43 protein-coding genes, 8 pseudogenes and 1 riboswitch (1 of these 52 only partly in view) are annotated in these 57,671 nt (G+C 71.9%); of the genes and pseudogenes, 8 read left to right on the top strand and 43 right to left on the bottom strand.

Features of this window, described 5'->3' with window-relative positions:
* Positions 1-432 precede the first annotated feature (432 nt).
* The gene (locus BM536_RS19235; protein ID WP_094103256.1) at positions 433-1,005 is read left to right on the top strand and encodes a uridine kinase family protein; all 573 of its coding nucleotides are present in this window, start codon (positions 433-435) and stop codon (positions 1,003-1,005) included.
* A gap of 495 nt (positions 1,006-1,500) precedes the next feature.
* Positions 1,501-3,360, top strand: a complete 1,860-nt coding sequence (locus BM536_RS19240; RefSeq protein ID WP_073498088.1) for an AAA family ATPase — start codon at positions 1,501-1,503, stop codon at positions 3,358-3,360.
* A 253-nt stretch (positions 3,361-3,613) separates the two neighbouring features.
* Here the strand turns inward: BM536_RS19240 and BM536_RS19245 are convergent, their stop codons facing one another.
* From BM536_RS19245 to BM536_RS19285, 9 genes are all read right to left on the bottom strand, one after another.
* On the bottom strand, positions 3,614-4,660 hold the full coding sequence (locus BM536_RS19245; RefSeq protein ID WP_073498090.1) for a hemolysin family protein: 1,047 nt from the start codon (positions 4,658-4,660) through the stop codon (positions 3,614-3,616).
* The gene (locus tag BM536_RS19250) at positions 4,657-5,982 is read right to left on the bottom strand and encodes a hemolysin family protein (protein ID WP_073498091.1); all 1,326 of its coding nucleotides are present in this window, start codon (positions 5,980-5,982) and stop codon (positions 4,657-4,659) included. The genes BM536_RS19245 and BM536_RS19250 overlap by 4 nt, the downstream gene beginning before the upstream one ends.
* A 244-nt stretch (positions 5,983-6,226) precedes the next feature.
* Entirely contained in the window at positions 6,227-6,682 is a 456-nt protein-coding gene (locus BM536_RS19255; protein WP_073498092.1) for a PH domain-containing protein, read from the bottom strand.
* A gap of 13 nt (positions 6,683-6,695) precedes the next feature.
* Entirely contained in the window at positions 6,696-7,544 is an 849-nt protein-coding gene (gene hisG, locus BM536_RS19260; RefSeq protein WP_073498094.1) for an ATP phosphoribosyltransferase, read from the bottom strand.
* Positions 7,545-7,591: 47 nt separating this feature from the next.
* Entirely contained in the window at positions 7,592-7,864 is a 273-nt protein-coding gene (locus tag BM536_RS19265) for a phosphoribosyl-ATP diphosphatase (protein ID WP_020128904.1), read from the bottom strand.
* Between the two features lie 33 nt (positions 7,865-7,897).
* Positions 7,898-8,383, bottom strand: coding sequence for a 6,7-dimethyl-8-ribityllumazine synthase (gene ribH / locus BM536_RS19270; protein ID WP_073498095.1), 486 nt, complete (start codon positions 8,381-8,383; stop codon positions 7,898-7,900).
* A gap of 20 nt (positions 8,384-8,403) precedes the next feature.
* Positions 8,404-9,693, bottom strand: coding sequence for a bifunctional 3,4-dihydroxy-2-butanone-4-phosphate synthase/GTP cyclohydrolase II (locus tag BM536_RS19275; RefSeq protein ID WP_073498097.1), 1,290 nt, complete (start codon positions 9,691-9,693; stop codon positions 8,404-8,406).
* Positions 9,690-10,331: a nicotinamide mononucleotide transporter family protein gene (locus BM536_RS19280; protein WP_073498099.1), complete on the bottom strand. Its 642-nt coding sequence runs from the start codon at positions 10,329-10,331 to the stop codon at positions 9,690-9,692. Before BM536_RS19280 ends, BM536_RS19275 begins: the two co-directional genes overlap by 4 nt.
* Positions 10,328-10,933, bottom strand: coding sequence for a riboflavin synthase (locus tag BM536_RS19285; protein ID WP_073498101.1), 606 nt, complete (start codon positions 10,931-10,933; stop codon positions 10,328-10,330). Before BM536_RS19285 ends, BM536_RS19280 begins: the two co-directional genes overlap by 4 nt.
* A 148-nt stretch (positions 10,934-11,081) precedes the next feature.
* Positions 11,082-11,212, bottom strand: a riboswitch (FMN riboswitch).
* A gap of 215 nt (positions 11,213-11,427) precedes the next feature.
* On the opposite strand from BM536_RS19285, the gene BM536_RS19290 reads away from it, so the two are divergent.
* Positions 11,428-13,806, top strand: coding sequence for a chitinase C-terminal domain-containing protein (locus BM536_RS19290; protein ID WP_073498103.1), 2,379 nt, complete (start codon positions 11,428-11,430; stop codon positions 13,804-13,806).
* A gap of 83 nt (positions 13,807-13,889) precedes the next feature.
* Here the strand turns inward: BM536_RS19290 and BM536_RS19295 are convergent.
* A pseudogene (locus tag BM536_RS19295) lies at positions 13,890-15,136 on the bottom strand (ROK family transcriptional regulator).
* A 151-nt stretch (positions 15,137-15,287) separates the two neighbouring features.
* Here BM536_RS19295 and BM536_RS19300 point away from each other — a divergent pair.
* The 3 genes from BM536_RS19300 (at position 15,288) to BM536_RS19310 (ending at position 18,958) form a co-directional block, all read left to right on the top strand.
* A complete protein-coding gene (locus BM536_RS19300; RefSeq protein WP_073493518.1) occupies positions 15,288-16,499 on the top strand; it encodes an MFS transporter in 1,212 nt (403 codons plus the stop codon).
* A gap of 231 nt (positions 16,500-16,730) precedes the next feature.
* Positions 16,731-18,110, top strand: coding sequence for a uracil-xanthine permease family protein (locus BM536_RS19305; RefSeq protein WP_094103257.1), 1,380 nt, complete (start codon positions 16,731-16,733; stop codon positions 18,108-18,110).
* 119 nt (positions 18,111-18,229) lie between these two features.
* On the top strand, positions 18,230-18,958 hold the full coding sequence (locus tag BM536_RS19310; RefSeq protein ID WP_094103258.1) for a DUF5995 family protein: 729 nt from the start codon (positions 18,230-18,232) through the stop codon (positions 18,956-18,958).
* Between the two features lie 136 nt (positions 18,959-19,094).
* Here BM536_RS19310 and BM536_RS19315 read toward each other — a convergent pair whose 3' ends face one another.
* The 12 genes and pseudogenes from BM536_RS19315 to fmt form a co-directional block, all read right to left on the bottom strand.
* A complete protein-coding gene (locus BM536_RS19315) occupies positions 19,095-20,792 on the bottom strand; it encodes a flavin monoamine oxidase family protein (protein WP_094103259.1) in 1,698 nt (565 codons plus the stop codon).
* Positions 20,793-20,845: 53 nt separating this feature from the next.
* Positions 20,846-21,634, bottom strand: a complete 789-nt coding sequence (locus BM536_RS19320; RefSeq protein ID WP_094103260.1) for a carbon-nitrogen hydrolase family protein — start codon at positions 21,632-21,634, stop codon at positions 20,846-20,848.
* Between the two features lie 157 nt (positions 21,635-21,791).
* Positions 21,792-22,993, bottom strand: a pseudogene (locus BM536_RS19325) (MFS transporter).
* 251 nt (positions 22,994-23,244) lie between these two features.
* Positions 23,245-23,697, bottom strand: a complete 453-nt coding sequence (locus tag BM536_RS19335) for an Lrp/AsnC family transcriptional regulator (RefSeq protein ID WP_073493514.1) — start codon at positions 23,695-23,697, stop codon at positions 23,245-23,247.
* 10 nt (positions 23,698-23,707) lie between these two features.
* Positions 23,708-25,177, bottom strand: coding sequence for an amino acid permease (locus BM536_RS19340; protein ID WP_073493513.1), 1,470 nt, complete (start codon positions 25,175-25,177; stop codon positions 23,708-23,710).
* 389 nt (positions 25,178-25,566) lie between these two features.
* Positions 25,567-27,009, bottom strand: a complete 1,443-nt coding sequence (locus BM536_RS19345; RefSeq protein WP_170109950.1) for a GuaB1 family IMP dehydrogenase-related protein — start codon at positions 27,007-27,009, stop codon at positions 25,567-25,569.
* A gap of 214 nt (positions 27,010-27,223) precedes the next feature.
* Positions 27,224-27,544, bottom strand: coding sequence for a barstar family protein (locus BM536_RS19350; protein WP_073493511.1), 321 nt, complete (start codon positions 27,542-27,544; stop codon positions 27,224-27,226).
* Positions 27,541-27,762, bottom strand: a pseudogene (locus tag BM536_RS42985) (ribonuclease domain-containing protein); the annotation flags it as partial. The gene BM536_RS19350 and the pseudogene BM536_RS42985, both read right to left, overlap by 4 nt.
* A gap of 230 nt (positions 27,763-27,992) precedes the next feature.
* Entirely contained in the window at positions 27,993-29,036 is a 1,044-nt protein-coding gene (locus BM536_RS19360; protein ID WP_073493508.1) for a sugar-binding transcriptional regulator, read from the bottom strand.
* Positions 29,037-29,114: 78 nt separating this feature from the next.
* Positions 29,115-29,800: pseudogene (rpe, locus tag BM536_RS19365) on the bottom strand (ribulose-phosphate 3-epimerase).
* Positions 29,801-29,925: 125 nt separating this feature from the next.
* A complete protein-coding gene (locus BM536_RS19370) occupies positions 29,926-31,344 on the bottom strand; it encodes an RsmB/NOP family class I SAM-dependent RNA methyltransferase (RefSeq protein ID WP_073493506.1) in 1,419 nt (472 codons plus the stop codon).
* Between the two features lie 90 nt (positions 31,345-31,434).
* A complete protein-coding gene (fmt, locus tag BM536_RS19375; protein ID WP_094103262.1) occupies positions 31,435-32,379 on the bottom strand; it encodes a methionyl-tRNA formyltransferase in 945 nt (314 codons plus the stop codon).
* 331 nt (positions 32,380-32,710) lie between these two features.
* Here fmt and BM536_RS19380 point away from each other — a divergent pair, with 331 nt between their 5' ends.
* Complete coding sequence (locus tag BM536_RS19380) at positions 32,711-33,286, top strand: hypothetical protein (protein ID WP_073493503.1); 576 nt, start codon at positions 32,711-32,713, stop codon at positions 33,284-33,286.
* Positions 33,287-33,529: 243 nt separating this feature from the next.
* Here the strand turns inward: BM536_RS19380 and BM536_RS19385 are convergent, their stop codons facing one another.
* The 14 genes and pseudogenes from BM536_RS19385 to pyrR form a co-directional block, all read right to left on the bottom strand.
* Positions 33,530-35,707, bottom strand: a complete 2,178-nt coding sequence (locus tag BM536_RS19385; protein ID WP_094103263.1) for a primosomal protein N' — start codon at positions 35,705-35,707, stop codon at positions 33,530-33,532.
* Between the two features lie 147 nt (positions 35,708-35,854).
* Positions 35,855-37,063, bottom strand: a complete 1,209-nt coding sequence (gene metK / locus BM536_RS19390) for a methionine adenosyltransferase (protein ID WP_094103264.1) — start codon at positions 37,061-37,063, stop codon at positions 35,855-35,857.
* 236 nt (positions 37,064-37,299) lie between these two features.
* Positions 37,300-38,502 (bottom strand): annotated as a pseudogene (gene coaBC / locus BM536_RS19395) (bifunctional phosphopantothenoylcysteine decarboxylase/phosphopantothenate--cysteine ligase CoaBC).
* 124 nt (positions 38,503-38,626) lie between these two features.
* Positions 38,627-38,899 carry a DNA-directed RNA polymerase subunit omega gene (rpoZ, locus tag BM536_RS19400; RefSeq protein ID WP_003977348.1) on the bottom strand — a complete coding sequence of 91 codons (273 nt, stop codon included), beginning with the start codon at positions 38,897-38,899 and terminating at the stop codon, positions 38,627-38,629.
* A 52-nt stretch (positions 38,900-38,951) separates the two neighbouring features.
* Positions 38,952-39,545 (bottom strand): guanylate kinase, encoded by a 594-nt coding sequence (gene gmk, locus BM536_RS19405; RefSeq protein WP_073493501.1) that lies wholly within the window; start codon positions 39,543-39,545, stop codon positions 38,952-38,954.
* 60 nt (positions 39,546-39,605) lie between these two features.
* Positions 39,606-39,929, bottom strand: coding sequence for an integration host factor (locus BM536_RS19410; protein WP_073493500.1), 324 nt, complete (start codon positions 39,927-39,929; stop codon positions 39,606-39,608).
* A gap of 278 nt (positions 39,930-40,207) precedes the next feature.
* Positions 40,208-41,050, bottom strand: a complete 843-nt coding sequence (gene pyrF / locus BM536_RS19415) for an orotidine-5'-phosphate decarboxylase (RefSeq protein ID WP_170109934.1) — start codon at positions 41,048-41,050, stop codon at positions 40,208-40,210.
* A complete protein-coding gene (locus tag BM536_RS19420) occupies positions 41,047-42,153 on the bottom strand; it encodes a quinone-dependent dihydroorotate dehydrogenase (protein ID WP_073493498.1) in 1,107 nt (368 codons plus the stop codon). The genes pyrF and BM536_RS19420 overlap by 4 nt, the downstream gene beginning before the upstream one ends.
* A 54-nt stretch (positions 42,154-42,207) precedes the next feature.
* Positions 42,208-45,515, bottom strand: a pseudogene (gene carB / locus BM536_RS19425) (carbamoyl-phosphate synthase large subunit).
* Positions 45,508-46,650, bottom strand: coding sequence for a glutamine-hydrolyzing carbamoyl-phosphate synthase small subunit (gene carA / locus BM536_RS19430; RefSeq protein ID WP_073493496.1), 1,143 nt, complete (start codon positions 46,648-46,650; stop codon positions 45,508-45,510). Before carA ends, carB begins: the two are co-directional and overlap by 8 nt.
* Positions 46,647-47,266, bottom strand: a pseudogene (locus tag BM536_RS19435) (PH-like domain-containing protein). The gene carA and the pseudogene BM536_RS19435 overlap by 4 nt, the downstream one beginning before the upstream one ends.
* On the bottom strand, positions 47,263-48,549 hold the full coding sequence (locus BM536_RS19440; RefSeq protein ID WP_073493494.1) for a dihydroorotase: 1,287 nt from the start codon (positions 48,547-48,549) through the stop codon (positions 47,263-47,265). Before BM536_RS19440 ends, BM536_RS19435 begins: the two are co-directional and overlap by 4 nt.
* A gap of 5 nt (positions 48,550-48,554) precedes the next feature.
* Positions 48,555-49,535, bottom strand: coding sequence for an aspartate carbamoyltransferase catalytic subunit (locus BM536_RS19445; RefSeq protein ID WP_073493492.1), 981 nt, complete (start codon positions 49,533-49,535; stop codon positions 48,555-48,557).
* A gap of 82 nt (positions 49,536-49,617) precedes the next feature.
* Positions 49,618-50,292, bottom strand: coding sequence for a bifunctional pyr operon transcriptional regulator/uracil phosphoribosyltransferase PyrR (gene pyrR / locus BM536_RS19450; RefSeq protein ID WP_245873656.1), 675 nt, complete (start codon positions 50,290-50,292; stop codon positions 49,618-49,620).
* A gap of 254 nt (positions 50,293-50,546) precedes the next feature.
* Between pyrR and bldD the strand changes: the two genes are divergently transcribed.
* Complete coding sequence (gene bldD / locus BM536_RS19455; RefSeq protein ID WP_020128858.1) at positions 50,547-51,047, top strand: transcriptional regulator BldD; 501 nt, start codon at positions 50,547-50,549, stop codon at positions 51,045-51,047.
* Positions 51,048-51,234: 187 nt separating this feature from the next.
* Here bldD and nusB read toward each other — a convergent pair whose 3' ends face one another.
* The 7 genes and pseudogenes from nusB to BM536_RS19490 all read right to left on the bottom strand — a co-directional run.
* On the bottom strand, positions 51,235-51,666 hold the full coding sequence (gene nusB / locus BM536_RS19460) for a transcription antitermination factor NusB (RefSeq protein ID WP_073493490.1): 432 nt from the start codon (positions 51,664-51,666) through the stop codon (positions 51,235-51,237).
* 2 nt (positions 51,667-51,668) lie between these two features.
* Positions 51,669-52,235, bottom strand: coding sequence for an elongation factor P (gene efp, locus BM536_RS19465; protein WP_073493489.1), 567 nt, complete (start codon positions 52,233-52,235; stop codon positions 51,669-51,671).
* A gap of 52 nt (positions 52,236-52,287) precedes the next feature.
* Complete coding sequence (locus BM536_RS19470; RefSeq protein ID WP_073493487.1) at positions 52,288-53,394, bottom strand: aminopeptidase P family protein; 1,107 nt, start codon at positions 53,392-53,394, stop codon at positions 52,288-52,290.
* A 117-nt stretch (positions 53,395-53,511) separates the two neighbouring features.
* Positions 53,512-54,391: pseudogene (locus tag BM536_RS19475) on the bottom strand (Pro-rich N-terminal domain-containing protein).
* A 167-nt stretch (positions 54,392-54,558) separates the two neighbouring features.
* Entirely contained in the window at positions 54,559-56,202 is a 1,644-nt protein-coding gene (gene aroB, locus BM536_RS19480; RefSeq protein WP_073497270.1) for a 3-dehydroquinate synthase, read from the bottom strand.
* Positions 56,199-57,383, bottom strand: coding sequence for a chorismate synthase (aroC, locus tag BM536_RS19485; RefSeq protein ID WP_073497272.1), 1,185 nt, complete (start codon positions 57,381-57,383; stop codon positions 56,199-56,201). The genes aroB and aroC overlap by 4 nt, the downstream gene beginning before the upstream one ends.
* Before the next feature lie 181 nt (positions 57,384-57,564).
* Positions 57,565-57,671: the final stretch of a shikimate dehydrogenase gene (locus BM536_RS19490; RefSeq protein WP_073497273.1), read on the bottom strand. Its footprint extends 748 nt past the window's final position; the window shows 107 of its 855 coding nt (coding positions 749-855); the start codon falls outside the window, past its right edge — the gene reads right to left on this strand; it ends in the stop codon at positions 57,565-57,567.

A 57,671-nucleotide genomic window follows, 5' to 3' on the forward strand; every position in this document is an offset into this window, starting at 1 on the left:
GCCAGCGGGCGCCGCGGCCGGGCCCGCGGGCCGCGGACCGGCGGCCTCGGCCGTCGCGGGGCCGCGGCCACCCGCCACGGCTGCGACGACCGCGGCGGCCAGGAGTGACCTGCGCGACGGCTGATCGGTTCGGTCGGAGAGCCGGTCGGCTCTGCTGGACGGCTGTTCGGCTCTGCTCATGAGCGGAAGACCCCCAAGGTGTCCGAGTCGGAGCGGGTCCGGCGTGCGGTGTGGGCCAACTATGGCGGGAGGTGGGCGGACCTGCCAGCACCTCCGCCCGTGCCACGCCCGGAAATATTGGTCTGGTCCACTGGCGTGACCTGCGGGAGGGTGAACTCGCGCCACTAGACTTGCCAGCCCCACCGCCGCGACCACCGCCCGCACCCCCACCACCGCGATCACCGAGACCGCCGAGATCCGTCAGGAACCGCCATCCGCCAGCTCGCCTCCCGGCTCCGCCGCCTGCCGCCGTCCTGCGGCCCGGTCCGCCTGATCGGCGTCGACGGGCACGCCGGATCGGGAAAGTCCACGTTCGCGGAGCGGCTGGCCGAGGAACTGGGCGGGGCACCGATGGTGCACCTGGACGACCTCGCGACCCACGACGAGTTGTTCGCGTGGACCGGGCGGCTGCTGACCCAGGTGCTCGAGCCGCTCGCCCGGGGCGGGACGGCGCACTACGCCCCCTACGACTGGCGCACCCGTCGCTTCGGCCCGTCCCGGCCGCTCCCCCCGGCTCCCGTGATGGTGATCGAGGGCGTCGGCGCCGGCCGCCGCGCCCTGCGGCCGTTCCTGGCGCAGCTGCTGTGGATGGAGTTGCCCCACGAGGAGGCCTGGGCCCGCGGGCGGTTCCGGGACGGGGAGGAACAGCGGGAGTTCTGGGACGGATGGGTCGAGGCGGAGGCACGACATTTCGCCGAAGACCCGTCGCGGCCGTACGCGCACGGGTTGGTACGGCAGTTGCCCAAGGGGTACGAGGTGTTCCCGGGGCCCGAGGGAACGCGCTGAGCGCACCACCGCGTCACACAGCGTGAGCGACCACCCTCGGTGTGGTGAAACTGTGAAGGGCCTTGCGTTTGAACTTCGCCAAGTGCTCCAACTCGGCTTGACCGGGGGCCCGTACAGGACTTACGTTCTCAATGCGCGGCCTCAGGGGCCGCCCGCAGTCGCGAAGCCCCCGGTTGTTCCCCCGTGATCGGGGGCTTCGTTCTGCCCTCACGCCCCCGTTCGCGCCGGTTTACGGACGCGCCGTGGTGCCGACAGTTCACCCAGGGTCACCACCCGGCGGTGCGCCCCCTCTGCTCCCACCTCGTCAAACGGGCTGTGCCGCACCCTTCGGCGGGGTGCTCCCCCGCAGGTACGATGCCCTCGGTGCGACCTACGGACGACTGCTGCGCGCACCTGGCAACTCCGGTCCGCGGCACAGCCGTTGGACCATGGCAGCCGAAGGGCTCCGCCCGGCGGCATACCGACGCCGACGGGGCACGGTTTGTGGGGGACGTGATGGACTTCGGCACCCAGGGCCCCGAGGCCCCGGCCGACCTCGCCTGGCTACGAGGCGTGGACGCCTACACCGTGGGCGCGTATCCGCAGGCGGAGGAGGAGTTCCGCACCGCGGTGCGGATCGATCCCGGCATGGCCGACGGCTGGCTCGGGCTGCACGCGCTGCGCGTCGACACGACGACGGCGCTGCTCAGGATGTTCCGGCACCGCGACCGCTTCGGCGAACAGCGCACCCGGCACCGCCGAACGCTCAACTCCTGGTACTGGCTGGGCTGGTGGGTGCAACCCGTGCTGGAGAGCCCCCGCGACCTGCTGCTCGCGCACGCATCGCACTGGCTGGACGGCCGGCACGTGCCCGAGCTGGACCGGGCGCTCGCGGGTCTGCCGCCCGTCGACACCGACCACCAGGTCCGCTTCCTGCACGCCTGCCGCGCCTACCTGGTCAAGGACTGGGAGCAGCTCGTCCGGCACACCGACCCGCTCCTCGACGACCCCCTCCTCGGCATCGAGGCCGGTCTGTTCGGCGGCATGGCCCGGGTCCGGCTGGAGATGTACGGGCAGGCCGAGCCGCTGCTCTCGACCGCGCTGATGCGCTGCCGCAGCGAACAGCCGCAGCGCAAGGAGCTGCGGTACTGGCTGGCCCGCGCGCACGAGGGCACCGGCCGTTCCGCCGCCGCGCTCCCCCTGTACCGGGCCGTGCACCGCGTCGACCCCGCCTTCATGGACACCTCGGCCCGGCTCGCCGCGATCTCCGAGGGCGACGGCTACGACGACACCGCCGACCTCGCGGCCATCACGCTGAGCGGTGTCGGGCAGGACGTCGGGGACGGGCCGGACGTCCTGGACCCGCTGTTCGGCACCGAGGGCCGGGACCTCAAGCTGACCGAGCCGGCCGACCTGCCGCCCGTCGGTCCCGTCCCTACGGTGCCCGACCCGGCCGTACGCGAGAAGACCGTGGTGTCCACGGTCCTGCCGGCCGGCCCCACCGACCCGGTGTTACTGGAGGAGGCGCTCGCCGAGCTGGAGCGCATGGTGGGCCTGGAGCCGGTGAAACGGCAGGTCAAGGCGCTGTCGGCACAGCTGAACATGGCTCGGCTGCGGGCCGGGCAGGGCCTCCCGGTCCAGCCGCCGAAACGGCACTTCGTGTTCTCCGGCCCGTCCGGCACCGGCAAGACCACGGTGGCGCGCATCCTCGGCCGCGTCTTCTACGCCCTCGGCCTGCTCGGCGGCGACCACCTGGTGGAGGCCCAGCGGGCCGACCTCGTCGGCGAGTACCTGGGCCAGACGGCCGTGAAGGCCAACGAACTGATCGACTCCGCGTTGGGCGGCGTCCTCTTCGTCGACGAGGCCTACTCCCTGTCCAACTCCGGCTACGGCAAGGGCGACGCGTACGGCGACGAGGCCCTCCAGGTGCTGCTGAAGCGGGCCGAGGACAACCGCGACCACCTGGTGGTGATCCTGGCCGGCTATCCGGAGGGCATGGACCGCCTCCTCGCGGCGAACCCGGGACTCTCCTCCCGCTTCACGACCCGCGTCGACTTCCCGTCGTACCGTCCGCTCGAACTCACGTCGATCGGTGAGGTGCTCGCGGCGGACAACGGTGACGCGTGGGACGAGGAGGCGCTGGACGAGCTGCGGTCGATCGCCGGGCACGTGGTGGACCAGGGGTGGATCGACGAGCTGGGCAACGGACGCTTCCTGCGGACCCTGTACGAGAAGAGCTGCGCCTACCGGGACCTGCGGCTGTCGACGTATCCAGGGACGCTGACCCGGGACGACTTGTCGACACTACGACTGCCGGACCTGATGCAGGCGTACGGCGAGGTGCTGTCGGGACGGGGGCCGCAGGACCCGGCCTAGGGCATGTCGTTCGGATCGGGCCGCAGGAAGTCGACGGCGCTGTTCAGTGCCGGTGAGCGGGGTCCGGTGCGTGCGGCCGCAAGGCGGAGGAGGGCGTCGACGTGGAGCGTCGGCAACCGACGGCAACGCGGCAGATGCGCGTGCCGGACCCCGCGTCTGCGACGTGATCCGAACGACAGGCCATGGGCGTGCTCGGCGGACGGGCCGGGGCGAGCGGACGTACACGTCTCACCCGCCCCGGCGACCCGATCGCCTAGGTCGCCATCACCACCTCGGGATAGTCCCGGTGCGCGGGGTCCGTCACCTCGCCGACCAGCAGCTCCAGGACGTCCTCGAGCGCGACCAGGCCGAGCACCCTGCCCGAGGCGTCGGCGACCTGCGCCAGGTGGGTCGCCGCCCGCCGCATCACCGTCAGCGCGTCGTCCAGCGGCAGTTCGGAGCGGAGCGTCGTCATCGGACGCCACACCTGCTGCGGCACCGCCCGCTCGGACTCCTCCAGGTCGAGGACGTCCTTCACATGCAGGTAGCCCATGAAGGCGCCGTTCTCCGCGGCGACGGGGAAGCGGGAGTAACCGGTGCGGGCGGTGAGGCCGACGATCTGCCCCGGCGTGACCGACGGCGGGACCGTCACCAGCGACTCGCGCTTCAGCAGGACGTCCGTGACCGGGCGGGAGCCCAGCTCCAGCGCGTCCTCCAGCCGCTCCTGCTCCTCGGGATCGAGGAGGCCGGCCTGACCGGAGTCCTCCACCAGCCGGTTGAGCTGCTCACTGGTGAAGACGGCCTCGACCTCGTCCCTGGGCTCGACGTCGAAGAGGCGCAGGATGCCCTGGGCGCAGGCGCCGAGGGCGACGGTGATCGGCCGGCAGAGTCGGGCGAAGGCGACCAGGCCGGGGCTTAGCCACAGCGCGGCCTTCTCCGGGGCCGCCAGGGCCAGGTTCTTCGGGACCATCTCGCCGATGACGAGGTGGAAGAAGACGACGGCCGCCAGGGCGATGACGTAACCCAGCGGGTGGATCATGCCGTGCGGCAGGTGGATCCACTCGAAGACCGGCTCCAGCAACTGTGCCACCGTCGGTTCGGCGACCGCGCCCAGGGTCAGGGAGCACACGGTGATGCCGAACTGGGCGGCGGCCATCATCTGGGGAAGGTGTTCCAGGCCGTGGAGGACCTGGCGGGACCGCGTGGTGCCGAGCGGTTCGATCTGGCTGCGGCGGACGGACACCAGGGCGAACTCGGCGCCGACGAAGAATCCGTTCGCGAGCACGAGCAGGCCGGCGAAGGCGAGTTGGAGCACGCTCATCGGGCGTCCTCCACGACCGCTCCGGTACGGACGATCCTGACCCGCTCGGCCCGGTAGTGGCCCACGCGGCGGACCGACAGCCGCCAGCCGGGCAGCTCGGCCCGGTCACCGACGGCCGGGATGCGGCCGAGAGAATCGGCGACGAGCCCGGCGACCGTCTCGTAGGGCCCCTCGGGCACGTCGAGGCCTGTACGCCGGAGGGTGTCGACCCGGCAGCTGCCGTCGACGTCCCAGGCGGGCCTGCCGTCCTCGGGCGGGGCGGTGGCCAGTTCGGGGATGTCCAGGCCGTCGTGCTCGTCGCGGACCTCGCCGACGATCTCCTCGACGATGTCCTCCAGCGTCACCACACCGGCGGTGCCGCCGTACTCGTCGACGACGACGGCGATGGGCTGCTCGCTGCGCAGCCGGGCCAGCAGGGGCCGCACGGGCAGGGTCTCGGGGACCAGCAGGGCCGGACGGGCGATCCGGCCGAGCGGGGTGCGCAACCGGTCGTGGACGGGGACGGCCAGGGCGTCCTTGAGGTGGACCATGCCGACGATCTCGTCGATCTTCTCGCGGTAGACGGGGAAACGGGACAGGCCGGTGGCCCGGGTCAGGTTGACCACGTCCTCGGCGGTGGCCGACGCCTGGAGGGCGCTGACCTTCACGCGTGGCGTCATCACGTGCTGCGCGGTCAGCTCGGCCAGCGACAGGGTCCGCACGAAGAGGTCGGCCGTGTCCTGCTCGAGTGTGCCGGCCCGGGCGGAGTGCCGGGCCAGGGAGACGAGCTCACCAGGGGTGCGGGCGGAGGCCAGCTCCTCGGTGGGCTCGACGCCCAGCGCGCGCACGAGCCGGTTGGCGACGGCGTTGAGCCCGGCGATGACCGGCCGGAACAGGCGGGCGAACGCGTGCTGCGGGCCGGCGACGAACCGCGCGACCTGGAGGGGCTTGGAGACCGCCCAGTTCTTCGGCACGAGTTCACCGACCACCATCTGCACGGCGGAGGCCAGCAGCATGCCGATGACGACGGCCACACCGGAGACGGCGCCCCCGGGTACGCGGACCGCGGTGAGGGGACCGCCGAGCAGCTCGGCGAGCGCCGGTTGGGCGAGCATGCCGACGACGAGGGAGGTGATGGTGATGCCGAGCTGTGTGCCGGAGAGCTGGAAGGACAGCTCCTTCAGCGACTCGACGACCGTACGGGCTCGTCGGTCGCCCTCGGCGGCGGCCTTCTCGGCTTCCTGTCGCTCGACGGTGACGAGGCCGAACTCGGCGGCCACGAAGAAACCGTTGGCGAGGATGAGCAGGAACGCGGCTGCCAGGAGCAGCAGGGGGATGGTCATGGTGCCGCCGCCTCCACGTCGGAGGGGGCGGCGCAGGTACTACAGGACGAACCGTCCATCGCCGGAGAGGGTCACTCCTCGGGTAGCAGGACCCCCCGCGCGCCCGGCAGGGCACGACGGGGGTGGAGGCGCGAAGGGGAACGTCTCCGGCACCAGATTAATCAAGACAGCGGGTCCGGCGGCAGGGTGGACGCCCCCGAGTCACCCCTGACAATGCGCGGAGTCAGCCCTGACGTGCTCCGGGTCAGCCCTGATCCTGCTCTGACCGGTGAACGGACCGGGCCTCCACGAGGCTGCGCAGGGCGCGCGCATGGGCGATGGCCTGCTGCTTGTCGATGCCGGGCTGGATGCCGAGCGCGGGCAGGCTGGTGCCGTCGCTGAGGTCGAGGAAGACCCAGGGGTCGCCCGCCCGCAGGTTCACCCTGAGGATCTCGGCCCATTCCAGGCGCCGTCTGCTCGCGATGTTCACCACGGTGACGCCCGAGTCGTCGGCGACGACCCTGACCCGGGCCAGCTGGGCGGGCACCCAGAAGCAGAGGGCGCCGGTGAAGACGAAACTGAGCCGCTCCCCCGGGCCGAGCTGCTCCAGCAGCAGGGCGACGGCGGAGATGACGACGAAGAGCGCCACTCCGGCCGAGAGCAGCACCGCGCGGGTGCGGGTCGGCCGGAAGGTGACGGGGAGCGTGGGCTGGTCGGACATCTTCCCGGAGTTCTCAGAGTCGGCAGGCGTGGATGGCCGTGGTGAGGATGGCGCGGGCGCCGATGTCGTACAGGTCGTCCATGATCCGCTGGGCCTCCTTGGCGGGGACCATGGCACGGACGGCGACCCAGCCCTCGTTGTGCAGCGGGGAGACCGTCGGCGACTCCAGGCCGGGGGTCAGCGCGACCGCCTTCTCGAGCTGCTCGACGCGGCAGTCGTAGTCCATCATCACGTAGGTCCGGGCCACCAGGACGCCCTGGAGGCGGCGCAGGAACTGCCGCACCTTGGGGTCCTCGCCGTCGGCGCCGGTCCGGCGGATGACGACGGCCTCGGACTTCATGATCGGCTCGCCGATGACCTCGAGGCCCGCGTTGCGCAGGGAGGTGCCGGTCTCGACGACGTCGGCGATGACCTCGGCGACGCCCAGCTCGATGGCGGTCTCGACGGCGCCGTCCAGGTGGACGACGGAGGCGTCGATGCCGTGGTCGGCGAGGTGCCCCGCGACGATGCCCTCGTAGGAGGTGGCGATCGTCATGCCCTTGAGGTCCTTGACGCCGCCGGCCGTGCCCGGCTTGGTGGCGAAGCGGAAGGTGGAGCGGGCGAAGCCGAGCGGGAGGATCTCCTCGGCGTCGGCTGCGGAGTCGATGAGCAGGTCGCGGCCGGTGATGCCGATGTCGAGGCGGCCGGAGGAGACGTAGATCGCGATGTCGCGGGGGCGGAGGTAGAAGAACTCGACCTCGTTCTCCGGGTCGACGATCCGCAGTTCCTTGGATTCGCGGCGCTGCAGGTAGCCGGCCTCATGGAGCATCTCCCCCGCAGGTCCGGACAGGGAACCCTTGTTGGGGATGGCGATGCGCAGCATGAGGTCGGCTTCCTTCGCGTGGTGGTGATCGGGGGGATGTGCGGGGCTCAGAGGTGGGCGTAGACGTCGTCCAGCGAGATGCCGCGGGCGACCATCATCACCTGGACGTGGTACAGCAGCTGCGAGATCTCCTCGGCTGCCGCCTCCTTGCCCTCGTACTCGGCGGCCATCCAGACCTCGGCGGCCTCTTCGACGACCTTCTTGCCGATGGCATGGACCCCCTTCCCGACCAGTTCTGCGGTGCGGGAAGTGGCGGGGTCGCCGTTGGCGGCCTTCTGCTGGAGCTCGGTGAACAGCTCCTCGAACGTCTTCTTGGACATGGTGATCCCACCCTAGCCGTTGTGCCGGCCTGCCTACCGCCAGGGTTCGGATACTGAGCGGAGGGTGGCCGCGGTCGCGACCGCCGCGGTCACCGCCTCGTGTCCCTTGTCCTCGCGGGAGCCCTCGATGCCGGCCCGGTCCAGGGCCTGTTCCTCGGTGTCGCAGGTGAGGACGCCCATGCCGACGGGGACTCCGGTGTCGACGGAGACCTGGGTCAGGCCCTGGGTGACGCCCTGGCACACGTACTCGAAGTGCGGGGTGCCGCCGCGGATGACGACACCGAGGGCGACGATCGCGTCGTAGCCGCGGCCCGCGAGGACCTTGGCGACGACCGGCAGTTCCCAGCTGCCGGGGACCCGGAGCAGGGTCGGCTCGTCGATGCCCAGGTCGTGCAGGGCGCGCAGGGCGCCGTCGACCAGTCCGTCCATCACCTTCTCGTGCCACTGTGCCGCGATGACGGCGACCCGGAGGTCACCCACATTGCGTACGGACAGTTCCGGTGCACCCTTGCCGCTCACGTCTCTCCTTAGTGCTGTGCTTACTGGTTGCCGCAGGGGGACACGGGGGCCGTGTCCAGCCAGGGCAGGTCGTGTCCCATCCGGTCCCGCTTGGTGCGCAGGTAGCGGATGTTGTGCTCGCCCGCCTGGACGGGCATCGGTTCGCGGGCGGCGACCTCGACGCCGTGCCGGGTGAGCGCGTCGGACTTCTCGGGGTTGTTCGTCATCAGACGTACGCTGCGCACGCCCAGGTCGTCGAGGATCTGGGCGCCGGCCGCGTAGTCCCGGGCGTCGGCGGGCAGACCCAGCTCCAGGTTGGCGTCGAGGGTGTCCCGGCCGCGCTCCTGGAGTTCGTACGCCCGCAGCTTGGACAGCAGGCCGATGCCCCGGCCCTCGTGGCCGCGCAGGTAGACGACGACGCCCCGCCCCTCGGTCTGGATCCGCTCCAGGGCGGTGTCGAGCTGGGGGCCGCAGTCGCAGCGCGCGGAGCCGAAGACGTCCCCGGTGAGGCACTCGGAGTGGACGCGGACCAGGACGTCCTTGCCGTCGCCGATCTCGCCGTGCACGAGGGCGACATGCTCGACGCCGTCGACGGTGGAGCGGTAGCCGTACGCGGTGAAGGTGCCGTGGACGGTGGGCAGGCGGGTCTCGGCCTCGCGGCGGACGGTCGGCTCGGCGGTGCGGCGGTAGGCGATCAGGTCCTCGATGGAGATGATCGTCAGGCCGTGCTTGCGGGCGAACGGGATCAGCTCGGGCAGGCGCAGCATGCGGCCGTCCTCGCCGGCGATCTCGACGATCGCGCCGGCCGGGCGCAGGCCCGCGAGCCGGGCGAGGTCGACGGCGGCCTCGGTGTGTCCGTTGCGGACGAGGACGCCGCCGGGCCTGGCGCGCAGCGGGAAGACATGGCCGGGGCGGACGAGGTCGGTGGGCTCGGCGGTGCCGTCGGCCAGGAGCCGCAGGGTGGTGGCGCGGTCGGCGGCGGAGATGCCGGTGGTCACGCCGTGCTCGGCGGAGGCGTCGACGGAGACGGTGAACGCCGTCTTCATCGACTCGGTGTTGTCCGCGACCATCTGCGGGAGTTCGAGCCGGTCCAGTTCGTCGCCCTCCATGGGGGCGCAGATCAGACCGCGGCACTCGCTCATCATGAAGGCGACGATCTCGGGGGTGGCCTTCTCGGCGGCGATGACGAGGTCGCCCTCGTTCTCGCGGTCCTCGTCGTCGACGACCACGACGGGGCGGCCGGCGGCGATGTCGGCGATGGCCTGCTCGACCGGGTCGAGCGCGAAGTCCTCGACGCCGTCGGTGGTGTAGAGGATGGGTGCCGTGCTCATGCGGGCGCTCCTTCCAGAGCGGGCCGCGAACCCCTGCGGGAGCGCAGCCACCAGTCGCGCATGCCCCACAGGACGAGCGCGCCGTAGATGACGTAGACGAAGCCGGAGAAGGCGTAGCCGTTGGCGAAGTTCAGCGGGACGCCGACGAGGTCGACGAGCAGCCAGGCGAACCAGAACTCGACCATCCCCCTGGCCTGGGCGTACATGGCGACGACGGTGCCGACGAAGATGTAGGCGTCGGGCCAGGGGTCCCAGGACAGGCTCGGGTGGGCCTTGAAGAGGAGGGCCACGGCGACCGTGCCGGCGGCGGCGGCGCCGGCCATGGCCGCGCGCTCGCGCCAGGTGGCGAAGCGCGGGGTGATGTGGCCGTCGGCGGACCCGCTCCGGTCGCGGTTCCACTGCCACCAGCCGTAGAGGGCGACGGTCATGACGACCGCCTGCTTGCCGGCGCTGCCGGTCAGGTGGCCGAAGAAGGCGCCGAACAGGATGAGGCCGGAGAGGAACTGGACGGGCCAGCTCCAGATGGACCGGCGCCAGCCGAGCAAGAGGCCGGCCAGGCCGAAGATGTTGCCGATCATGTCCGACCAGAGGATGTGCTGGTCGAAGAGGACGAAGGCCTCGGAGTTCAGCGAGTTCACTTCGCCGCTCCCGGAGTGGCGGCCATCAGCCGCTCCACGTACTTGGCGACGATGTCGACCTCGAGGTTGACCGGGTCGCCGGGCTGCTTCAGACCGAGGGTGGTCAGGTCCAGGGTGGTGGGGATGAGGCTGACGGTGAAGTGGTCCTGGCCGGCTTCGACGACGGTGAGGCTGATGCCGTCGACGGTGATGGAGCCCTTCTCGACGACGTACCGGGCGAGGTCGGCGGGGAGCGCGACCTTGACGATCTCCCAGTGCTCGGAGGGCGTGCGCTCCAGCACCTGTCCGGTGCCGTCGACGTGTCCCTGCACGATGTGGCCGCCGAGGCGCGCGCCGACGGCCGTGGGCCGTTCGAGGTTGACGCGGGAGCCGACGGTGAGGGCGCCGAGGCTGGAACGCTTCAGGGTCTCCGCCATGACGTCGGCGGTGAACTCGTCGCCCTCGTGCTCGACGACGGTGAGACAGACCCCGTTCACGGCGATGGAGTCGCCGTGCTTGGCGCCGTCGGTGACGACGGGGCCGCGCAGCCGGAAACGGGAGGCGTCGCCGAGGTTCTCGACGGCGGTGACCTCACCCAGTTCTTCGACGATTCCGGTGAACACTTCCCGGGTCCTCCTGCCTCGTTAGGGCACGGACTCCGGGGCCTGTCGAAGACGACAGAATGAAACGAGCGAGGACAACGGGGGCGACGCCGGACAGACTCGTCCGCGGACGAGTACGTATACGGCGGCACGCACGAATGCCTGCCCGCCGCGCACTGCCTCCCATCCGGACTTTAACCGTCGGTCCAGGAATTTCACCTGGTCAACCGGCCGCTGGAAGCGACCGGGTCGCGGACTGTAACCGCCGGTTCGGACTTTCACCGACCCCGGAGTGCGCTGCTGTAGGTACAGGGCCAGTGTGCCACGCCCGGTACTCGTCCATGCGGGTGAAGTCTGTGGGGTGGCTCACAGGGGGTGTCCATGGACATCTCGGACGGACCCCGGGGGCCCCAACTCGCCGCGCGCACAGCCCTCTTCGAATTGGTCCATACCTATTGACGCACTGGTCTAGTCCTCTCTAGGGTCTGCGCAACTTCCGTGGAGAGGAACCGACTGTGCTGTCCCCCTCACGACACCGGGCGAGACCCGTGCTGCTCGCCGCCGCGGCGGCCGTCGCGGGTCTACTGCTCGCCGGGCTCCCGGCCACCGTCTCGAACGCCGCCGACCAGGGCTCCTGCCGCCCCGACGGGCTGTACGGGACGCCAGGCGTGGACGTCCCCTACTGCTCGGTCTACGACACTGCCGGCCGGGAGAAGATGGGCGCCGACCACCAGCGCCGGGTGATCGGCTACTTCACCGGCTGGCGCACCGGCAAGGACGGCACGCCCGCCTACCTGGTCCCGGACATCCCCTGGGACAAGGTCACCCACCTCAACTACGCCTTCGCGCACGTCGACGGGGCCAACAAGCTCTCCGTGGGCGCGGACGGCGCCGCCAACGCGGCGACCGGGATGACCTGGCCGGGCGTGGCCGGCGCCGAGATGGACCCGGCACTCCCCTACCAGGGCCATTTCAACCTGCTCAACAAGTTCAAGAAGCAGCACCCGGACGTCAAGACGCTCATCTCCGTGGGCGGCTGGGCGGAGACCGGCGGCTATTTCGCCGCCGACGGCTCCCGGGTGAACTCCGGCGGCTTCTACTCCATGGCCACGAACGCGGACGGCTCGGTCAACCGGGCCGGCATCGACACCTTCGCGGATTCCGCCGTCGACTTCATCAGGAAGTACGGCTTCAACGGCGTCGACATCGACTACGAGTACCCGACGACCATGAAGGACGCGGGCAACCCGCTCGACTGGTCCCTCTCCAACGCCCGCCGCTCCGGCCTGGTCAAGGGCTATGCGGCACTGATGAAGAGCCTGCGCGAGAAGCTCGACCGCGCGGGTTCGGCGGACGGCCGACACTATCTGCTGTCGGTGGCCGCGCCCTCGTCGGGATACCTGCTGCGCGGCATGGAGACCTTCCAGGTCCAGAAGTACCTGGACTACGTCAACATCATGTCGTACGACCTGCACGGCGCCTGGAACGAGTACGTCGGTCCGAACGCCTCCCTCTTCGACGACGGCAAGGACGCCGAACTCGCCGCGGCGGGGGTGTACTCGACGTCCCAGTACGGCGGGATCGGCTACCTCAACACCGACTGGGCCTACCACTACTTCCGCGGGTCGATGCCGGCCGGCCGGATCAACATCGGACTCCCCTACTACACGAGGGGATTCAAGAACGTGACCGGCGGGACCGACGGGCTGTGGGGCAGAGCGGCCACGACCACCTGTCCGGCCGGGTCGGGGCTCACCAGGTGCGGGGACGGTGCCGTCGGCATCGACAACCTCTGGCACGACCTGGACACCGCCGGCCGGGAGGCGCCCGCGGGCTCCAACCCGATGTGGCACGCGAAGAATCTGGAGAAGGGCGTCGTCGGCGACTACGTCACGCGGTACGGCTTCCCGGCGGACACCCGGCTGACCGGCACCTACGCCCGCAAGTACGACGCCACGCTGGTCGCGCCCTGGCTGTGGAACGCCGAGAAGAAGGTGTTCCTGTCCACCGAGGACGAGCAGTCCGTCGCCGCCAAGGCCGACTACGTCGTCGACCAGGGCATCGGCGGCACGATGGTGTGGGAGCTGGCCGGCGACTACGGCTGGAACGCGGCCAAGGGGCAGTACGAGCCGGGGTCGACGCTGACCTCCGCCATGTACGAGAAGTTCAGGTCCGCCTCGCCGTACGGCGCGAAGCGGTCGACGGTGGCACTGCCGACGGAGGCGCTGAAGATCGACGTGGAGTTCGGGCAGTTCCCGCTCGGCGACTCCAACTACCCGATCAGCCCCAAGCTGAAGATCACCAACAACACGTCCACGACCCTGCCCGGCGGCACGGAGTTCCGCTTCGACTACGGCACGTCGGCGCCCGGCAACGCCAAGGACCAGTCGGGCTGGGGCACTTCGGTGATCAGCAGCGATCACACGGGGAGCAACGTCGGCGGCCTCAAGGGCGACCACCACCGGGTCTCGCTGAAGCTGCCCGCCTGGCAGACGCTGGCGCCGGGGGCGTCGACGGAGGTGGACTTCGTGTACCACCTGCCGGTGTCGACGCCGTCGAACTGGACGGTGACCTTCGGCGGACGGACGTACGCGCTGGCCGGTGACCTGGCGCGGGGCACGACGGTGGTCGAGCCGGGCGCGAGCCCGGGGCCGTCGACGTCCGCGAGTCCGAGCCCGAGCACCGGTCCGAGTTCCAGCCCGAGCGCCTCCCCGTCCCCCTCCGGCGGGACCGGGCAGTGCACCGCGCCGGCCTGGACCGCGACGACGGAGTACGCCGGCGAGAGCAAGGTGTCCCACAAGGGGCACGGCTGGCGCGCCAAGTGGTGGACCAAGGGCGAGGAGCCCGGCACCACCGGTGAATGGGGGGTGTGGCAGGACCTCGGGTCCTGCTGAACCCGTAAGACCGGCCCGGCGGCGGTGACGACGGCCCTTGCCCGCCGCCGGGCCTCTCCATGGGCGCGACCGCCCACGGAAAGTCAGTGGCCCCCGAACAACTCCGCCTGGGCGGACTCCCGTGCCGTCAGCAGCGCCCCGCGCAGGACCGCGGCGCCGCCCAGGAGACTCGGGCGCACCTGGGTGGGGAGCGGCGCCATCCGCCGCAGCCGGTCCGCCACCCGGGTCGCGAGCGTCTCGCCGCCGGCCTGGCCGACCTCCCCGCCGAGGACCACGCATCCGGGGTCGAGGACGGCCACGACGGAGGCGACGCCGATGGCGAGCCGGTCGGCGAGGGCGTCGAGGAAGCGGCCGGAGGCGTCGTCCAGGCCACTGCCGGGAGCGCCGTCGGGGGTGCCGTCGGGGGTGTCGCCCGCGCGTCCGTCGCCCGTGCCACCGCCGCCCGTACCAGGCCCGCCGCGGCCGGCTCGCCGGGCACCGGCTCCCGGGCCGGTCCCAGCCCGTGCTCCCGTGCCAGCGCGGCGACCGCCGCCGAGCCCGCCAGGGAGTGGAAGCCGCCCTCGCAGTCCGTGGCCGACGGCAGACCGGTGGTCCCGGGCACCGGCAGGAAGCCGATCTCGCCGGTGCCGCCGGAGGCTCCCCGGCGCAGGGCGCCGTCCAGGACGACGGCCGCGCCCGTGCCGTGGCCCAGCCAGAGCAGCACGAAGGTGTCCCGGTCGACGGCGGCACCCTCGCGCTGTTCGGCCAGGGCGGCGAGGTTGGTCTCGTTCTCCACCGTCACGCGGGCCTCGGGGAGCCGTTCCTGGAGGGCTGCCACCAGGCGGCGGTGCCAGGCCGGCAGGCCGGAGGAGTCGCGCAGTTCGCCGGTGGCGGGGTCGATCAGGCCGGGCGCGCCGATGCCGAGGGTGTGCAGCCGGCCGGCTCCGGACTCCTTCAGCGCCCGCTCGACGAGGGTCACCGCCTGCTCCACCGCGGGTCCAGTGCCGATGTCGCCGCCGATCGGCACGGACGCCTCGGCGAGCACCCGCCCGACCAGGTCGGAGACCAGCACGGCGACGCCCTCGGTGCGCACGTCCAGCGCGGCCAGATGGGCGCGGCCCGTGACGATGCCGTACAGCCGGGCGTTCGGGCCGCGTCGCTGCTCCCCCGCCTCGCCGACGACCTCGATCAGGCCGGCGGCGGTGAGGCGTTCGACGAGGTCGGCGACGGTGGGCCGGGACAGACCGGTGAGCTGTTTCAACCGCCCCGCCGTCAACGGGCCTTCGTCCTGGAGGAGCCGCAGGGCGAGCCGGTCGTTGATGGCCCGGGCGGTGCTCGGGGATGCGGGCATGCGCGGAATCCTCCCATGGGCGCCGGAGCGTCGCGCCGGACCGGCCTCTATTTATCAGGCAGGGTCCCTGATAGTTTACGCAGGCGCCGCGGGAACGCGGTCACGCACGGCACCGCGCCGGGCGGCACACTGGCGAGGAGGGGCCCCAGGAATGAGCGCAGTGACCTACGCACCGTCGGAGCTACGGCGGGCCCGGTACGCCGTGGCCGCCGTGTTCGCCGTGCACGGCGCGGTCACCGGTTCCTTCGCCACGCGGGTGCCGTGGATCCAGGACCACGCCTCCGTGGGCGCCGGCCGGCTCGGCTTCGCCCTCGCCTTCACGGCGTTCGGCGCCGCCTGCGCGATGCCGCTGGCGAGCCGGATCACCCACCGCTTCGGCAGCCGCTCGGCCCTGCGCGGACTGCTCGTGCTGTGGACGCTGGCCCTCGTCTTGCCCTCGCTGGCGCCGAACATGCTCACCCTGTGCCTGGCGATGTTCGTCTACGGCGCCACCGCCGGCATGGCCGATGTGGCGATGAACGCCCTCGGCGTCGAGGTCGAGCAGCGGCTCGACAAGTCGATCATGTCGGGCCTGCACGGCATGTGGAGCGCGGGCGCGCTGGTCGGCTCGGCGGGCGGAACGCTCGCCGCGCATCTGGGCACGGACGCGCGCCTGCACCATGTGCTGGCGGCCGCCGCCCTCACCGTGCTCGGCCTGCTGGCCTGCAGGTGGGTGCTCGACCTGCGGCCCACCGAGGACGAGGAGGCCCCGCCGCGCTTCACTCTGCCGCCGCGCTCGGCGCTGCTGATCGGCGCGGTCGGTTTCTGCGCGGTGTTCGCGGAGGGCGCCAGCCTGGACTGGTCGGCGGTCTACCTGGAGGACCACCTCGGCACCTCGGCCGGTCTCGCGGCGGCCTGTACGACCGGCTTCATGCTCACCATGGCGGTGGCCCGGATCGTGGGGGACGCGGTGGTGAACCGGTTCGGCACGGTCCGCACGGTCCGTACGGGCGGTGTGCTGGCCACCGCCGGCGGGCTGCTGATCGTGGTGGCGGATCACCCGGTGGCGGCGATGGGCGGATTCGGGATGATGGGCCTCGGCATCGCCGTGGTGGTCCCGCTGTGCTTCGCGGCGGCCGGACACAGCGGCCCCAATCCCAGCCAGGCCATCGCGGGTGTCGCGACGATCACCTACACCTCCGGGCTGATCGCGCCGAGCCTGATCGGCGGGGTCGCGCAGGCGACCAGCCTGATGGTGTCGTTCGGCGTGGTGACGGTCCTGGCGTTCGGGCTCGTCCTGTTCGCCGGCGTGCTGCGCGGCGGCGAGCGTACGTCCGTGAAGGTCGGCCCCCCGGACGCCGCGGTGCCCGGCCCGCGCTCCTGAGGGCTCGCAGCCCTCTTGGCCACCAGGGCCTCATAGCCGATACGCGGTTGCCGCACGGCGGTGCGGGCGGCACCGGCGGCGGCTCGGTCCCCACGCGGCGCACGCCGCGCCCGGGACACCCGCCCCGCCCTAAGCGGTCGCTCACCCTCCGGTTTCGCGGGAGAATGGGCCGGCGTCCGCCCGCACACGGGCCGGACATCCGCCCCGCACGAACGAAAGCGAAACCCCACCATGGATCTCGGCGTCCGCTGGAAACTGCACGGCGACGGACGCACGCCGGAGCCCGGAGCGGTGGTCCGCCCCGACGAGCGGCTCTCCTGGCCCCGCACGGCCGGCCTGGGCGCGCAGCACGTGGTGGCCATGTTCGGGGCGTCCTTCGTGGCACCCGTCCTCATGGGCCTGGACCCCAACCTGGCCATCATGATGTCGGGCGTCGCGACCATGATCTTCCTGCTCGCGACCCGCGGCCGGGTGCCCAGCTATCTCGGCTGCTCCCTCTCCTTCGTGGGCGTCGCCGCGGTCATCCGCGCACAGGGCGGCACCAGCGCCACCGTCACCGGCGCGGTCCTCGTCGTGGGTGTCGCGCTGTTCCTGGTGGGCCTGGCCGTGCAGCGGTTCGGCGCCCGGATCATCCACGCCGCGATGCCGCCGGTCGTGACGGGCGCGGTCGTGATGCTGATCGGCTTCAACCTCGCCCCGGTCACCGCCTCCACCTACTGGCCGCAGGACCAGTGGACGGCCCTCCTGGTCATGCTGTTCACCGGCCTGGCGGTGGTCTGCCTGCGGGGATTCTGGTCCCGCATCGCGATCTTCCTCGGCCTGGTCCTCGGCTACGCCATCTCCTGGGTGTTCGACCGGATCTTCGGCCGGATCCACTCGGCGGACGCGAGCGGCGAGGTCACCGACCACTGGCGGCTGGACCTCTCCGCCGTGGGCCGGGCCGACTGGATCGGCCTGCCGTCCTTCCACGGCCCGAGCTTCGAGTGGTCGGCGATCCTGGTCGCGCTCCCCGTCGTCATCGCGCTGGTCGCGGAGAACGCCGGGCACGTCAAGGCGGTCGGCGAGATGACGGGCGACCCGCTGGACGACAAGCTGGGCACGGCGATCTCGGCCGACGGCATCGGCTCGGTGCTGTCCACGGCGGTCGGGGGCCCGCCCAACACCACGTACTCCGAGAACATCGGCGTGATGGCCGCGACCCGCGTCTACTCCACGGCCGCCTACTGGGCCGCGGCCGGCTTCGCGCTCCTGTTCGGACTGTGCCCCAAGTTCGGCGCGGTGGTGGCCGCCATCCCGGGCGGCGTCCTCGGCGGCATCACGGTCATCCTGTACGGCATGATCGGCCTGCTCGGCGCCCAGATCTGGCTCAACGCCGGGGTCGACCTGCGCAACCCGCTGAACCTGGTCCCGGCCGCCGCGGGCATCATCATCGGCGTCGGGAACGTCACCATGGAGTTCACGGACACCTTCTCCCTCAGCGGTATCGCGCTGGGCACGCTGGTCGTCATCACCGGGTACCACGCCCTGCGCGCCTTCGCCCCGGCCCACCTCAAGACGCAGTCGCCGCTCCTGGACGAGGGCACCAGCTCCTACGACGAGGCCGGCTCGTAGGCGTACGGCGAGCCGCGGTCGGCGGCGCCCGCTCCCGCGCGAGGGATCCGTTCCCCCGTTCCGGGGAAGCACAGGTCCCGCGGGCCCGCGGGACCGCGTCGGGCTGCGACCCTTCCTGCATGCCGCACTTGCAACAGTTCGTCCCTCCCCTCGAGACGTCCGTCGACGGGGTGCTCTCCCGAATGCGCGCCCTCGACGCGGCCCTCCCGCCACGGGACGGGATCGCCGTCTTCAACCGCGTCTATCTCGCCGTGACGGAGGAGGTGGTCCGGCACATCGACACCGGCCGCTTCCCCGACGCCCGGGCCGCGGTCACGCTCGACGTACGGTTCGCGCAGCGCTACCTCGCCGCCGTCGACGCCGCCACGGCCGACCACCGCCCGCCGGCCTGCTGGCGCCCGCTGTTCCAGCTCCGCCGCCATCCGGGCGTACGACCGCTGCAGTTCGCGCTCGCCGGCATCAACGCCCATATCGGGCACGACCTGGTGCTCGCCATCGTGGACGCCTGTCAGCGCCTCGGCTGCGAACCGGCCGACCTGGAGGACGAGTTCGACCGGGTGGGCGATGTGCTCGTGGCGTTGGAGGAGCGCGTCCGCGAGGACCTGATGCCGGGCCCCGACCTGCTCCAGATCGCCGATCCGCTGACCCACCTGCTCGGCTCCTGGAGCCTGGAGCGGGCCCGCGAGGCCACCTGGTCCGCGGCCCGCGCCCTGTGGGCCTTGCGCCGTCTCCCGGACGTCGCCGGGGAGTTCACCGACCGCCTCGACGCGGCGGTCGGCTTCGCGGGCCGCATGATGCTGACCCCGATGACGGACTGGCCGGGCGGCGCGGTCGTACCCCGGCTCTGAGGCCGGGAGCCGGGGTACGGGCCGGAGGCCGCGGGGTCAGGGCCGGAGGCCGCGGGCTCAGGGCCGGAGGCCTCGGGGTCAGGGCCGGAGGCCTCGGGTACGGGCCGGAGGCCGCGGGGTCAGGGCCGGACGGGCCTCAGTCCTCCGGCAGTTCGACCGGGGCGATCTCGTCGTACACGTCACCGGGGCCGGGGTTGGTCGCGTCCGTCGCGCCGCCGAGGTGGTGCATCACGCCCCAGACCGCGTTGAGGGCGGTCTGGACGGCGCCCTCGGCCCAGCCGGCGGTCCAGGATATGTCGTCGCCGGCGAGGAAGATGCCCCGCTTGTCCTCGGGCAGCCGGTCCTGCATGAAGTGGGTGAACAGGCGCCGCTGGTAGCGGTAGTGGCCGGGCAGGTTGGCCTTGAACGCGCCCATGAAGTAGGGCTCGTTCTCCCAGGAGACGGTCACCGGGTTGCCGATGACGTGCTTCCTGATGTCGACCTTCGGATAGATCTCGCCGAGCGACTTCAGCATGACCTCCATCCGCTCGTTCGCGGACAACGGCAGCCACTTCAGGCTGTCGTCGCACCAGGTGTAGGACAGGCAGATGACGGCGGGCCGGTCCGGTCCGTCGTCGAGGAGGTAGGTGCCGCGGGTCATGCGGTCGGTGAGCGTCATCGACATGACGTCGCGGCCGGTCTCCTCGTCCTTGTCCAGCCAGAACGGCCGGTCGACGGGCACGAACAGCTTGCTCGACTCCATGTAGTGGGTGCGCTCGATCGCCGTCCAGTGGTCGATCGGGAAGAGCGAGTCGTCGCAGGCGATCTTCGACAGCAGCATCCAGGACTGCGCGGTGAAGATCGCGGCCCGGTAGGTGCGGATGTCGCCGTTCGCGTCGGTGACGGTGATCCGGTTGCCCGCGGTGCGGTTGAGGCGGGTCACGGCCGGACGGGGCTCGCCACCCTCGTGCAGGCTCGCGAGCGAGGTGCCGTAGGGCCAGTGGACGATCTTCTCCGGCTCGCGCTCCCACAGTCGCAGCGGCAGTTGCTGGGAGCCGCCGACGATGCCGCGGTGGTGGTCGTCGGCCTCGCTGTAGACGACGCGGAGGATCTCCAGGATGGAGTTGGGGAAGTCGGTGTCCCAGCCGCCGGTGCCGAAGCCGACCTGGCCGAAGATCTCGCGGTGGCGGAAGGACCGGAAGGCCTCGGAGTCGCAGAGGAAGCCGTAGAAGGTCTGGTTGTCGAGCTTCTCGACGAGCTTCGCCCAGATCTCGCGGATGCGCGGCACATCGCGCTCACGCATGGCCTGGTTCATGTCCGAGAAGTCCGCGCCTTCTTCGAGGCACTTGTTCCAGGCGGCGGCGACGTCCCGGTAGACCTGCGGCAGGTCGTCGACCGTCTCGGCGTAGTGCGACTCGCCCTTGAGGTCGACGACCGTCGAGGGCGTGACCTCGGCGAGGGGGTTGGGGAACGGCCGGGTCTCCAGGCCCACGAGGTCGATGTAGTGCTGGAGCGCCGTGGAGGAGGGCGGGAAGCGCATCGCGCCCATCTCGGCGGTCAGCGAGGGGTCGCAGCCGTCGAAGCCAACGGTGCGCAGGCGCCCGCCGATCCGGTCGGCCTCGTACACGACCGGCTTGAGACCCATCTTCATCAGCTCGTACGCGGCGACGATCCCGGACAGTCCACCGCCGATCACGGCGACCTCCGTGCCGTGCTCGGTGGCCGGGAGTTGGCCGAGCCCCGCCGGGTGGGCGAGGAAGTCGTCGTAGGCGTAGGGGAAGTCCGGGCCGAACATGGTGATCGGCGGCTGCTGCTCGTCTGCGTGCTCGACGGCGTTGGGCACGGTGGACGTCATGGGGTGCGGACTCCTTGCGGCAACGAAGAAAGGGGGTGGAGGGGAGAGCGGGTTCAGACCAGGGACCCGTAGAGGCCGGGGCGGCGGTCCTTCAGATACGGGTTCGCCTCTCGGGAGGCGGCCACGAACGCGGGATCGGCGTCGGCGAACACGAGTTCCTCGTCGCGTCCGGCGCGGGCTCGGGCGACACCGTCGGGACCGGCCAGCGTGGAGAGCCCGACGAACTCGAACTCCCCTTCCACACCGACCCGGTTGACGTAGGCGACGTACATCTGGTTCTCGAAGGCGCGCACCGGGATCATCGACTCGGCGACGAACTGGAAGGGGTGCATCTGCGCCGTCGGCACCGCCAGGAGGCCGGTGCCGGCCAGGGCGTGGGCGCGGACGTTCTCCGGGAACTCGACGTCGTAGCAGATCATGAGGCCGACGGTCAGGCCGCCCAGCTGGGCCTGGACGACGGGCTGGTCGCCGGGCGTGAAGTGGTCGCGCTCGAAGCAGCCGAAGAGGTGGGTCTTGCGGTAGTTCGCGAGGCGGACGCCGTCGGCGGAGATCAGCTGGGCGGAGTTGTACACCGCCTCGCCGTCACGCTCCGGGTATCCGTAGGCGACCGCGAGGCCGTGCCGCCCGGCGAGGTCGGCGACCGCGTCCGCGGAGTCACCGTCGGCGGGTTCGGCGAGGTGGGCGATGTCGTCGCCGATCGCATAGCCGGTGAGGAACATCTCCGGCGCGACGAGCAGCCCGGCACCCGCGGCGGCGGCGCGGCCCGCGGCCTCGTCGAGGACCTTGAGGTTCTCGACGACCGAGCCGGGCCGGCCGGAGCTCTGGAGCAGGGCGATACGCATGCGTGTTCCTCACCGGAAGCGGAAGGGTGTGGGTGACATCTAGACGGTACGGTCGCTGACCAGCACGGACAAGGAGAAGCCGTTGCGCGCTGGTGAGCGGTTCGTTGCGTGCGCGGGGCGCGGGGCGGCGATTCGTTGCGCCGCCCCGCGCCCGCCGTCATCGCCGCAGGACGGCCGGCAGGGCGACCAGGGGGACGATCACCAGATAGGGCACCGCGAGCAGGGCGAAGGCGGTGCCGTGCGTGGTCGTCGAGGCGAGCTGGGCGTAGGTGACGTACACGGTGATCGTGGCGAGTTCGGTGCCGAGGCCCGCGACCGAGGTGAGGGTGGCCCGGCCGGTGCTCTCGATGCGCTGCTGGAGGCGGGCGTCGGCCAGCACGGTCGCCAGCTGGAAGCCGCCGAAGGCCCCGGCCACCAGGGCCAGGCCCGCCGTCGTGCCGGTGCCCGCGCCGGTGGCCAGGGCGAGCGCGGAGGCCGTGAGCAGCGCGGCGAAGCCCCTGCGGCCCAGGCGTTCGGCCGGTCCGGCCAGCAGGCTTCCGGCGGTGACACCGGCCCAGACCATCATCAGCAGGTAGGGGATCGCCGCGTCGGGGGCGCCGGTGTCCCGTGCCAGCAGCGGGGTGTACTCGTCGAGGGCGCCCCAGACGGCGGCGACGGCCGGGACGAGCAGCAGGGCGCCGCGCACGGAGCGGTCGCGGCGGGCCTCGGCGAGACCGGCCCGCAGGGTCACCGCCCAGCCGGCGCCGCCCGGTGCGGCTGTGGCGGGGCCTCGGTGCTCGGGGAAGCGGGTCGCGGTCGCGGCGCAGAGCAGACAGGCCAGCACGCTGGCCGCGCCGAGCGCCGGATAGCCGTACGCCGCGAACACCGGTCCGGCCAGGGCCATCGCCGTCATCACCGCGACCTGCCCGGCCGCCTGGGCCCGGCCCATGATCCGGGCGTACCGGTCGGCCGCGCCGAGCCGCTCCAGTTCCTCGTAGACCAGTGCTTCCAGCGCGCCCGAGCCCAGCGCGCCGCGCACGCCCCACAACACGAAGCCGGCGGCGAAGGCCCAGTACGACGGGATGAGCACCCACAGGGCGAAGCCGGCCGCGCCCAGCAGCGGTCCCAGCCACAGCAGCAGGCGGCGCGAGACGCGTCCGCCCAGGCCCCGGAGGGGACCTCCAGCAGGACGCCGGTCGCCGACCAGAGGATGAACAGCGAGGACATCTGCCCGACGGACAGCCCGGTGTCGGCGAACAGCAGCGCGTACACGGGGTAGAGCAGGACGAACTCGTCCAGGAACGAATAGCCGTACAGCGTGGCCGTGAGCCGCCGTACGCCGGGCGCGTCGACGGGCACACGTGCAGGTGAGAGAGTCATGAGGCCTTCCCGCAGGGACGTTTCGGACACCGGGGGTACGGCGTCCGAGGCGGCCCTCGGGAGGCACGGCTGGTGGATCAATGTCGCCAGGTCATGGCATAGAGGTTAGACCCGGGATCGGCTCGTTCACCAGCTCTTCGCGGAGCCTGAACCGGAGCCGGAGCCTGAACGGGAGTCGGAGTCGGAGTCGGAGCCGGAGCCTGAACCGGAGTCGGAGCCTGATCCGGCTCCGGAGCCGGATCCGGCGGCGCTCAGGTCGGCGAGCCGGACGAGAAGCGGCGCAGCAGCGGGGAGAGCACCAGCACGGACTTCGTGCGCTCGACGAAGGGCTCCCCCGCGATCCGCTCCAGGACGCGCTCGAAGTGACGCATGTCGGCGGCGAAGACCTGGGCGATCGCGTCCGCCTCCCCGGTGACGGTGGAGGCGGCCACGACTTCCTGGTAGCGCTCCAGGCCCCGCTGGATGGTCTCCGGCGAGGTGTTGCGCCGGCAGTAGATCTCGACGTACCCCTCGGTCTCCCAGCCCAGGGCCGCCGGGTCGACGCGGACCGTGAAGCCGGTGATGGCCCCGGTGGCGCGCAGCCGGTCCACACGCCGTTTCACGGCGGGCGCGGAGAGGCCGACGAGCTGCCCGATGTCCGCGTAGGAGCGGCGGGCGTCCTCGGCGAGGGCGTGCACGATGCGTTCGTCGAGATCGTTCAGCACTGCGGGTCGTTCACTTCACTTCGGATGACGCGAGGCGGGAGCGGCGATGGCCGTAGAGGAAGTAGACCACGAGCCCGACCGCCATCCAGACACCGAAGACCACCCAGGTGACGGCGGACAGGCTGCCCATCATCCAGAGGCAGAAGGCGAGGCCCAGCGCGGGCAGCAGCGGCGACAGCGGGACGCGGAAGGTGCGGGGCATCTCCGGGCGGGTCCGGCGCAGCACCACGACGGCCACGTTGACCAGCGCGAAGGCGAAGAGGGTGCCGATGCTGGTGGCGTCGGCCAGCTGGCCCAGCGGCACGGCGGCCGCCAGGACACCGCAGAACAGGGAGACGATCAGCGTGTTGGCGCGGGGCGCGCCGGTCTTCGGGTGGACGCGGGAGAACACCTTGGGCACCAGCCCGTCCCGGGACATCGCGAAGAGGATGCGGGTCTGGCCGTACAGGACGGTCAGGACGACGCTCGCGATGGCGATGACCGCGCAGAACGCCAGCAGGGTGCCCCAGAACGTCTGGCCGGTGACGTCGCGCATGATCTGGGCGAGTGCGGCCTCCGAGTCGGTGAAGTCCCGCCAGGGCCTGGCGCCCACGGCGACGGCGGCGACGAGGACGTACAGCGCGGTCACGATGACCAGGGACAGCATGATCGCGCGGGGCAGGTCGCGCTGCGCGTTCGTCGCCTCCTCACCGGCGGTGGAGGCGGCGTCGAAGCCGATGTACGAGAAGAAGAGCGTGGCCCCGGCGGCGCTGACGCCGGCCATGCCGAGCGGCATGAAGTCGTCGTAGTTGCCGGAGCGGAAGCCCTGGACGCCGATGGCGCAGAACAGCACCAGCGCGGCGATCTTCACGACGACCATGACGGTGTTGGCACGGGCCGACTCGCGGGCGCCGCCGAGCAGGAACGTCATCGCCAGCAGGACCACGATCAGCGCGGGCAGGTTGAAGACACCGCCGTCGCCGGGCGGGGCGGACAGCGCGGCGGGGATGGTCACACCGATCGTGCCGTCGAGCAGCTCGTTGAGGTACTCGCCCCAGCCGACCGCGACGGCGGCGACCGACACGCCGTACTCCAGCACCAGACACCAGCCGCACACCCAGGCGATCAACTCGCCCATCGTTGCGTACGCATACGAGTAGGAGGAGCCGGCGACCGGGATGGTGCCCGCCAGTTCGGCGTAGGACAGGGCCGAGAAGAGCGCCGTGAGTCCGGCGATCACGAAGGACAGCGTGACGGCGGGCCCGGCCTTGGGGACCGCCTCGCCGAGGACGACGAAGATGCCCGTGCCGAGCGTCGCGCCGATGCTGATCATGGTGAGCTGCCACAGCCCGAGGGAGCGCCGCAGGGACCCTCCCTCACCCTGGCCCCCCTCGGCAACCAGGCGTTCCACGGGCTTGCGCCGCATGAGGCGCGCGCCGAGCCCGGGGGGTGCGGGGACGGTCCGACTGCGCTGGTGCGGGGGTGCGCCTTGGTCGAGCACGCGCTGACTCCTTTGTCGCTGCCGAGCGGAGCGACGGGGACCGGCGGCACCCCTGCGTGAACAGGAACCCACCGAGCGGGGTCCCCGCCACACCTTGTACAGCGCACGACCTTACGAGGGGGAGCGTTGCCGGTGTAATGCAGCAACCTTGCGCGTATCCGCAAGATCGTTGCGTCTATCGCACCGGGGTGCCTATTCATTGCGCGGTGACGGCCGCGCACGTCGGGGGCGCCTCGGGAGGCGTACGGGGCGTACGTCATGGTGCTCGTCCGCGGCGCACGTTCGGGGTCACGTCGCCAGCCCGGCTCGTCCGGAGGCACGTCAGGGGCGCGAAAAGAAACCGCGGGCCCGGCCACAGCCGGACCCGCGGGCACTCCCCGACGGAACGGTCAGTTCCAGCTGGCGTGCAGGGGCTGGCCCTCCGCGTAACCGGCCGCGCTCTGGATGCCGACGACGGCCTTCTCGGCGAACTCCTCCAGGGAGGCGGCACCCGCGTAGGTGCAGGAGGAGCGGACGCCCGCGATGACCGAGTCGATCAGGTCCTCGACGCCCGGACGGGCCGGGTCCAGGAACATGCGGGAGGTGGAGATGCCCTCCTCGAAGAGCGCCTTGCGGGCGCGGTCGTACGCCGACTCCTCGGAGGTGCGGTTGCGCACCGCGCGCGCGGACGCCATGCCGAACGACTCCTTGTAGAGCCGCCCGCTCGCGTCCTGCTGGAGGTCGCCCGGGGACTCGTAGGTGCCCGCGAACCAGGAGCCGATCATCACGTTGGACGCGCCGGCGGCGAGGGCCATGGCCACGTCGCGCGGGTGGCGGACACCGCCGTCGGCCCACACGTGCTTGCCGTACTTCTTGGCCTCGGCCGCGCACTCCAGGACCGCGGAGAACTGCGGGCGGCCCACGCCGGTCATCATGCGGGTGGTGCACATGGCGCCGGGGCCCACGCCGACCTTGATGATGTCGGCGCCGGCGTCGATCAGGTCCTTGACGCCCTCGGCGGAGACGATGTTCCCGGCGACGATCGGGACCTGCGGGTCGAGGTCGCGCACCAGCCTGATGGCGTTGAGCATCGACTCCTGGTGGCCGTGGGCCGTGTCGATGACGAGGGTGTCGACGCCCGCGTCCAGCAGCAGCTTCGCCTTCTCCGCGAAGTCGCCGTTGATGCCGACGGCGGCGGCGATCCGCAGCCTGCCCCGCGCGTCGGTGGCGGGCGTGTACAGCGTGGCGCGCAGCGCGCCCTTGCGGGTGAGGATGCCGGCGAGCCTGCCGTCCGCGTCGACGGCGGGGGCGTAGCGCCGGTTGGCCGCGTCGAGGGTGTTGAAGGCCTCGCGGGGGTCGATGTCCGCGTCGAGCAGCAGCAGGTCCTTGGACATGACCTCGGTGAGCTGCGTGAAGCGGTCGACGCCGTTGAGGTCCGCGTCGGTGACGACGCCGACCGGGCGGTCGTCGCCGTCCACCACGACGCCGGCGTTGTGCGCGCGCTTGGGCAGCAGGGACAGCGCGTCGGCGACGGTCTGGTGCGGGGCGAGCACGATCGGGGTGTCCAGCACGAGGTGGCGGCTCTTGACCCAGGAGATGACGTCGGTGACGACGTCGATCGGGATGTCCTGGGGGATCACCACGAGCCCGCCGCGCCGTGCCACGGTCTCGGCCATCCGGCGCCCGGCGACGGCGGTCATGTTGGCGACGACCAGCGGGATCGTGGTGCCCGTGCCGTCGGGGGAGTTGAGGTCCACGCCCAGACGCGACCCGACCGCACTGCGGCTCGGCACCATGAAGACGTCGTCGTACGTGAGGTCGTAGGCGGGCTGGATGTCGTTGAGGAAACGCACGTGCTGCACATCCCAGTCGATCAGAGGTGACCCCCGGACCGGCCGGTCAGGGGGCAGAGCACGTACTTCATTGTCCCACGAGAGCCGTCACTCCCGGCCCGGGACGATCGTCCAGGCTGGTCAGGAGGGTGTTCGGAGGAACATCCGAGGGATGCCCACGGCGCCCGCCGACGAGCGCCCCTCCCGCCGGCAGGCGCCCCGCGGCGCCCACCGGTCAGGTGCCCGCGACGCCTCCGAGGGCGAGCGCCACCGACAGCGCGGGGGTCCGGTCCACCGCCTGCGCGAACACGTCCTCGGCGACCGCCCACTCCTGCGCGTTCTCCCGCGCGTACGGCCGCCAGCCCCGTACGACGACGAGCAGCCCCCGTTCCGTGCCCTCGGCGGGCCAGACGCCGGGGTCGGACAGGCAGTCGGCCAGTGCGTCCCAGTTGCGCCCGAACCATTCGGGCAGGTCCAGGGCACGGGCGGCACGGTCCATCAGGCCGGCCTTGTCCGTGACCCCGTCGAGGTCCAGCGTGACCACGTGCTGCGTCATCCCAGTACCGCCCTCAACGAGTCGTAGTGATCATCGGTGTAGTAGATCTCGCCGCCCCGCCCGGTGACAACGCGCCGGGCCTCGCGGTCGCGCGAGCCCCGCGTGGGCCGGTGGACTCGTGGTGGCAGCCCCGCTCGTGCCGGGGGCGGCAACCCCTCGACGTTCCCGAAGACGGCGCCGTCCTGGGCGTACGGAGGGAAGGGCCCGCCCGCGTCGGTGCGGTCCTGGGTCCGCCGGGCCTCGGCCGGCGGCTCGGAGACCCCGACGGTGACCGTGCCGTCCGACCGGGACGGTCAGCAGGAGCACTCGGTCGCCGCGCGGGCCCGGCAGCGGCGCGAGCAGGCATGCGGGAAGACCGGCGGGGCGGGAGAGCACACGGGGGACGTACTGCGGCAGCATCCGTCGGTGCTGTCACGGCCGTCCCCTCATGACCTTTTGTCCGGGCCGGTCAGACCCCGTCGGGGTCCGCCCGGTTCAGGGCGGGCCTGGGCGGCGGGCCCGCCGTCATCAGATAGTCCGCGGCCGAGGTGTCCGTCACCAGGCTGGTGACGAGCCCCGAGCGCAGCACCGCGTCGATGGCGCCCGCCTTGCGCTGGCCGCCCGCGATCGCGACGACCTCGGGGATACGGCGGAGCTGGTCCGCCTTGACGGTGATGCACCGCTCACCGAGGTCCCGGCCGACCCGGCGCCCCTCGGAGTCGAAGAGGTGCGCGGACATCTCGGCGGCGACCCCGAGCGAGGCGTAGTGCGCCCGCTCCTCGTCGCTGAGCATGTCGTGCACCGTCGAGATGCCCGGCTCCCAGGAGCCGATGGAGACACAGGCGACCGTGACCTTGTCGAAGTACTCGAAGGCCCGGGCGATCCCGGTCTGGTGGCGCAGCGCGATCGCGGTGGCCGCGTCCGGCAGCAGCATCGGCGCGTAGATGGGGTGCGCGTCACCGCCGGACACCTGCGCGGCACGGCGGACGGCCTCGACCGAGCCGCGCTCGGCGGTCCCGGCGTCGTACACGCCCGTCAGCTGCACCACCGTGCAGGGCGGCAGCCGGTCCAGCGCCGCCGCCATGTGAATGGTGGACCGGCCCCAGGCCAGGCCCAGGACGTCCCCCTCGTTCAGCAGCTCGCCGAGCAGGTCGGCGGCCACCTCCCCCAGGTTCTCGGGGTCGGGCGACTCCTCGGCATCGGCCGGGGACTCGACCACCACGGCGTGCCTGAGGCCGTACCTGGCGCGGAGCGCGTCGGAGCGCTCGGCGTCCAGTTCGGCCGGCACACGGATCTCGATCCGTACGAGATCCCGTTCGAGGGCGGTTTCCAGGACCCTGGCCACCTTGAAGCGGCTGACGCCGAACTCCTCGGCGATCTGGATCTTGGATTTGCCCTCGAGGTAGAAGCGGCGGGCCATGGCCGCCGCCTGGACCAGCTCAGCGGGCCCCATCCGCATGGCTGACCGGCCCGCCGACATACCCGACACGGCGATCTCCTCACTGCTGTTCACACTCTGGATACGCCGTTCATCCTCGCAGATGCGGCACACTTGATCAGTCCCGATGAAAGCCGTTCACGTAGCTGTGGCTCAGTGGTCGCACGCCCAGGACGCCTTGGCGGTCGCCGCGTCCGCCTGCGCGCGCAGCGCGCGGACCGCCTCGGCCGGATCCTCGGCCCCGTACACCGCCGAACCCGCCACGAAGACGTCCGCGCCCGCCTCCGCGCAGCGCTCGATCGTCGACGCCGAGACACCCCCGTCGACCTGGAGCCACAGCTCCAGTCCGTGCTTGCCGATCAGCTCCCGGGTGCGGCGGATCTTCGGAAGCATGATGTCGAGAAAGGCCTGGCCGCCGAAGCCCGGCTCGACGGTCATGATCAGCAGCATGTCCAGCTCGGGCAGCAGATCCTCGTACGGCTCGATCGGCGTCGCCGGCTTCAGCGCCATGGACGCGCGGGCGCCCTTCGCGCGGATCTCGCGGGCCAGCCGCACCGGCGCAGCGGCCGCCTCGACATGGAAGGTCACGGACGAGGCACCCGCCTCGACGTACTGCGGGGCCCAGCGATCGGGGGCCTCGATCATCAGATGGCAGTCCAGCGGGGTGTCCGTCGCGCGGGCCAGCGACTCCACGATCGGCACGCCGAGCGTGAGGTTCGGGACGAAATGGTTGTCCATGACGTCGACGTGGAGCCAGTCGGCTCGGCGACCGCCTGGGCCTCGTCCGCGAGGCGGGCGAAGTCGGCGGACAGGATGCTGGGGTTGATCTGCGCGGCCATGCCCCAAGCCTGCCATGCCCTCCGGGCGTTGGTGGCATCGGTCCCGAACGGATATCGGGCTCCGTACGGCGCGGGCCGCCGGCGCGGCCGCACGAAGCAGGCGCCCTCGCCGCGCGGGCCCGCGGTCAGCCGGTGCGCCGGATGATCGCCAGGTACATCGCGTCGGTCCCGTGCACATGCGGCCAGAGCTGGATGTCGGGGCCGTCGCCGAGGGCGGGTACGCCCGGGAGGAGGGGCCGGGCGTCGACGAGTTCGGTCTCCGGGAACTGCTTGAGCAGGTCGGCGACGACGGCCCGGGTCTCGGCGAGATGGGGCGAACAGGTGGCGTACCCGACGACGCCCCCGACCCGTACGGACTCCAGGGCGGTCCGCAGCAGCCCGCGCTGCAGGGGCGCGAAGCCGTCCAGGTCCTCCGTCTTGCGCCGCCAGCGCGCCTCGGGCCGCCGGCGCAGGGCGCCGAGTCCGGTGCAGGGCACGTCCATCAGCACCCGGTCGAAGGTGCCGGGCCGCCACGGCGGCCGCGTCCCGTCGGCGGTGATGACCTGGTAGGGCCCGGGGTTGCCGTCGAGCGCCTTGGCCACGAGCCGGGCCCGGTGCGGCTGCTTCTCCGAGGCCAGCAGCACGGCCCCGCGCTCGGCGGCGAGCGCCGCCAGCAGCGCGGCCTTGCCGCCGGGCCCGGCGCATCCGTCGAGCCAGTGGGCGTCGGACCCCTCCAGGGGCGCGTTGGCGAGTGCCAGCGCCACCAGTTGGCTCCCCTCGTCCTGCACGCCCGCGCGCCCGGACCGCACGGCGTCGATCGCGCCGGGCTCGCCGCCCTCGGTGAGCCGCACCGCGTACGGCGACCAGCGTCCGGCGACGGCGGCCTCCTCGCCCAGCAGCTCATCGGTGGTGGACCGTCCGGGCCGGGCGACCAGGGTCACCTCGGGCCGCTCGTTGTCGGCCGCCAGCAGCTCCTCGATGCCGGCCCGGCCGCCGCCGAGGGAGTCCCACAGCGCGGAGACGATCCAGCGCGGGTGCGAGTGGACGAGGGCGAGATGGTCCTCGGGGTCGTCCTCGTAGGGCGGCGCGATCTTCTCGGTCCAGGTGTCGAAGTCGTGCTGGGCGACCTTGCGCAGCACGGCGTTGACGAACTTGGCCCGCCCGTCGCCCAGCACCACCCGCGCCAGCTCGACGGAGGCGGACACGGCGGCGTGCGTCGGGATGCGCGTCCCGAGCAGCTGGTGCACCCCGAGGCTGAGCACGTCGAGCACGGGCGGATCGACCTCCCGCAGCGGCCGGTCGACACACGCGGCGACGATCGCGTCGTACGTCCCCTGCCGCCGCAGCGTCCCGTACACCAGCTCGGTGGCGAGGGCGGCGTCCCGCCCGTCGAAGTCCCCGCTCGCCCGCGCCTTGCGCAGCAGCGGCGGAAGCACGAGGTTGGCGTAGGCGTCCCGCTCGTCCACGGCCCGCAGCACCTCGAAGGCGAGGAAGCGGACGGGGTCCTTCTTGGGCCGACGGTGGGGCTTGCCGGGGGTGCGGGGACGGCTGGGCTGCTCGCTCACGAAAAAGGTGCTCCGGATTGCGGGATGAAGGTACGCCCAGCCTACGACGGGCGGGCCGGCCCCGGTGCAGGAGCGTCGCTCCCGCCCCGGCTACTCCCCCGCCGGCTCCCCGGCCCGCTCACCGTCCGCGATGCGCACCCCGCGGGCCCAGTCGGCCGCCCGCATCGGCTTCTTGCCCTGCGCCTGCACCCACAGCAGCTCGACGGCGTACGAGCCGGTGCCGACGTGCACGCTGTTCTTGCCGACGGCCAACTCGCCCGGCGCGAGGTCGTCGCGCCCCGGCGTGGTCCGCACCTGGATGAGCTTGAGCCGCTCACCCCGGAACGTCGTCCAGGCACCGGGCGCGGGCGTGCACCCGCGCACCACGCGGTCGACGCGCATCGCCGGAGCGGTCCAGTCGACCTGGGCGTCCTCGACGGAGATCTTCGGGGCGAGCGTGATGCCGTCCTGCGGCTGGGGTACGGCCTTCAGCGTGCCGTCCTCGATGCCGTCCATGGTGGCCGCGAGCAGCCCGGCGCCCGCGAAGGCCAGCCGGGTCAGCAGGTCACCGCTGGTGTCGGTGGGCCGGATCTCCTCCGTCACCGTGCCGTAGACGGGCCCGGAGTCGAGCCCTTCCTCGATGAGGAACGTGGAGGCGCCGGTGATCTCGTCTCCCGCCATGACGGCGTGCTGCACCGGCGCGGCCCCCCGCCAGGCGGGCAGCAGCGAGAAGTGCAGGTTGACCCAGCCACGGGCCGGGATGTCGAGCGCCGCCCTCGGCAGCAGGGCGCCGTAGGCGACGACGGGACAGCAGTCCGGCGCGATCTCCCCGAGCCGGGCCAGGAACTCCGGCTCCCGCGGCCGGGCGGGCTTCAGCACCTCGATCCCGGCCTCCTCCGCGCGCTGGGCCACGGGAGAGGCGACCAGCCTGCGCCCCCGGCCCGCCTGCGCGTCGGGGCGCGTGACGACGGCGGCCACCTCGTGCCGCCCGGAGGCGAGCAGGGCGTCCAGAGCGGGAACGGCGACCTCGGGGGTACCGGCGAAGACGAGCTTCATGAGTGGGCACGGGCCTCTCGAAGGAAACGGACGACGGGCGACGCACAAGTTTATTGCGCGAGAGGGAAGAGCCGCCGACGGCGCCTGGCACCCGCGGGAGAGGTTCACTCCGTGTCCGACCGACCGGGCGGTGCGCGGACGGGAGACGAGAACGGCGGGGGCCGGAGGCCCGGCCGACACCCCCGCCGGGGGCGTACGCATATGCCCATACGCCCCCACACCGTGACCAGCGGAGCGCAACCGCGTTGGTCAAGACAGAGTTGACCACACCGGACCGCGCCCACCGCGGCCCGCCCCTTTTCTCTTCAACGCCGGTTCGAGAGGCTTGTTCATGGCCGACCACGCAACCCACGACGCCCAGGCCCGGGCCAGCCTGCAATTGCTGGTGCGGGACATCGAGCGGGTCCGCCGGCAGGTGGACGCACTGCGCACGCTCACCGCCCAGTTGGGCAACGTCTACCGCCCGCGCCGCTCCGGCCCGTCCACGGGCTTCGTCGTCTACGGACGCGCCCCCGCCCCGACGGTCCGCCTCGCCCAGGAACTGCGGGACAGCGTCGAGACCCTGGTCACCGCGGCGGTGGACTTCGACCGCTCGCTCGGCTTCTCGTGGGACGCGGTGGGCTCCGCGCTCGGCGTCACCAAGCAGGCGGTCCACCGCCGCTACGGCGCCCGCCGGGCCGCCCCTCAGACGATCGCGGCCACCGCCACCGCCACGGTCACCGCCACGGACACCGACCACACGTCGGCGGAGGCTCCGGTCCCCCGCACGGTCAATGTGGGCGCCGGCATCTCCGTGGTGCCCACGGTCCCCGCGGCCCGCTCGATGCCGACGCAGCCGACGGGGGGCAGCAAGTCCCTGCGCGAGGAGGCCAGACCGACGGCCTTCCCCGGTCCGCGGAACGGCTGACGGCGCTCCGCCCCGCTGCCCTCTCGGACGCACTCCCGAGGGGGCAGACGCGTGTCCGCACTGTGTGCCCCATGCGCACGTCCGCGCTGTCGGTCCCAGGCGCACGTCCGCGCGGTCGGCCCGAGGCGCACGTCCGCGCGGTCGGCCCGAGGCGCACGTCCGCGCGGTCGGCCCCAGGCTGAGGCGGCCGCACGGGAGGGCTTCGAAGGAAACCCGCCACCGCGGCACGCCTCCCTCCCGCGCTCACCCGATGTCCGGCGGATCGACCCGCACCCACACCGCTCCCGAGGCGCCGTCGCCCCGAGAGGCCGCCGCACCGCCCCGCGCGGCCATCCGCGCGGCCTGTGCCGTCTTGAGCGCCGCGGCCAGGGCGGCACCCCTCCCCGGCGGCACCCGGATCAGCGCCCGCTCCCACCGCTCGCCGGGCGGCGGCGCCCCCGGCCTCCGGGTCCGCCCCGCGGGAGTGACCGGCAGCGGGACGGGCCCCAGCACCTCGGCCTCCCTGGGCAGCTCCACAGAGCCCAGGAACGCGGCCAGCGCCTCTCCCGTCCCCGCGACGGCCGCCATCCGCGACACCGGCGGAAAGCCCAGCTCCGCCCGCTCCGCCAGCTCCCGCACGGCGTGTCCGACAGGGTCCCACCGCACCAGTGCCTGTACCGGCCGCAGGGTCGGTTCGGCGACGACGACGACGGTCCCCCCGTCGCCCTGCGGCCGTACCAGTGAGGCGGCCGCGATCCAACGTCGCAGCGCGTCCTCCCCGGCCCGCAGGTCGGGCCGCCCGACCATGGCCCAGCCGTCCAGCAGCAGGGCCGCCGCGTACCCGCCCTCGGCGACGGGCTCGGCTCCCGGCGTGCTCACGACCAGCGCGGGCGTGCCCGGTACGGTGTCCAGCACCTGCTCCCGCCCGGAGGTGCGCACCGGAACGGCGGGGAACGCCCGGCCCAGTTCCTCGGCCGTACGCCGCGCGCCGACGACCTGCGCGCGCAGCTTGAAACCCCCGCACTCCGGGCAGTGCCAGGCGTTCTCCTCGCGTCCGCACCAGCCGCACCACAGCGACCCGCTGTCGCGCGCCTCCAGGGGCCCGGAACAGTGCCGGCACCGGGCGGGTGCCCGGCAGGCGGCGCACGCCATGCGCGGCACATAGCCGCGCCGCGGGACCTGCACGAGCACGGGCCCGTGCCGCAGTCCTTCACGGACGGCCTGCCAGGCGAGGCTGGGCAGCCGGGCGGCCCGTGCCGCCTCGTCCCGGGCGAGATCCTGGTCCCCCACGGTCCGCACCAGCGGCACCGCCCGGCGCACCTGCTCCCGGCCGGCGACCAGGGGCCGCGCCCACCCGCTCTCGACGAGCTGCGCGCCCTCGACGGTGCAGCTCCAGCCCCCCATCAGAAAGCCGCACCCGTCCTGCGCCGCCCGCAGCAGCAGCACATCGCGCGCGTGCGGCTGGGGGGCGTGCTGCTCGCTGTGGCTGTCGTCCCCGTCGTCCCACACGGCCACCAGCCCGAGGTCACGCACCGGGGCGAACATGGCGGCCCGCGTCCCGACGACCGCCCGCACGCTGCCGCGCCGCACGGCGAGCCACTCCCGGTACCGCTTCTCCGGCCCTGCGTCGGCGGTGAGCAGCGCGTGCCGCCCCTCCCCCAGCAGAGCCGTCAGAGCGCCGTCCACACGCGCGGCGGCCCGCCCGTCCGGTACGACGACGAGGGCCCCGCGCCCCGAGGCCAGCGTGGCGGCGACGGCCCGGGCCAGTTCCTCACTCCACTCGGGACCCGGCAGGGCGTTCCACACGGCCCGTGGGGCCCCTCCCGAGGCAAGCGCGTCGAGGAACGCGCCCCCGTGCTCGTAACGCCCCCAGGACCCCGGCTGAGGGGCCTGCGGCGGGGGAAGCGGCGCGGGCGAGGGCCGCTGCTCGGCCCGAGCGCTGCGCGGCGGCACGGCCAGCTGAAGGACGTCCGCCAGACTCCCCGCGTACCGGTCGGCGACGGCCCGCGCCAGCCCGAGCAGTTCCGGGCCGAGCACGGGTTCGGGCGACACGACCTGGGCGAGGGCGGCCAGCGGCCCGGCGTAGTCCGACTCGGCGAGGCGCTCGACGAGGAACCCGTCGATCAGCCCCGCCTCACGGCGCCCCTCACGCACCCGTCCGCGCCCGGCCCCGAACCGCACCCGCACCCGCACCCCCGGCTGGGCGTCAGCGTCCAGCTCGGCGGGCACCGCGTAGTCGAAGTAGCGGTCGAGGTGCAGGACTCCCTTGTCCACGAGCACCCGCGCGACCGGCAGTCGCTCGGCCAGCGCGGCTCCCCGCCAGGTCCGGGGCTTCGCCCGCGGCGCCTTGGCCTGCCGCACGGTCTCCCGGAGAAGCGCGAGCTGCTCCGGCGGCGCCCCGTCGCCGCCACCGCCCCCCTGCTGCCCGTTCTCGCTGCTCACGCTTGCATTCATACCAAACGCCACTGACAAAGGCCCGCGCCGAAAGCCCACCCCCTGCGACGCCCGTCCGCGGGGGCCGGGCCGCGCAACGCCGAGGCCCGGCCTCCCTGAAGAAGCCGGGCCCGGTGTGTGCGTCGCGGTCGGGACTCAGAGCCCCGCCGCCTCCTTGAGCGCGTCCACGCGGTCCGTGCGCTCCCACGTGAAGTCGGGCAGCTCGCGGCCGAAGTGGCCGTAGGCGGCGGTCTGGGCGTAGATCGGGCGGAGCAGGTCGAGATCGCGGATGATCGCGGCCGGGCGGAGGTCGAAGACCTCGTCGATGGCCTTCTCGATCTTCTCGGGGTCGATCTTGTGCGTGCCGAAGGTCTCGACGAACAGACCGACCGGCTCGGCCTTGCCGATCGCGTAGGCGACCTGGACCTCGCAGCGCGCGGCCAGGCCGGCGGCGACGACGTTCTTCGCGACCCAGCGCATGGCGTAGGCGGCGGAGCGGTCGACCTTGGACGGGTCCTTGCCGGAGAAGGCACCGCCGCCGTGGCGGGCCATGCCGCCGTAGGTGTCGATGATGATCTTGCGGCCGGTCAGTCCGGCGTCGCCCATCGGGCCGCCGATCTCGAAGCGGCCGGTGGGGTTGACCAGCAGGCGGTAGTTCTCGGTGTCGAGCTTGATGCCGTCGTCCAGCAGCGCCTTCAGCTCCGGCTCCACGACGAACTCGCGGATGTCGGGCGCGAGCAGCGAGTCGAGGTCGATGTCGGACGCGTGCTGCGAGGAGACGACGACCGTGTCCAGCCGCACCGCCTTGTCGCCGTCGTACTCGATGGTGACCTGGGTCTTGCCGTCGGGGCGCAGGTAGGGGATGGTCCCGTTCTTGCGGACGTCCGAGAGGCGCTTCGACAGGCGGTGGGCCAGGAAGATCGGGAGCGGCATCAGCGTCGGCGTCTCGTCGGACGCGTAGCCGAACATCAGGCCCTGGTCGCCGGCGCCCTGGCGGTCCAGCTCGTCCTCGTCGCCCTCGACCCGGGTCTCGTACGCCGTGTCGACGCCCTGGGCGATGTCCGGGGACTGCGCGCCGATCGACACCGAGACGCCGCAGGAGGCGCCGTCGAAGCCCTTCTTCGAGGAGTCGTAGCCGATCTCCAGGATCTTGTCCCGGACGAGCTGCGGGATCGGCGCGTACGCCTTGGTGGTGACCTCGCCGGCGACGTGCACCAGTCCGGTCGTGATCAGGGTTTCCACGGCGACCCGGGAAGCCGGGTCCTCGCGCAGAAGCGCGTCGAGGATGGTGTCGCTGATCTGGTCAGCGATCTTGTCGGGGTGACCCTCGGTCACGGACTCCGAGGTGAACAGGCGACGGGACACAACGCTCCCTGGGGTTGCAGCGGCTGCTGGCTCATCATGGGCGGACGCGACGGGAGCTGCGCCCGGCGTCGTCCGACAACAGTTTATCGGTCGCGCTTCACCACCGGCCCACCTGTCTCGCCTCTCGGGAGCCCTGTGACCTGCGGCACAGGCATTCTGCCCAATGCGGACCGCTGTTGGCCAGGGGCGCACACCCGAATGGGCAAGGTCGGGAAACCGTGACGCGCATCAAACAATCACTCCAGCCGCCGCGTCACCAAGTCCCACACGATTTCGGCCAGGGCTTCCTTGGGGCCGTGCGGGACCGGGGTCTCGCTGCCGTCGGCGCCCAGCACGACCGCCTCGTTCTCCTCGGAGCCGAAGGTCTTGCGCTCCCCCACCTCGTTGACCACCAGCAGGTCGCAGCCCTTGCGCCGGAGCTTCGCCCGGCCGTTGGCCAGCACGTCGTCGGTCTCGGCGGCGAAGCCGACGCGACCTGGCCGGGGCGGGCACGCTCGGCGGAGATCTCCGCGAGGATGTCCGGATTTCGCAGGAGAACAATGGGGTCCGGCTCCTGCCCGTCCTTCTTCTTGATCTTGCCCGCGGCGTAGTGCGCGGGCCGGAAGTCGGCGACCGCGGCGGCCATGACCACCGCGTCGGCGTCGGCCGCCGCCTTGAGCACCGCCTCCCGAAGCTGCACGGCGGTGCCGACCGGGACGACATCGACGCCGGCGGGATCGGGCAGCGCGGCGTTGGCCGCGACGAGCGTGACGCGGGGCGCCGCGGGCGGCGGCGGTACGGGCGAGGGCGTAGCCCTGCTTGCCGGAGGAGCGGTTGCCGAGGAAGCGGACGGGGTCGAGGGGCTCGCGGGTGCCGCCCGCGCTGACGACCACATGCCGTCCGGCCAGGTCCGGTTCCCGTACGCCTCGGGCCAGGACGCGTCGGCAGACCTCGAAGATCTCGGCGGGGTCGGGCAGCCGGCCCTTGCCGGTGTCGACGCCGGTGAGCCGGCCGACGGCCGGTTCGACGACGACGGCACCGCGGCGGCGCAGCGTCGCCACGTTCTCCTGGGTGGCCGGGTGCTCCCACATCTCGGTGTGCATCGCCGGGGCGAAGACGACCGGACAGCGGGCGGTGAGCAGGGTGTTCGTCAGCAGGTCGTCGGCCAGGCCGTGGGCGGCCCTGGCGAGCACGTCGGCCGTGGCGGGGGCGACGACGACCAGGTCGGCGTGCTGGCCGATGCGGACGTGCGGGACCTCGTGGACGTCGTCCCAGACCTCGGTGGAGACCGGGTGGCCGGAGAGGGCGGACCAGGTGGCCGCGCCGACGAAGTGCAGGGCGGAGGCGGTGGGGACGACGCGCACGTCGTGGCCCGACTCGGTCAGTCTGCGCAGCAGCTCGCAGGCCTTGTACGCGGCGATGCCGCCACTGACCCCCAGTACGACCTTGGGTTTGTCCACCGTCTCTCCCCGGACCTCGGCGCAACGTACGCCGCGGCTCCCCGGCGTACGAGTCCATCACACACCACAGGCCCGGCAGTCGCGCTGCCGGGCCTGTGGAAAAACTGACTGCAAGCTGAAAATACTACTGAGCCGGGCCCTCGATGGCCTCCGACGTCAGCAGACCCGCGTTGATCTCGCGAAGCGCGATCGAGAGCGGCTTCTCGTGGACGTGGGTGTCGACGAGCGGACCGACGTACTCGAGGAGGCCCTCGCCGAGCTGCGAGTAGTACGCGTTGATCTGGCGGGCCCGCTTGGCCGCGTAGATCACGAGGCTGTACTTCGAGTCGGTGGCCTCGAGGAGCTCGTCGATCGGCGGGTTGATGATGCCCTCGGGAGCGGAGATGGAAGAGGACACGCTCTACCTTCCGATAGATGGGAAAAGACGGGCGGTGATCACATGGTTCCGATCACACGACATCCATCAAGGCTAGCAGCTCGCGCGCCACGTCCTCGACGGAGGTGTTGACCAGGGTCTCGTCGAACTCCGGCTCGGCCGCCAGTTCGATCTTTGCCGCGTCCAGACGGCGTGCGATCACCTCGGGCGGCTCGGTGCCGCGGCCGGTGAGCCTGCGCACCAACTCCTCCCAGGAGGGCGGAGCCAGGAACACCAGCTGGGCCTCGGGCATGGAGCCGCGGACCTGCCGGGCGCCCTGGAGGTCGATCTCCAGGAGGACGGGCTCACCCGCCTCCAGTCGCTCCAGCACGGCGGCACGCGGCGTCCCGTAGCGGTTGCCGGCGAACTCGGCCCACTCCAGCAGCTCGCCGTTGGCGATCAGCTTGTCCATCTCGTCGTCGGTGACGAAGAAATAGTGGACACCGTGGTGCTCGCCGGGGCGGGGCCTGCGGGTCGTCGCCGACACCGAGAGCCAGACCTCGGGGTGTTCTTTGCGCATATGAGCGACGACCGTGCTCTTGCCGACCCCGGAGGGGCCGGAGAGCACGGTCAGCCGCGGACGTGCGTCCGGGGGTTCGGGGGTCGTCCCCCGGGGTGTTACAGCCATGCAGCGATTATTCCAGCAGTCTCACCGTGCCCGGGACGCACTGCCCGGGGCACTGCGGACTCACTTGGCCGTGTCGCCGAACTCACGCTCCAGGGAGGCGATCTGGTTGGAGCCGAGACCGCGCACCCGGCGGCTCTCGGAGATGCCGAGTCGCTCCATGATCTGCTTGGCGCGGACCTTGCCCACGCCCGGCAGGGACTCCAGGAGTGCGGAGACCTTCATCTTGCCGACGACGTCATTCTCCTGGCCCTGCTTGATCACCTCGTGAAGAGAGGCGCCGGAGTGCTTGAGTCGATTCTTGACCTCGGCCCGCTCCCGGCGAGCCGCGGCGGCCTTTTCGAGCGCGGCTGCGCGCTGTTCGGGGGTAAGGGGCGGAAGAGCCACGCCTACGTCACCTCGGATGTCGAACTGTCGGATACGGACCGGTGAGGAACCTAGTCGCCCCTCACCTGGGGAGCTACGAGCAACACGCTTGCCCGTTCACCCTCCGCTCGGAGACTAGCGGCCAACACCGCCAGAGTCAGCGAGAACAGCGGAAAAGTCCTGGTCAGCCTTAGTCAGGACGGACATTAAAGACAAAATGCCCCGGATTTGAGGATGTATTCAGGCTCAAGTCCGTCCGCGCCGTCCGACAGAGGTCCCGGTCGGACGGCCGACGGCGTTCAGGCGGCTTCGACCGCGGCCCGGACCTGTTGCGCGAATCGATCCGCGGCGTCACGCAGCGCTACGACATCGGGGCCGTGCCGCAGCACTCCGCGGCTGACGTTCGGCACGACGTTGCGCACAGCGGCCCCGAAGACGTGCGGCAGGTCCGCCGGGGTGGCTCCCTGGGCTCCGATGCCGGGCGCGAGGATCGGCCCGTTGATGTCGAGGTCGTACGTCGACAGGTCACCGAGCGTGGCACCGACGACCGCGCCGAAGGAGCCCAGCGGCTCCTCCCCGGTGTTCTCGGCGGCCAGGTGCGCCAGCATGGTCGCGCCGACGCTGCGACCGTCCGCGCGCACCGCGTGCTGGACCTCGCCGCCCTCCGGGTTGGAGGTCAGCGCCAGCACGAACAGTCCGGTGCCGCTCTCGCGCGCGAGCGCCACGGCGGGCGAGAGCGAGCCGTAGCCGAGGTACGGCGAGACGGTCAGCGCGTCCGAGAAGAGCGGCGCGTCCTTGCACAGGAAGGACTCGGCGTAGGCGGCCATGGTCGAGCCGATGTCGCCGCGCTTGGCGTCCATCACGACCAGGGCGCCGGCCGCCCGCGCCTCCTCCACCGACCTCTCCAGGACGGCCACCCCGCGCGAGCCGAACCGCTCGAAGAAGGCACTCTGCGGCTTCAGGACGGCGACGCGGTCGGCCAGGGCCTCGACGACCGTGCGGCTGAACCGTTCCAGACCGGCGACGGTGTCGTCCAGGCCCCACTCGGCGAGCAGCGAGGCGTGCGGGTCGATGCCGACGCACAGGGCGCCGCGCTCGTCCATGGCACGGCGCAGACGGGCGCCGAAGGGTTCCAGGGTCATACCGTCTTCCTCACGTCGGCGCCGACCGCGTCGGCCAGGGTGGCGTACGGGCTGGTGCGCAGGCGGGCGGCGAGCCCCTTGTGGATCACGCGGGCCCAGAAGGGCCCCTCGTAGACGAAGGCGCTGTAGCCCTGGACGAGGGTGGCGCCGGCGAGGATGCGCTCCCAGGCGTCCTCGGCGGTCTCGACGCCGCCGACGCCCACCAGGGTGATGCGGTCGCCCACGCGCGCGTAGAGGCGCCGCAGCACCTCCAGGGAGCGTGCCTTGAGCGGCGCTCCCGACAGGCCGCCGGCCTCCTTCACCAGGGTGGGTGGCGATGTCAGACCGAGGCCCTCGCGCGCGATGGTGGTGTTCGTGGCGATGATCCCGTCCAGACCCAGCTCCACGGCGAGGTCGGCGACGGCGTCCACGTCCTCGTCGGCGAGGTCGGGGGCGATCTTCACCAGCAGCGGCACACGCCGGTGGGCGACGGTACGGACGGCGGCCTCGCGCACGGCGCTCAGCAGGGGCCGCAGCGCCTCCGTGGCCTGGAGGTCGCGCAGCCCGGGGGTGTTCGGGGAGGAGACGTTGACGACCAGGTAGTCGGCGTACGGCGCGAGCCGCTCTGCCGACTTGACGTAGTCGGCGACCGCCTCCGCCTCGGGGACGGCCTTGGTCTTGCCGATGTTGACGCCCACGACGGTCCGGAAGACGGGCTCGCGGGAGGCCAGGCGCGCGGCGACGGTCAGCGAGCCTTCGTTGTTGAAGCCCATGCGGTTGATCAGCGCCCGGTCGGAGACGAGGCGGAACAGCCGCGTCTTGGGGTTGCCGGGCTGCGCCTCCCCCGTGACCGTGCCGATCTCGACATGGTCGAAGCCGACCATCGCCATGCCGTCGACGGCGACCGCGTTCTTGTCGAAGCCGGCGGCCAGCCCGAACGGGCCGTGCATGCGCAGGCCGAAGGCCTCGGTACGCAGTTCCTTGTGGCGGGGGGCGAGGGCCGCCGCGACGAACGTGCGCAGCACCGGGATCCGGGCGGCGAGCCCGATCCAGCGGAAGGCCAGGTGGTGGGCCTTCTCCGGATCCATCCGGGAGAAGACCAGGCGGAAGAAGAGCTTGTACATCACTGTGTCCTCACACGAAGGGGGACACCGTTTCCGGTGTCCCCCTCGGGGCTGCTAGTCGCGGGCCGCGGTCAGACGCTCGGCGTGTTCCTGGAGGGAACACACCCCCACGTCGCCGTGGGTGAGGGCGTCGATGCCCTGGACGGCGGCGGCGAGCGCCTGGACCGTGGTCAGGCAGGGCACCGAGCGCGCCACCGCCGCCGTACGGATGTCGTAGCCGTCGAGGCGGCCACCGGTGCCGTACGGGGTGTTGACGATGAGGTCGACCCGGCCGTCGTGGATCAGCTGGACGATGGTCTTCTCGCCGTTCGGGCCCACGCCCTCGGACTGCTTGCGCACGACGGTGGCGTTGATGCCGTTGCGCCTGAGGACCTCGGCGGTGCCGGAGGTCGCGAGCAGCTCGAAACCGTGGGCGACCAGCTCGCGCGCCGGGAAGATCATCGAGCGCTTGTCGCGGTTGGCGACCGAGATGAACGCGCGGCCCTTGGTGGGCAGCGGGCCGTAGGCGCCCGCCTGCGACTTGGCGTACGCCGTGCCGAAGACGGAGTCGATGCCCATGACCTCGCCGGTGGAGCGCATCTCCGGGCCCAGGACCGTGTCGACGCCGCGGCCGGAGGTGTCGCGGAAGCGGGTCCACGGCATCACGGCCTCCTTGACGGAGATCGGCGCGTCCAGCGGCAGTTCGCCGCCGTCACCGGTCGCCGGGAGCAGTCCCTCGGCGCGCAGCTCGGCGATGGTCGAGCCCAGGGAGATCCGGGCGGCGGCCTTCGCCAGTGGCACCGCGGTCGCCTTCGAGGTGAAGGGGACGGTGCGGGACGCGCGCGGGTTGGCTTCCAGGACGTAGAGGATGTCGCCGGCCATCGCGAACTGGATGTTGATCAGACCGCGGACGCCCACCCCGCGCGCGATGGCCTCGGTGGAGGCCGCAGGCGCTTGATGTCGAAGCCGCCCAGGGTGATCGGGGGCAGGGCGCACGCCGAGTCGCCGGAGTGGATGCCGGCCTCCTCGATGTGCTCCATGACACCGCCCAGGTACAGCTCCTCGCCGTCGTAGAGGGCGTCGACGTCGATCTCGATGGCGTCGTCGAGGAAGCGGTCGACGAGGACCGGCCGGGTGGGGCTGATCTCGGTCGACTCGGCGATGTAGGAGGACAGCCGGGTCTCGTCGTAGACGATCTCCATGCCGCGTCCGCCGAGGACGTACGACGGCCGGACGAGGACCGGATAGCCGATCTCGTCGGCGATGGCCTTGGCCCCGGCGAAGGTGGTGGCGGTGCCGTGCTTCGGGGCCGGCAGTCCGGCCTCGGCGAGGACGCGTCCGAAGGCACCACGGTCCTCGGCCGCGTGGATGGCCTCGGGGGGCGTGCCGACGATCGGTACGCCGTTGTCCTTGAGCGCCTGGGCCAGGCCCAGCGGGGTCTGGCCGCCGAGCTGGACGATCACACCGGCGATCGGACCGGCCTGCGCCTCCACGTGGACGATCTCCAGCACGTCCTCGAGGGTCAGCGGCTCGAAGTACAGGCGGTCGGAGGTGTCGTAGTCGGTGGAGACGGTCTCCGGGTTGCAGTTGACCATCACCGTCTCGTACCCGGCGGCGGACAGCGCGAAGGAGGCGTGGACGCAGGAGTAGTCGAACTCGATGCCCTGGCCGATGCGGTTCGGGCCGGAGCCCAGGATGATGACGGCCGGCTTCTCGCGCGGCGCGACCTCGCTCTCCTCGTCGTAGGAGGAGTAGAAGTACGGCGTCTTCGCGGCGAACTCGGCGGCGCAGGTGTCGACCGTCTTGTAGACCGGGCGGATGCCCAGCGCGTGCCGGACCTCGCGGACGACGTCCTCGCGCAGGCCGCGGATCTCGGCGATCTGCTGGTCGGAGAAGCCGTGCCGCTTGGCCTCGGCGAGCAGGTCGACGTCGAGGCGGTCGGCGGCGGCCAGGTCGTCGGCGACCTCCTTGATCAGGAACAGCTGGTCGACGAACCAGGGGTCGATCTTCGTGTACGCGAAGACCTCCTCGGGGGTGGCGCCCGCGCGGATGGCCTGCATGACGGTGTTGATCCGGCCGTCGGTGGGACGGACGGCCTCCGTCAGGAGCCGCTGCTTGTCGCCGGGGTCGCCGACGAACGTGAACTGGCTGCCCTTCTTCTCCAGCGAGCGCAGCGCCTTCTGGAAGGCCTCGGTGAAGTTGCGGCCGATGGCCATGGCCTCGCCGACGGACTTCATGGTGGTCGTCAGCGTCGAGTCCGCGCTCGGGAACTTCTCGAAGGCGAAGCGGGGGGCCTTGACGACCACGTAGTCGAGCGTGGGCTCGAAGGAGGCCGGAGTCTCCTTGGTGATGTCGTTGGGGATCTCGTCGAGGGTGTAGCCGACGGCGAGCTTCGCCGCGATCTTGGCGATCGGGAAGCCGGTCGCCTTGGAGGCCAGCGCCGACGAACGCGACACCCGCGGGTTCATCTCGATGACGATGACCCGGCCGTCCTCGGGGTTCACCGCGAACTGGATGTTGCAGCCGCCGGTGTCCACGCCGACCTCGCGGATCACGGCGATGCCGATGTCGCGCAGGGTCTGGTACTCGCGGTCGGTCAGCGTCATCGCGGGCGCGACGGTGATCGAGTCGCCGGTGTGCACGCCCATGGGGTCGAAGTTCTCGATGGAGCAGACGACCACCACGTTGTCGTGCTTGTCGCGCATCAGCTCCAGCTCGTACTCCTTCCAGCCGAGGATGGACTCCTCGAGGAGCACCTCGGTGGTCGGCGAGAGCGTGAGGCCCTGGCCGGCGATGCGGCGCAGCTCCTCCTCGTCGTGGGCGAAGCCGGAGCCGGCGCCACCCATGGTGAAGGAGGGACGGACGACGACCGGGTAGCCGCCGAGCGTGTCGACGCCGGCGACGACCTCGTCCATGGTGTGGCAGATGACGGAGCGGGCGGACTCGCCGTGCCCGATCTTGCGGCGGACCTCCGCCACGACGTCCTTGAACTGGTCGCGGTCCTCGCCCTTGTGGATGGCCTCCACGTTGGCGCCGATCAGCTCGACGCCGTACTTCTCCAGGACGCCGTTCTCGGACAGCGAGATGGCCGTGTTGAGGGCCGTCTGGCCGCCCAGGGTGGGCAGCAGGGCGTCCGGCCGCTCCTTGGCGATGATCTTCTCGACGAACTCGGGGGTGATCGGCTCGACGTAGGTGGCGTCGGCGATCTCCGGGTCGGTCATGATCGTCGCCGGGTTGGAGTTGACGAGGATCACGCGCAGGCCCTCGGCCCGCAGGACGCGGCACGCCTGGGTGCCGGAGTAGTCGAACTCGGCGGCCTGTCCGATGACGATCGGGCCGGAGCCGATGACCAGGACGGACTGGATATCGGTGCGCTTAGGCACGCTGGCCCTCCATCAGGGAAACGAAGCGGTCGAACAGGTAGGCGGCGTCGTGCGGGCCCGCTGCCGCTTCGGGGTGGTACTGGACGGAGAAGGCCGGCTGGTCGAGCAGCTGGAGCCCCTCCACGACGTCGTCGTTGAGACAGACGTGGGACACCTCGGCGCGGCCGAACGCGGTGTCGCTGACCTTGTCGAGCGGCGCGTCCACGGCGAATCCGTGGTTGTGCGCGGTGACCTCGACCTTGCCGGTCGTACGGTCCTGGACCGGCTGGTTGATGCCGCGGTGGCCGTACTTCAGCTTGTAGGTGCCGAAGCCGAGGGCGCGGCCGAGGATCTGGTTGCCGAAGCAGATGCCGAACAGGGGCGTCCGGCGCTCCAGCACCTCGGTCATCAGCGCCACGGGACCGTCGGCGGTGGCCGGGTCGCCCGGACCGTTGGAGAAGAACACGCCGTCGGGACCGACCGCGTACACCTCGTCGGCCGTGGCCGTCGCGGGCAGCACATGCACCTCGATGCCGCGCTCGGCCATCCGGTGCGGGGTCATGCCCTTGATGCCGAGGTCGATGGCGGCGACGGTGAACCGCTTCTCGCCGACCGCCGGGACGACGTACGCCTCCCGGGTGGCGACCTCCTCGTAGAGGCTCGCGCCCTTCATGTGCGGCTGGGCCTGCACGCGCGCGAGCAGCTCGGGCTCGGCGGCGATCGCCTCGCCGGAGAAGATGCCGGCCCGCATGGAGCCGCGCTCGCGCAGGTGGCGGGTGAGGGCGCGGGTGTCGATGCCGGAGATGCCGACGACGCCCTGTCCGGCCAGCGCGTCGTCCAGGGAGCGGGTGGACCGCCAGTTGGACGGCACACGCGCGGGGTCACGCACGACGTAGCCGGAGACCCAGATGCGGCCCGACTCGTCGTCCTCGTCGTTCCAGCCGGTGTTGCCGATCTGCGGGGCGGTCGCCACGACGATCTGGCGGTCGTAGGAGGGATCGGTCAGGGTCTCCTGGTAACCGGTCATGCCGGTGGAGAACACCGCTTCGCCGAAGGTCTCCCCCACGGCCCCATAGGCACGGCCGCGGAAGATCCGGCCGTCCTCCAGGACGAGTACGGCGGGAGCTTTCGCGGCTCCCCTGGTGGAGGTCGTCATCGTGCGCCTTCCGTTTCCCTCTTGTTGATCATGGAGTTGATGGTGTCGACCCACTCGGTGTGCTCGGCCGCGTGGTCCGAGCGGAACCCGGAGTCGATCAGCCTGCCGCCGTGCTCCCAGGTCACCAGGAGCAGTCCGCCCTCGGCGAGGACCTTGCCGGCGATGCCCTTGCCGAGCACCGCCTCGCGCAGCGCGCCGGCCGGGACGAAGAAGTCGCTCGCGCCGGGGCGTACGACGTCCAGGCCCGCGTCCGTCAGGGTCAGCTCGACCCGACTGCGGGTGCCCAGGCCGTGCGCGACGATGCGGTCGAGCCACTGCCCGGCGGTGGTGGAGCCGTGGTAGCGGCCGCTCATCGTCAGTCTCGCCGCACCGGGGTCGGACGGCATTCCGGCCGGCGGCGGCTTGCCGTCGCCGTCGAGGGTGGTGGCGGGCGACGGGCGGGTGGGCAGCTCCGGCAGGTCGCTCTGGAGCGTGCCGCGCCACTTCCAGCCCTCGCGCATCAGCCAGTAGACGAGCGCGACGAAGAGGCCGAGGCCGACGACCCAGCCGATACGGGCGCCCAGTCGGTCACTTCGGCCGATTCCTTCTGGGCCGCGAGCAGGATTACAGGTGTCACGTGAGCTTCCCGTCGACGAGCGTGGCCTTGCCCCGGAGCCAGGTGTGCGTCACACGGCCCGGCAGCTCACGCCCCGCGTACGGGGTGTTCCGGCTGCGCGAGGCGAAGCCCGCGGGGTCCACCGACCCACGGTATGCCGTGTCGACGAGCGTGAGGTTGGCGGGCTCACCAGCCGAGACGGGGCGTCCGTGGCCCCCGGCCCGCCCGATGCGGGCGGGCGTGGACGACATCCGGTCGGCGACCCCCGCCCAGTCCAGCAGGCCCGTCTCCACCATCGTCTCCTGGACCACCGACAGCGCGGTCTCCAGGCCGACCATGCCCATGGCGGCGGCGGCCCACTCGCAGTCCTTGTCCTCGTGCGGGTGCGGGGCGTGGTCGGTGGCGACGATGTCGATCGTGCCGTCGGCGAGCGCCTCGCGCAGGGCGTGCACGTCACGCTCGGTGCGCAGCGGCGGGTTCACCTTGTAGACCGGGTCGTAGGAGCGCACCAGCTCGTCGGTGAGGAGGAGGTGGTGCGGGGTGACCTCGGCGGTGACGTCGATGCCGCGGGACTTGGCCCAGCGGACGATCTCGACGGACCCTGCGGTCGACAGGTGGCAGATGTGGACGCGGGAGCCGACGTGCTCGGCGAGCAGCACGTCCCGCGCGATGATCGACTCCTCGGCGACGGCCGGCCAGCCCCCGAGCCCCAGCTCGGCGGAGACGACGCCCTCGTTCATCTGGGCGCCCTCGGTCAGCCGCGGCTCCTGCGCGTGCTGGGCGACGACCCCGCCGAAGGCCTTCACGTACTCCAGGGCGCGGCGCATCATCACGGCGTCGTCGACGCACTTGCCGTCGTCGGAGAAGACGGTGACCCCGGCGGCCGACTCGTGCATGGCGCCCAGCTCGGCGAGCTTCCTGCCCTCCAGGCCGACGGTGACGGCGCCGATGGGCTGCACATCGCAGTAGCCGTGCTCCCTGCCCAGCCGCCAGACCTGCTCGACGACGCCGGCGGTGTCCGCGACGGGGAAGGTGTTGGCCATGGCGAACACGGCCGTGAAGCCGCCGCTGGCGGCAGCCCGGGTACCGGTCAGGACGGTCTCGGAGTCCTCGCGGCCCGGCTCGCGCAGATGGGTGTGCAGGTCGACGAGGCCCGGCAGCAGCACCTTGCCGTCGGCCTCGACGACCTCGGCGCCCTCGGCGGACAGCCCGCTGCCGACGGCCTCGACGACCTCGCCGTCGATCAGCACGTCCTGGGGCTCGCCGCCGAGCACCCGCGCACCACGGATCAGGATCTTGCTCATGGTCGTTACTTCTCCTCGGTGGTACGGGCGTGGGCGACGGCGGGTTCGTTCCCGCCCAGGAGCAGGTACAGGACGGCCATCCGGATCGACACTCCGTTGGCGACCTGTTCGACGACGGTGCAGCGGTCGGAGTCGGCGACCGCTGCGGTGATCTCCATGCCGCGGACCATCGGGCCGGGGTGCATCACGATGGCGTGTTCGGGCATCCGCGCCATCCGGTCGCCGTCGAGGCCGTAACGCCGTGAGTACTCGCGCTCGGTGGGGAAGAACGCGGCGTTCATCCGCTCCCGCTGGACGCGCAGCATCATCACCGCGTCGGACTTGGGCAGCGTGCTGTCGAGGTCGTACGACACCTCGCAGGGCCAGGTCTCGACGCCGACCGGCACCAGGGTGGGCGGGGCGACGAGGGTGACCTCGGCACCGAGCGTGTGCAGCAGGTCGACGTTGGAGCGGGCGACCCGGCTGTGCAGGACGTCGCCGACGATGGTGATGCGCTTGCCGGACAGGTCCCGGCCGAGCCCGGTGTCCCGGCCGACGAGCCTGCGGCGCATGGTGAAGGCGTCCAGCAGGGCCTGGGTGGGGTGCTGGTGGGTGCCGTCACCGGCGTTGATGACGGCGGCGTCGATCCAGCCGGAGGTGGCGAGGCGGTACGGCGCTCCGGAGGCGCCGTGCCGGATGACGACGGCGTCGACGCCCATGGCCTCCAGGGTCTGGGCGGTGTCCTTCAGGGACTCGCCCTTGGAGACGCTGGAGCCCTTGGCGGAGAAGTTGATGACGTCCGCGGACAGGCGCTTCTCGGCGGCCTCGAAGGAGATCCGGGTCCTGGTGGAGTCCTCGAAGAACAGGTTGACGATCGTGCGGCCGCGCAGGGTCGGCAGCTTCTTGATGGGCCGGTCCGCCACCCGGGCCATCTCCTCGGCGGTGTCGAGAACATGGACGGCGTCGTCGCGGGAGAGGTCGGCGGCCGAGATGAGATGACGCTGCATCTGTCAGGCTCCGTAAGACATGAGGGAGTTTTCGGGCATGCGGGCGCGTGGGGACACGCACTCGGGGGCGTACGTCGGAGTGCTAGTGCTGTGCGCCCGGGGCGGTCTGCTTGACACCGAGCAGCACGGTGTCGCGACCGTCCTCCTCGGCCAGCTGGACCTTGACCGTCTCCCGCAGTGACGTGGGGAGGTTCTTGCCGACGTAGTCGGCGCGGATGGGCAGTTCGCGGTGGCCGCGGTCGACGAGGACCGCGAGCTGCACCGCGCGGGGGCGCCCGATGTCGTTCAGGGCGTCGAGGGCGGCGCGGATGGTCCGGCCGGAGAAGAGCACGTCGTCGACGAGGACGACCAGCTTGCCGTCGATCCCGTCGCCGGGGATCTCGGTGCGGGCCAGCGCACGCGGCGGGTGCATGCGCAGGTCGTCGCGGTACATGGTGATGTCGAGGGAACCGACGGGGATCTTGCGGTCGGTGATCTGCTCGAGCTTGGCGGCGAGCCGGCGGCCGAGGAAGACGCCCCGGGTCGGAATGCCGAGGAGCACCACGTCGTCGGCGCCCTTGGCGCGTTCGACGATCTCGTGGGCGATGCGGGTCAGCACCCGCGCGATGTCGGGGCCTTCGAGAACGGGCCGCGCATCGGACTCCCGCGGTTCCTGCCGCGCGTCCCGCGGATCCTGCGAGCCCTGCGTGTGCTGAGGGCCCTGCGCGTGCTGAGAGCCTTGCGAGTCCCGCTTGTCCTGCTTGTCCTGCTTGTCCATATGAAACGGACCTCCTTCTCCGCCTCACGGGACGGACCTTAAAGGACGTCGGATTTGCGCCATCCACGGTAGCAGGCCGGGAGGGCGCCCCCGTTCACCCTATTGGCTCAATCGGCCACGGATACCACGGAAGAGTCGGTGTGGACCATTCGGCTTGACGCAGAAGAATCACGCTGCGTAACCTCACAGTGAGTTACCAGCCGCGCGGCATGGAAACCCAACCCAGTCGCGTCGACCCAGTGCCGGGGAGCTATATGTCCAGCGAATACGCCAAACAGCTCGGGGCCAAGCTCCGGGCGATCCGCACCCAGCAGGGCCTTTCCCTCCACGGTGTCGAGGAGAAGTCCCAGGGACGCTGGAAGGCGGTCGTGGTCGGTTCGTACGAGCGCGGCGACCGCGCCGTGACCGTGCAGCGCCTTGCGGAGCTGGCCGATTTCTACGGTGTCCCCGTGCAGGAACTGCTTCCGGGCACCACTCCGGGCGGGGCCGCCGAGCCGCCGCCGAAGCTGGTGCTGGACCTGGAGCGGCTGGCCCATGTGCCGGTCGAGAAGGCCGGTCCCCTCCAGCGGTACGCGGCCACGATCCAGTCGCAGCGCGGCGACTACAACGGCAAGGTGCTCTCGATCCGCCAGGACGACCTGCGCACGCTCGCCGTCATCTACGACCAGTCGCCCTCGGTCCTGACCGAGCAGCTGATCAGCTGGGGCGTGCTGGACGCGGACGCGCGTCGCGCGGTCTCCCACGAGGAGGGCTGAGCGCTAGCGGCGACTCAGCAGAAACGTACCGCCGGGGCGGCCGGACCGAGAGGTCCTGGCCGCCCGGCGGCTTTCTGCGGGCCTGTGGGGCCTCGGGGGCTCCCCCGGGACACCCGAGGGACCGGGAATGCCGGAGGGCCCGTGGACGTGCTGTCCACGGGCCCTCCGGCGTTGGCGGTACTACCTCTCACGCCTCCCGGCGCAGCGAGGGCTTGAGTTCCTTGAACCGGCCGAGCAGGCCGTTCACGAACGAGGGCGACTCGTCCGTGGAGAACTCCTTCGCCAGCTGCACCATCTCGTCGAGGACGACGGCGTCCGGGGTCTCGTCGACCCAGATCAGCTCGTACGCGCCGAGCCGCAGGATGTTGCGGTCGACCACCGGCATCCGGTCGAGCGTCCAGCCGACCGAGTACTGCGAGATCAGCTCGTCGATGCGCCGCTCGTGCTCGGCGTACCCCTCGACCAGCTGCATCGTGTACTCGCTCACCGGAGGCTGCCGGGTGTCGGCCCGGGAGAGCCGGATCCAGTCCGCGAGGACCGTCAGGACATCGGCGCCGCGCTGGTCGCCCTCGAAGAGGATCTGGAAGGCGCGCTTACGGGCCGTGTTGCGGGCAGCCACGGTTAGCTGTTCACCCGGCCGAGGTAGTCGCTCGTACGGGTGTCGACCTTGATCTTCTCACCGGTGGTGATGAAGAGCGGGACCTGGATCTGGTGACCGGTCTCGAGGGTCGCGGGCTTGGTGCCACCGGTGGAGCGGTCACCCTGGAGACCGGGCTCGGTCTCCTGGACGACGAGTTCGACGGCGGCCGGCAGGTCGACGAAGAGCACTTCGCCCTCGTGCTGCGCGACGGTGGCCGTGAAGCCCTCGATCAGGAAGTTGGCGGCGTCGCCGACAGCCTTGCGGTCGACCATGAGCTGGTCGTAGGTCTCCATGTCCATGAAGACGAAGTACTCGCCGTCCATGTAGGAGAACTGCATGTCGCGCTTGTCGACAGTGGCCGTCTCGACCTTGACGCCGGCGTTGAAGGTCTTGTCGACCACCTTGCCGGACAGCACGTTCTTGAGCTTGGTGCGCACGAAGGCCGGGCCCTTGCCGGGCTTGACGTGCTGGAACTCGACGACGGACCAGAGCTGGCCGCCTTCGAGCTTGAGCACCAGGCCGTTCTTGAGGTCGTTCGTGGAAGCCACGGTTGCGGAATCTCCTGGACTGACGTGGACGACCCCGGGGGCACGCACCTGCCTATAGTGCGAGCAGCTCCTTGGTCGTGATGGTGAGTAGCTCGGGTCCGCCGTCCGCCTCGGGGCGTACGACGAGCGTGTCATCGATCCGGACACCGCCCCGGCCCGGGAGGTGGACCCCCGGTTCGACGGTGACCGGCACGCAAGCGTCCAGTTTACCCATGGCCGCGGGACCCAACTGCGGGTCCTCCTCGATTTCGAGCCCCACACCGTGTCCGGTCAGTGCCGAAAGGCCCTCGGCGTACCCCGCGGAGTCCAGCACCTGGCGTGCGGCACGGTCCACGTCACGGTACGCGGCACCGGGTACCAGACTCTCGCGTCCGGCCCGCTGAGCGGCGAAGACGAGGTCGTACAGCTCGATCTGCCAGTCCGCGGGAGAGGTCCCGATGACGAACGTACGGCCGATCTCGCAGCGGTAGCCGCGGTACGTCGCCCCAAGACAGACGGAGAGGAAATCGCCCTCCTCCACGCGACGGTCGGTGGGCCGGTGCCCGCGCCGCCCCGAGTTCGGGCCCGTTCCGACGGAGGTGGTGAAGGCGGGGCCGTCGGCGCCGTGGTCGACGAGGCGGCGCTCCAGCTCCAGGGCCAGGTGGCGTTCGGTGCGGCCCACCAGGATGGACTCCAGCAGCTCGCCCAGGGCCTGGTCGGCGATCTCGGCACCGATGCGCAGACAGGAGATCTCCTCCTCGTCCTTGACGACCCGCAGCTGCTCGACGGCTCCGCCCAGGTCGGCGAGGCGCAGCCGGGGCGCGACGGACCGCAGGGCGCGATGACGGGCCACCGTGAGGTGGTGTTCCTCGACCGCCACGGAGTCGCCACCGCGGTCCATGAGGAAGCCCGCGGCGGCCACGGCGGGGTCGCCTCCGGAGTGGGACAGGACCCGGACCTTCAGGGCCTCGTCGGGCCGGCCCTCGTGGGGCCGGTCGTCGGGCGGGCCTGTGCAGACGAGGAGGTCCTCGTCCGCGCCCAGCAGCAGGACGGCGCCCTGGGGCGACGCACCCGCGAGGTATCTCACATTGGCGGGGCGGGAGATCAGCGCGCTCGCGCTGCCGCCGGCGCTGCATCGTTCCCTCAGCCGTTTGCGGCGAGCCGCGTACACCTCTGACATGAGTCGAGCGTAGGAGGAATGACCGGTTTGTGCCGGTTGGGCTGCGCCGAGAGGGGTGGACGGGAGGAGACAGCCCGCCCGAGACGGCTCTCCTTCCCCGGCCGCCACGCCCTCGGATCACCAGCTCGGTGGGCTCGCTATCGCCCTGGCCAGTACGTCGTCCAGGATGCGTGCCGTGGTCGGGACGTCGAGCTGGGAGTTGTCGATGATCGGGAGGCCGGAGCCGTACCAGCCGGCCATGCGGCCGTGGATGCGGGCGACCTCCTCGTCGGCGAGGCGGCGGTTGCCCGAGCGTTCCGCGTTGCGTTCGAGGACGACTTCCAGGCCGGGGAGCAGGACGACCGGGAGCAGACCCGGCCCGACGTGCCGCTTCCAGCCACCGAGTCCCACGGCCGGGCGGTCGGGGAAGATCGCGTCGTCCAGGATGCACGAGATGCCGTTGGCCAGGAAGTTGCGGGCGGCGAAGCCGCAGGTGCGGCGGGCCAGGCGGTACTGCGCCTCGGAGTGGTCGTTCCAGCCGGACTGGGGGTCGGCGAAGCCGGAGCGGACCCATTCACGGACGTCGTCGAGGCTGATGTGGGCGGTGGGCACCCGGCGGTGGTCGGCCCAGAACTTGGCGACGCTGGTCTTTCCCGCGCCGGCCGGGCCGATGAGCAGCACCGCGAGCGTCGTGGCCGTCGGGTCGGTGGCCGCCGGCGCGGGAGGCGCGCTCGGCATCCCGACGGGGCCGCCGGGGGGCAGCGGGACATGCCCGGTGACCTCACCGCCCGCCGGAGCGTGCCACGGGGGCGGAGAGTGCGGCGGAGCCGGGGGGTGCTGGAGGGGCCTGCGGCGCGGGCTGGCGCGGGCCCGAGGGCGGCCGGGCACGGGAGCGGGCTGGGGGGTGCCGCCCGGGCTGGTGCGGTCCCGGGTGTTGCGCGGCCGGCGACCAGCCGACGGCCGGTCCGTGCCCCGGCTGATGGGGCGGCGGCAGCGGAGAACCCACTGCGTGCTGCATCCGGTGCCACTCCGTCTCGTACAGGCGATTGACGCTGGCAGCGAGGGTGCGGCCCCTCACTTCCCACCGAACGGTACCGCCCCCCTGCCGTCCTTTGGTGAACGGCCGGGGGCGGTGTGAAGTGCCCGGTGCGCAAGGCGAATCGGACGGATGGGACCCCTGCGGACTTACTCGGCCACCTCGCCGTACGCGGCGAGCAGGACCGCCGGGTCGGGGCCTTCCAGGACGGTGGGCTTGGCCAGCCCGTCGAGGACGATGAAGCGCAGGAGGTCGCCGCGGGACTTCTTGTCGACCTTCATGTTCTCCAGCAGCCTGGGCCACTGGTCGTAGCGGTAGTGCAGCGGCAGCCCCACCGACTCCAGGACGGTGCGGTGGCGGTCGGCCGTGGCGTCGTCCAGCCGGCCGGCCAGGCGGCCCAGCTCGGCGGCGAAGTGCAGGCCGACCGAGACGGCGGCGCCGTGCCGCCACTTGTAGCGCTCGTTCTTCTCGATGGCGTGGGCGAGCGTGTGGCCGTAGTTGAGGATCTCCCGCAGGCCCGACTCCCTGAGGTCGGAGGAGACGACGTCCGCCTTGACCCGGATCGAGCGTTCGATCAGCTCCGCCGTGTGCGGGCCGGCCGGGGTGCGGGCGGCCTCGGGGTCGGCCTCGATGAGGTCGAGGATCACCGGGTCGGCGATGAAGCCGGCCTTGATGACCTCGGCGAGCCCGGAGACGTAGTCGTTGGCCGGCAGGGAGTCCAGCGCGGCCAGGTCGCAGAGCACGCCGGCCGGGGGGTGGAAGGCGCCGACGAGGTTCTTGCCCTCGGCGGTGTTGATGCCGGTCTTGCCGCCGACGGCCGCGTCCACCATGGCGAGCACGGTGGTCGGGATGGCGATCCAGCGCACCCCGCGCAGCCAGGTCCCGGCCACGAACCCGGCGAGATCGGTCGTCGAGCCGCCGCCGACGCCCACCACGACGTCCGTGCGGGTGAACCCGGACTGGCCGAGCGCCTTCCAGCAGTAGGCGGCGACCTCGGCGGTCTTGGCCTCCTCCGCGTTGGGCACCTGGATGGCGACCGCCTCGAAGCCCTGTTCGGCCAGGTCGGCGCGGAGCGCCTCCCCGGTGTCGGCGAGCGCCTCGGGGTGGATCACGGCGACCCGCTTGGCGCGGTCGCCGATCAGCCCGGCCAGCTCACCGAGGAGCTGACGCCCCACCAGCACCTCGTACGACTCGGAGCCGGCGCTGCCGCCGACCCGGATCCTTGTCACCTGGCTCGCCATGACGTCCTCCGGCCGGGGGTCCGGGAGTTGCCCCCCGGTCGATGCGGTCAACTCCAACGCGTCCAGTGCCGCCTGCGTGACCTCTTCGGGCGTACGGCCGTCCGTCGGCACGACCACCGTGGCGACCCCCTCGTACAGGTGCCGGCGGGCCTCCATCAGCTCGCGCCACTGCTTGCGCGGGTTGACGGCGAGCAGCGGACGGGCCGCGTTGAGGCCGGTGCGCTTCACGGCCTCCTCGACGTCCATCGAGAGGTAGACCACACGCTGCCCGGCCAGCAGGCCGCGCGTCTCCTCGTCGAGGATCGAGCCGCCGCCGAGCGCCAGGACGCCGTCGTGCTCGGCGAGCGCGCGCAGCACGGCCGCCTTCTCCACGGCGCGGAAGGCGGGCTCGCCCTCCTCGACGAAGATGTCGGCGATGGCTCGGCCCTGTCCGGCGACGATGTCGTCGTCGGTGTCCCGGTAGGCGACGCCGAGCCGGTCGGCCAGCTGCTGCCCGACGGTGGACTTGCCGACGCCCATCGGCCCGACCAGGACGACCAGCGGCCCGCTCATCGGATCGGGAGGTGGTCGAGGTACGACCGCACGTTGCGGCGGGTCTCGGCGACGCTGTCGCCGCCGAACTTCTCCGCGACGGCGTCCGCGAGGACGAGCGCGACCATCGCCTCGGCGACGATGCCGGCCGCCGGGACCGCGCAGACGTCGGAGCGCTGGTGGTGGGCCTGCGTCGCCTCGCCGGTGGCCACGTCCACCGTCCGCAGGGCGCGGGGCACGGTGGCGATCGGCTTCATGGCCGCGCGCACCCGCAGCAGCTCGCCGGTGGACAGACCGCCCTCGGTGCCGCCGGCCCTGCCGGAGGTGCGCCGGATGCCCTCGGGGGTGCTGACGATCTCGTCGTGCGCCTGCGAACCGGGCACGCGCGCGAGGCCGAAGCCGTCGCCGACCTCGACGCCCTTGATCGCCTGGATGCCCATGAGGGCACCGGCCAGCCGGGCGTCCAGCTTGCGGTCCCAGTGCACGTGCGAACCCAGGCCCACCGGCACGTCGTACGCGAGCACCTCGACGACGCCACCGAGGGTGTCACCGTCCTTGTGGGCCTGGTCGATCTCCGCGACCATCGCCTTCGACGCGTCCGCGTCCAGGCACCGCACCGGGTCGGCGTCCAGCTTCTCGACGTCGGCGGGGGTGGGGTACACGCCGTACGGCGCCTTGGCCGCGGCGATCTCCACGACGTGCGACACGATCTCGATGCCGGCCGTCTCCTTCAGGTACGACCGGGCGACGGCGCCCAGGGCGACGCGGGCGGCCGTCTCGCGCGCGGAGGCTCGCTCCAGGATCGGGCGGGCCTCGTCGAAGCCGTACTTCTGCATGCCGGCCAGGTCGGCGTGGCCGGGGCGGGGGCGGGTCAGCGGCGCGTTGCGGGCGAGCCCGGCGAGCACCTCGGGGTCGACCGGGTCGGCCGCCATGATCTGGTCCCACTTCGGCCACTCGGTGTTGCCCACCATGACCGCGACCGGGGAACCGAGGGTGAGTCCGTGACGGACACCGCCGAGGAAGGTCACCTCGTCCCGCTCGAACTTCATCCGCGCACCGCGCCCATAGCCGAGCCGGCGCCTCGCCAGATGGTCCGCCACCATGTCCGTGGTGATCGGCACGCCGGCGGGAAGGCCCTCCAGCGTCGCCACGAGTGCGGGACCGTGGGACTCCCCCGCGGTCAGCCAGCGCAACCTGCTCAACGGTGCTCCTCAGTCCTCGCGCCTGGTACTGCCCCGCGTACGCGCGTCCTCGCGTACGGCAACGGCGCGACCGGGTGCGCGACCCTGGTCCGCCACCCCCGATCCTCCCACGTCCGCGACACGGAACCGGCCGCCGGTCCATCTGGCGGACGGCCCCCCGGTCCCGGGTCCGACGATCCCGCTACCGGCGGGAGGCGAGCGCGTGCTCTCCCGCTTTGCGCATCGCGTCCACGGGGGCCGGGGCGCGCCCGGTCATCTGCTCCACCTGGAGCACCGCTTGGTGCACCA

Origin of the sequence: Streptomyces phaeoluteigriseus (genome assembly GCF_001896135.2) — a bacterium.
Classification (GTDB): domain Bacteria; phylum Actinomycetota; class Actinomycetes; order Streptomycetales; family Streptomycetaceae; genus Streptomyces; species Streptomyces phaeoluteigriseus.

Coding starts and splice junctions, on each gene's coding strand:
- BM536_RS19240 (WP_073498088.1), top strand. CDS start 1,501: ATGGACTTCGGCACCCAGGGCCCCGAGGCCCCGGCCGACCTCGCCTGG.
- BM536_RS19245 (WP_073498090.1), bottom strand. CDS start 4,660: ATGAGCGTGCTCCAACTCGCCTTCGCCGGCCTGCTCGTGCTCGCGAAC.
- BM536_RS19250 (WP_073498091.1), bottom strand. CDS start 5,982: ATGACCATCCCCCTGCTGCTCCTGGCAGCCGCGTTCCTGCTCATCCTC.
- BM536_RS19255 (WP_073498092.1), bottom strand. CDS start 6,682: ATGTCCGACCAGCCCACGCTCCCCGTCACCTTCCGGCCGACCCGCACC.
- hisG (WP_073498094.1), bottom strand. CDS start 7,544: ATGCTGCGCATCGCCATCCCCAACAAGGGTTCCCTGTCCGGACCTGCG.
- BM536_RS19265 (WP_020128904.1), bottom strand. CDS start 7,864: ATGTCCAAGAAGACGTTCGAGGAGCTGTTCACCGAGCTCCAGCAGAAG.
- BM536_RS19275 (WP_073498097.1), bottom strand. CDS start 9,693: ATGAGCACGGCACCCATCCTCTACACCACCGACGGCGTCGAGGACTTC.
- BM536_RS19300 (WP_073493518.1), top strand. CDS start 15,288: ATGAGCGCAGTGACCTACGCACCGTCGGAGCTACGGCGGGCCCGGTAC.
- BM536_RS19305 (WP_094103257.1), top strand. CDS start 16,731: ATGGATCTCGGCGTCCGCTGGAAACTGCACGGCGACGGACGCACGCCG.
- BM536_RS19310 (WP_094103258.1), top strand. CDS start 18,230: ATGCCGCACTTGCAACAGTTCGTCCCTCCCCTCGAGACGTCCGTCGAC.
- BM536_RS19315 (WP_094103259.1), bottom strand. CDS start 20,792: ATGACGTCCACCGTGCCCAACGCCGTCGAGCACGCAGACGAGCAGCAG.
- BM536_RS19320 (WP_094103260.1), bottom strand. CDS start 21,634: ATGCGTATCGCCCTGCTCCAGAGCTCCGGCCGGCCCGGCTCGGTCGTC.
- BM536_RS19350 (WP_073493511.1), bottom strand. CDS start 27,544: ATGACGCAGCACGTGGTCACGCTGGACCTCGACGGGGTCACGGACAAG.
- fmt (WP_094103262.1), bottom strand. CDS start 32,379: ATGAAGCTCGTCTTCGCCGGTACCCCCGAGGTCGCCGTTCCCGCTCTG.
- BM536_RS19380 (WP_073493503.1), top strand. CDS start 32,711: ATGGCCGACCACGCAACCCACGACGCCCAGGCCCGGGCCAGCCTGCAA.
- gmk (WP_073493501.1), bottom strand. CDS start 39,545: ATGGCTGTAACACCCCGGGGGACGACCCCCGAACCCCCGGACGCACGT.
- pyrF (WP_170109934.1), bottom strand. CDS start 41,050: ATGACCCTGGAACCCTTCGGCGCCCGTCTGCGCCGTGCCATGGACGAG.
- BM536_RS19420 (WP_073493498.1), bottom strand. CDS start 42,153: ATGTACAAGCTCTTCTTCCGCCTGGTCTTCTCCCGGATGGATCCGGAG.
- carA (WP_073493496.1), bottom strand. CDS start 46,650: ATGACGACCTCCACCAGGGGAGCCGCGAAAGCTCCCGCCGTACTCGTC.
- BM536_RS19440 (WP_073493494.1), bottom strand. CDS start 48,549: ATGAGCAAGATCCTGATCCGTGGTGCGCGGGTGCTCGGCGGCGAGCCC.
- BM536_RS19445 (WP_073493492.1), bottom strand. CDS start 49,535: ATGCAGCGTCATCTCATCTCGGCCGCCGACCTCTCCCGCGACGACGCC.
- pyrR (WP_245873656.1), bottom strand. CDS start 50,292: ATGGACAAGCAGGACAAGCAGGACAAGCGGGACTCGCAAGGCTCTCAG.
- bldD (WP_020128858.1), top strand. CDS start 50,547: ATGTCCAGCGAATACGCCAAACAGCTCGGGGCCAAGCTCCGGGCGATC.
- BM536_RS19470 (WP_073493487.1), bottom strand. CDS start 53,394: ATGTCAGAGGTGTACGCGGCTCGCCGCAAACGGCTGAGGGAACGATGC.
- aroB (WP_073497270.1), bottom strand. CDS start 56,202: ATGAGCGGGCCGCTGGTCGTCCTGGTCGGGCCGATGGGCGTCGGCAAG.